Genomic DNA, 48,281 nt, shown 5'->3' with positions numbered 1-48,281 from the left:
GTGCAGGCGTGGCCGGCGGCGGTGGCGCCTGGGCCAGCGCAGCGAAAGGCAGCAGAGCGGACAACAGCAGCAGCGGAACACGCATCAGGACACCGTTGGCTGGAAGGAACTGCGCTCCAGTCTACGGGAAGGGCGTGAGTCCTCCGTCAGTTGCGCTCGGCCGCCTCGGCCGATGCCGGGCGGGCATCGCCCAGGGTCTGCTCCACCGCGTCCGGCTGACCCGGCGCTGTCGTGTCCGGCAGCAGCGTGGACACATCGATCTCCGACAGCGGGCTCTCGTCCGGGCAGGTCTCATCCGGGAAGCCGAAGCGCTGCTTCAATGCCTGGCCACAGCTGTTGACGGCCTCCAGTTCACTGCCTTCGCGCTTGCACTCCTGATCGAAAGCGACCAGGAACGCATCCTTGCGGCGGACGAACGCATCGCCGCATTTGCGCATCTGCTTGATCCGTTCCAGGTCATCCTGCACCGCGTTGGTGCCATCCAGCCCGAACTGACGCAGCTCCTCGGCGGTGAGCAGGCGCAGGCTGCGGTTGGGCACGGTCATCATCAGGTCGGCCACGCCCACGGCGACGCCGTTGCGCTGCAGGTAATCCTTGACGTTGTCGTACACCTCATGGAGTTCGCGGTTGAGCTCGGCGCGCGAGGTGGCCTTGGAGCTGATCCGCATCATCCGGTGGATGCCGACCTTGCCCGATACCAGCCGGTTGTCGCCGGCAGCCAGCACGAACACGCAGGCACTGTGGCAGACCGAGCCTTCGCGCACCCAGATGGTCCAGTTGGATTCGCCGATGCGATCCCCCGCCACGATGGCGGCTTCGACCTGGCCACCACTGGAATCCAGATCGAGGATGCGCCGGGAAATGCGCTGCGCATCGGCGACCACGGCCAGCCGCGCGACCAGCTCTGAGAACCCGGGATTGATCTTGCCCACATAGCGCACGCGCAGCAGGCCACGTTCGGCGCAGGGCTGCAGGGCGGCATCGATACTGGCCCTGTCCAATGCCTCCAGCGGCGCACCATCGCCCGCGTCGCCGGCATAGTCGGTATCGCAGCTGATCCACGCCTTGCCGTTTTCCAGGGCTGCTTCCGGCCAGTTCATATCACCGCGCTTGGGCGCGGGCGGCGGCGGTGGCGGCGCATCGGCGGCGTTGATCGAGACCATGTGGTCGCCATCGGCGGTCTGTGCCCGCACGGCCTTGTCGGCGGCAGTGACATTGCCCGGGTTTTCCAGCTGGCTGCAACCGGCCAGACCCAGGCACAACAACGGCAACCACCACGACTTGAGCAACATGGACAACCCGGAATCCTTGCGAGGGGGAATGCGCGGCAAAACCAGCGCAGATGCACAGTCTAGTGCGCGACCGGCGCGGCGCGGCAACCTGTCCTGAACCGGGCGACCCGGGGTTGGCATTGACGTCCGAAAATGGCGAGCCAGGCCCGCTTGCCGGGCATAGACTGGCCCCATGGAGACCGCCCTGCCCCTGGACCACGCCGCCTGCGAAAGCGCCCGCCTTGCCCGCGATGCGCGCTTTGACGGGGTGTTCTTCACTGCCGTGCGCAGTACCGGCATCTACTGCCGACCGGTCTGCCCGGCACCGGCGCCGAAGCCGTCCAACGTCACTTACTACCCCACCGCTGCCGCAGCCGCGGCCGCGGGCTTTCGTCCCTGCCTGCGCTGCCGCCCCGAACTGGCGCCCGAGGCGCAGGACGCACTCAACAATGAAACCCTGCAGCGCGCGCTCGCCCTGATCCACGATGGCTATCTGCAGGACCAGCCGGTGACCGATCTGGCCACGCACGTCGGCTTGAGCGCCCGCCAGCTGCAGCGCCTGTTCGTGGCCCGGCTCGGTGCGGCGCCGGCGCAGATCCACGCTACCCGCCGGCTGTTGCTGGCCAAACAACTGCTCACCGAAACCGCATTGCCGGTCACCGATGTCGCGATGGCCTCGGGCTACAACAGCCTGCGCCGTTTCAACGCAGCCTTTCTGGACGGCTGCGGCATGCCCCCGACCGCGATCCGCCGCCAGCGCGGCACCCTTACCGAGGGCGCGCTGACCCTGCGCCTGGGCTACCGGCCGCCGCTGGATTTCACCGCGATGCTCGGTTTCCTGCGCCGCCGCGCGATTCCCGGCATCGAGCAGATCGACATGGGCAGCTATCAGCGCGTGATCGGGCCGCACGGGCGCCCCTCACTGCTGCGCGTGACCGCCGATCCACGGCGCCCGGAGCTGTTGCTGCACCTGGGCCAGGTCGATCCGCGTGCGATTCCGGGCATCGTGCGCCGCGTGCGCCGCATCTTCGATCTCGATGCCGACCTGCGCATGGTGCACGCGACGCTCGCGCAGGAACCACTGCTGGCGACGGGTATCGCACAACGCCCCGGGCTGCGCGTGCCCGGCGGCTGGGATGGCTTTGAAGTGGCCGTGCGCGCGGTGCTGGGCCAACAGGTCAGCGTCGCTGCAGCCGCCACGCTGGCACGCCGGGTGGTGGACCGCTTCGGCGCCACCCTGGAGGGCATGCCGGAGGGACTGGACCGCCAGTTCCCCTCCCCGGAGGTGCTGGCCCAGGCACCCCTGGAAACCATCGGGCTGCCGCGCACCCGCGCGGCCACCGTGCGTGCGGTTGCGCAGGCCGTGGTCGATGGCCGGCTCGATTTCCGTGCCGGCCAGTCGCTGGCCGGTTTCGTGGCGCGCTGCGTCGCTTTGCCCGGCATCGGCCCGTGGACCGCGCATTACATGGCACTGCGTGCGCTGGCGCTGCCCGATGCGTTCCCGGCCGGCGATCTGGTGCTGCAGCAGGTGCTCGGTGGTGATACGCGACTGAGCGAACGCACCACCGAGGCCCGCTCGCAGCCGTGGCGACCGTGGCGTGCCTACGCTGTTCTGCATCTGTGGCATCTGGCCACACCGTCTTCGGGAGTTACCTCATGACCCTGCTCTACGACACCTTCGACAGCCCGATCGGCGCGCTCACCGTGGCCGGTGACAGCCAGGGCATCCACCACATCCTGTTCGAGAACAACCGTTACGACGCCAAAGGGCGCGAACACTGGCAACGCGACGCCCATGCACTGCGCGACGCACGCGGACAACTGCTGGAGTACCTGCGCGGTGAGCGCGTGCGCTTCGATCTCCCGCTTGCCCCACACGGCACGCCGTTCCAGCTGCGGGTGTGGAAGGCGCTGGCCGATATTCCGTTCGGCCAGACCTGGAGTTACGTGGCACTCGCTCGGCACATCAACCACCCCACCGCCAGCCGCGCGGTCGGTGCCGCCAATGGCCGCAATCCACTGCCGATCGTGCTGCCCTGCCACCGCGTGATCGGCAGCAGTGGTGCGCTCACCGGATTCGGCGGTGGCCTGGAAGCCAAGGCTGCACTGCTGCAACTGGAAGCACGGCGCGATTCGCTGTTCGCGTAACAGGGCACGCGCCGTGGGGTGGCGTATGCCATCGGTTGTCTTCGACGCGTCACCGCCACGCACTATCATGTCGTGATGATTTCCGTCCGCCTTCCACTGGCGCTTGCCGCCGCTCTCTCGCTGGCCGCGTGCGCGACCGCACCCTCCACTCCACCTGACGCCGTCGCCGCGACTGCTGTCCCGACGACACCAGCCACCGCGCCCAAACTGTTGCTGGTCTCCATCGACGGCCTGCGTGCGGACATGCTCGACCGCGGCTTCAGCCCCAACCTGTCGCGGATCATCGACAGCGGCGTGCGCGCACGATGGATGACGCCGTCGTATCCGGCACTGACCTTCCCCAACCACTACACGATCGTCACCGGGCTGCGCCCGGACCACCACGGCATCATCCATAACAGCATGGAAGAAGCGGAGCTGGGCAGTTTTCGCCTGAACCTGCGCGAGGCCGTCACCGATGCGCGCTGGTGGGGCGGCGAGCCGATCTGGGTCGGCGCCGAAAAAGCCGGCGTGCATACCGCGACCCTGTCCTGGCCCGGCAGCGAAGCGGCCATCCAGGGCGTGCGGCCCAGCCAATGGCGGACGTACGACAGCACGGTGACCCTGCCCGACCGTGTCGATCAGGTGTTGAGCTGGCTCGGCCAGACCGACGCGCAGGCACCACGCCTGGTGACCCTGTACATGGAACAGGTGGATCACGCCGGGCATGACCACGGCCCGGATTCGCCGGAATATGCCGCCGCCATCGGCGAGGTCGACACCGCGATCGGCCGCCTGCTGGACGGGCTGCAGGCACGTGGTCTGGCCGACAGTACCAATCTCATCGTGGTGTCCGACCACGGCATGGCCAGCGTGCCCGAGGGCCAGGTCATCGCCACCGAAGACATGGTTGATCCGTCGATCGCCAAGGAGGTATCGGTAGGCCAGTCGGTCGGCTTCGCGCCGTTGCCGGGCAAGCAGCGTCAGGCCGAGAAAATCCTGCTGGGGGCGCACCCGCGCTACGACTGCTGGCGCCGCGAGGCCCTGCCGGCGCGCTGGGCATACGGCCGCAATCCGCGCATTCCGCCGATCCTGTGCCAGATGCACGAAGGCTGGGATGCGTTGACCCGCGACCGCATCGCTACACGCAAACCCGGCAACCGCGGTTCGCACGGTTACGACAACGCACTGCCCTCGATGCGCGCGGTGTTCATTGCCCGTGGGCCGTCGTTCCAGCAGGGCAAGACCCTGCCCGGGTTCGACAACGTGGATGTCTATCCCCTGCTGACCCGCCTGCTGGGTGTCCCGGCCGCCCCCAACGATGGCGATCCGGAACGCCTGCTCCCCGCATTGCGCTGAGGCGATCCCGTCGCGCAGGCAAAAAAAAACGCGGCGCAAGCGCCGCGTTTTTCATGACCCGCCTGGCTGGATCAGCCGGCCTTGGCCACCGCTTTCTTGGCAACGGCCTTCTTGGCCGGCGCCTTCGTCACGGTCTTCTTGGCAACCGGCGCAGCTGCGCCCACGGCCGCCTTGCTCACGACGTGCGAACGCGAATTGCCGTAGCTGGCATTGAAGCGCTTGCCCTTGGCGGTCTTGCGGTCACCCTTACCCATGTCGTAACTCCTTAGTCTGAATGCTGCGAAATCTGATTACCCCGTACTGACACGGGTTCGGCGGGGCCGCCCTCTCAGGCGCCCCCGCGCACGATCGGAAAGCCTACCATGCGCGCTCTCAATGAGCACAGCTGGCGTCATGGACGTGGCCGTGGTTCAGCCGCAGATTCACCAGATGGGCCACGCCGACCAGCACGCCGCCCAAGGTCATCACCACCGCATGCGGCACCGCCGAGTGGTGCAGCGGGCCGTACAAAAGGCCCGCCCACAACGCGGTCAGGCCCGGGATCAGGAAGCCCAGCGCGCGCAGCGCGCCATGCCGGCGCCAGCCCCAGACCAGACTGAACAGGCCCAGCAGGGTGACGAAGCTCACCAGCGCCAGCTCCACGCCGTCACTCATCCAGACCGACAGGCCCAGTGAGGGCGCAGCGGCCAGCAGCACCGGGAGCACAGCGCAGTGCACGGCGCACAGCAGCGAGCCGGTGGCACCGAAACGATCCAGCAGATGGCGAACACGAGCGAACAGGGGCATGACTTCCAGCAGGGTCGGCGAAGCGTTATGGAATAATATAACATCAATCCTGACGCGCACCCTTGCCTCCCCCTGACTTCCCTTCCCCCCGTCCCGTTACGGGATTCGCGCGCCCCACCATTGATATATTGTAACAATTGACCGAAGGCCCTTGCCCTATGCGCTCCAGCTCCCTCCTGCTCAAACCCCACGCCCTGTCCCTGGCCCTTGCCGCCGCGATGCTGCCCTCGCTGGCCATGGCCGCCGATGATGCCGGCAACCACCGCGACCGCCATCTGACCGAGCTCTCCACCGTGAAGGTCACCGCCTCGCCGCTGCAGGGCGATGCCGAATCGCTGGCCCGCCCGGTTGATGTGCTGGCCGGTGAACGCCTGGACGAGCAGAAGGCCGGCACCCTCGGCGACACCGTGGCCAAGCTGCCCGGCGTGCAGAGCACCTTCTTCGGCCCCGGCGTCGGCCGCCCGATCATCCGCGGCCAGGAAGGCCCGCGCGTGGCGGTGCTGTCCAACGGCATGGGCAACATGGATGCCTCCACCGTCAGCGCCGACCATGCCACCAGCATCGAGCCGTTCCTGGCCGATCAGATCGAGGTCCTGAAGGGCCCGGCCACCCTGCTGTTCGGCAGCGGCGCGATCGGCGGCGCGGTCAACGTGGTCGACGGCCGCATCGCCCGCGAACTGCCGGACCGTCCGCTCAGCGGCCGCGCCGAACTGCGCGGCAATTCGGTCAACGACGAGCGCAGCGGCATGTTCCGCCTGGACGGTGTCAGCGGCAACGTGGTGCTGCATGTCGACGGCCTGGTCCGCAACGGCGATGACTACCGCATTCCCGGCTACGCGGTGATCGATGGCCTGGAAGATCACAGCGGCCACGATCATGAGGATGGCGACACCGACGAACCGCGCCGCGGCCGTCTGGACAACAGTTCGGTCCGCACCCGTGCCGGTGGCGTCGGTGCCACCTGGCTGGGCGAGGAGGGCTACTTCGGCGTGTCCGCCAGCACCTACCGCACCAACTACGGCATTCCCAACGGCGCGCACGTGCATGCCGACGACGACCATGATCATGACCACGATCACGACCATGGCGACGAGGAAGAGGGCGACGAGCATGACGTCCGCATCGACATGGTGCAGAACCGCTTCGAAGCCAAGGGCGGCATCTACCAGCCGACCTCGTTCCTGAAGAACATCAGTCTGCGTACCGCTTACACCGACTACGAGCACACCGAACTGGAAGCCGGCACGCCGGCCACGCGCTTCACCAACCGTGGCATCGAAGGCCGCCTGGAAGCGGTGCAGGAACAGATCGGCGGCTGGGACGGCGCGTTCGGGCTGCAGTTCGGCAACAGCGACTTCGGCGCCAAGGGCGAAGAAGCCTTCGTGCCGGATACCGCGACGAAGAACATCGGCCTGTTCGTGCTGCAGGAAAAGCAGTTCGGCCCGTTCAAGCTGGAACTCGGCGGCCGCCATGACCAGGTCAAGCTGGACCCGACCGGTGATTACCGTGCCCGCAAGTTCGACGCCACCAATCTCTCCGCCGCCGGTATCTGGACGCTCAACGACGCCGTCGACCTGCGCTTCGGCATCGACAGCTCCGAGCGCGCCCCGACCAACGAAGAGCTCTACGCCGCGGGCGCGCACATTGCCACCCGCTCGCTGGAAATCGGTGATGCGAACCTGAAGACCGAACGCGGCCAGCGCGTCGAACTGGGCATCCACACCCACAGCGACCGCGTCGACTTCTCCGCCTCCATCTACCAGACCAAGTTCAAGGACTTCATCTACCTGGCCGACACCGGCGTGGTCGAATCGCTGCCGGTCCGCCTGTGGACCCAGCAGGACGCCACCTTCAAGGGGGCTGAAGCCGAAGCGCTGTTCCATCTCTTCGAAGGCAGCGCTGGCGATTGGGACCTGCGCGTGTTCGGTGACTACGTCAAAGCCGAACTGGATGGCAGCGGCAGCCGCAGCGTCGACATCGCCGTCCCGCACGGTGATCACAACCACAACTACACCGTGGATCTGGCCAACACCGGCTACCTCCCGCGTATCGCCCCGGGCCGGGTCGGCGCGGACCTGCGCTGGTCCAAGGATGGCTGGCGTGCCTCGGTTGGTGCCGTGCGCTACAGCAGCCAGAAGGACGTCGCCCAGAACGAAGACCCGAGCAACGGCTACACCCTGGTCGATGCCCACTTCGCCTACCGCTGGGACCGGACCGACAGCAACAGCTACGAAGTCTTCCTGGACGGCAGCAACCTGACCAACCGCGAGGTCCGCCCGCATACCTCCCTGCTGCGCGACTACTCCCCGCTGCCGGGCCGCGGCGTGGCATTCGGGATCCGCGCGTACTTCTGATCGATTCACTGGGTGGTTGCTTGACCCGAGGGGGCCGAAAGGCCCCCTTTTTTGTGCTTGACTAACTACGTGCATATGCACGTATCATCCAGCCACCCACCCCGGCACACGCCCATGGACCCGCTGACCCAGAGCCCCTGCACCTGCTTCCGCCTGCGTCGTGCGGCACGCCGGCTCTCGCAGATCTATGACGCCCACCTTGCCCCCGCCGGGCTCAGCCTCAACGCTTACTCCATCCTGCGTCGCGCCCCCGCACCGCGGCAGCTGGGCGACCTGGCCGAGGCGCTTGGCATGGACCGCACCACGCTCACCCGCAACCTCAAACCGCTGCTCACCGCCGGCTGGCTTGAACAACGCCGCGGTGATGACGCCCGGCAACGCCTGATCGTCATCACCGCTGCCGGCAAAGCCTGCCTGCGCCGCGCGCGCCCCCTGTGGCAACGGGCGCAGAACGAAGTGGAAACCACCTTCGGCCCCACCCCGACCGCCCGGCTCAACGCCCTGCTCGACCAACTCGACCACGCCCTGCCCACCGGAGCCGACGCATGAGCACGTCAACCACTGCGCCCCGCGCCCGCGCCCCCGCCCCCGCCCCCGCCATGCACTGGGGTCTGCTGGTCGCCGCCTCCGCCATCCTCATGGTCACCATGGGCGTGCGCCAGACCTCCGGCCTCTACGTCGACCCGATCCACCGCGGCACCGGCGTCAGCATCGTCGAGATCAGCTTTGCGCTGGCCATTGGCCAATTCGTCTGGGGCGCGGTGCAACCCGTGTTCGGGGCCGTCGCCGATCAGCGCGGCGCGTTGCCCGTGCTCATCTTCGGTGCCCTGCTGCTGGCGGCCGGGCTGCTGCTCGCACCGCTGCTGACCAGCCCGCTGGGCATGACCTTCACCCTCGGCCTGCTGATGGCCGCCGGTGCCGGCGCCGGCAGCTTCTCCGTGCTGATCGGCGCGACCGCCCACCGCCTGCCGGCCGAAAAGCGCTCGTTCGCGGCCGGCCTCATCAATGCCGGCGGCTCGCTGGGCCAGTTCGTGTTCGCACCACTGGTCCAGTGGATCATCGGCACCGCCGGCTGGGCCCGCGCCATGATCACCATGGCGGTGATCACCCTGCTCTCGGTGCCCTTGGCCTGGCCGCTGCGACGTCGCGCAGGCGACCATGCGCCCACCGCCGGTGTCACCGATGAAGGCGGGCTGCGCGCGCAGTTGCGCGTCGCCGTGCGCGATCGCAGCTACTGGTATCTACATCTGGGCTTCTTCACCTGCGGCCTGCACATCGCCTTCCTGGTCACCCATCTCCCCGGCGAGATCGCCCTGTGTGGCCTCTCGCCCACCGTCGCCTCGTCCTCCATCGCGCTGATCGGGCTGTTCAACGTCGCCGGCAGCCTGATCGTCGGTGCCCTCGGCCAGCGCTACCGCATGAAGTACCTGCTGTTCTGGATGTACGCCAGCCGCGCCGTGATGATCGGGGTCTACCTCGTTGCGCCGCCCACACCACTCACCTTCTACATCTTCTCCGCCGCGCTCGGCTTCACCTGGCTGGCGACCGTTCCGCCCACCGCCGGCCTGGTCGGCAAGCTGTTCGGCCCGCGCTACCTCGGCACCCTGTTCGGCCTGACCCTGCTCTCGCACCAGTTGGGCGGTTTCTTTGGTGCATGGCTCGGCGGCCTGGCGCTCGCCCACACCGGCAACTACCTGTGGATGTGGTACGCCGACATGGGCCTGGCCGTGCTCGCCGCGTTGATCAACCTGCCGATCCGCGAAGCCCGGATGGGCGGCTGTCACGGCGTGCCCGCCCCGCGCTGAGCTCACCCGCCCTCGACATTGCCCAGCGCGCGCCAACCCGCGCGTGCCGAAACCGACGCACCCCCTTCCGCGCCGGACAGTTGTGTCCGATGATGCGCGCATGCCTACCCAACGTGCCGACGCGGCCGCCCGCCGTGCCCAGATCCTAGACGCTGCTGATGCCGTGTTCGGCCAGCACGGCGTGACCGCCCCGTTGGACCTGGTGGTCGAGCGTGCCCAGGTCGGCCGGGCCACGCTGTACCGCAACTTCCCTGACCGCGCCGCCCTCGTGGAGGCGCTGCTCCAGCGCACCGTCAACCGCATCGCGCGCCAGGTGCAGACCCTCGGCGAACGCGACGATGCACTGTTCGAGGTGCTTGAAGGGATGGCGAACCGGATCGTGCAGTCGCCGGCATTATCGGACTACTGGCGCGCGGTGGATCCGGATCAGATCCCGATCCGGGCCGCGCGCGAAACGATCTTCGAACTGCTGCGCGAACCGATTGCCCGCGCGGTGGCTGCAGGGCTGTGCCGCCCCGATCTGGAAACGACGGACATTTCACTCATCTCAGGCATGCTGGGAGCCGCGCTGCGTGGCAAGACGCGTGACGAACGCGCCCGGCTGGCCACGCGCGCCCTGCAATTGCTGCGTGGCGGATTGCGGGGGCCTGCCGACGGGGAGGGGTGATGCCGCAGTACCTCAAGCCGGTTCCGGACTGGGAGGAGCACGAAAAACCGACCCTGCCGGGCTCGGCCTCGATGCCATGGCATCCGCCACACCGCCGCCTGGCCTATGCGCTGGTGGCGCTGCTGGTGGGGATCACCGGCGGCCTGGGCAATGCGCTGGTCAGTGCCAACCTGCCGTTCCTGCAGGGCCAGCTCGGGCTCACCCCGGCACAGGGCAGCTGGCTGGTGGCCGCGTATGCCATGGTCAACGTCACCGCCAACCTGCTCGCCTTCAAGTTCCGCCAGCAATACGGCATCCGCCTGTTCGCCGAGATCGGGCTGGGCCTGTATGCCGCGCTGGCGGTGCTGCATCTGTTCGTCGGCACCTTCGAAACCACCGTGCTGATGCGCGCGGCCAGCGGCTTCGCCGGTGCAGCCTGCAGCACCTTGGGCACGCTGTACATGCTGCAGTCGCTGCCGCGCAAATACACCGGCAACCTGCTGGTGATCGGCGTGGGCATCTCACAGCTTGCGGTGCCGATCGCGTGGCTGGTCTCGCCGGGCCTGGTGGACACCGGACAGTGGCACAACCTGTATCTGTTCGAGGCCGGGTTGGCACTGTGCGCGTTCGCGGCCGTGGTCGTGCTCAAGCTGCCGCCGGGAGCGCAGATCAAAGCGTTCGAACCGCTCGACTTCCTCACCTTCGCCCTGCTCGCTCCCGCCGTCGGCCTGCTGGTGGTCGTGCTGGCGCAGGGCTATACGCGCTGGTGGCTGGACACCCCGTGGCTGGGCTGGGCGCTGGTCGCCTCGATCGCGCTGTCCACCACCGGCTTCATCATCGAGCATTACCGCCGCAACCCGTTGCTGCAGACGCGCTGGCTGGCCAGCCTGCCGGTGATCCACTTCATCATCGGTGCGTTCCTGATCCGCTTTCTGACCACCGAGCAATCCTATGGCGTGGTCGGCCTGATGCGTACGCTCGGGATGGGCCCGGACCAGATGCGCCCGTTGTTCGCGGTGATCCTGGCCGGGGTGATCACCGGCATGGCCGCCAGCTCGCTCACCTTCGGCCCGAAGCGGCTCATTCCGCAGTTGTTGATGGCCATCCTGCTGCTGGGCAGCGCGGCCCTGCTCGACCAGAGCCGCACCAGCCTGGATCGCCCGCACGACTTCTTCGCCAGCCAGTTCCTGGCGTCCGTCGGCGCCGGCATGTTCATGGGGCCGCTGATCATGCTCGGCATCACCCAGGCGCTGAAGCAGGGCGTGGACCACATGATCACCTTCCTGGTGACGCTCTCCATCACCCAGACCTTGGGTGGCCTGGCCGGCTCGGCCGTGCTGGGCACCTACCAGCTGCACCGCGAGCAGGTGTATTCCGGTGCGCTGGTCAGCCAGCTGGATCCGGCCGACAACGTGGTTGCCCAGCGCTTGAAACAGCAACAGCAGCTCTACGCCAGGCTGATCACCGACCCGGTGCAGCGCAGCGCGCAGGGCACCGCGCAGCTGGCGCAGATCACCCGTCGCGAGGCCAACGTGCGCGCGTTCAATGATGTGTTCGCGCTCAGCGGCCGCGTCGCGCTGGTCTTCCTTGGCTGGTTGCTGCTGCTGGCGGTGCGCACCGCCGTGCTCAAGCAGTGGCGCAAACGCCATGCGCCGACACCTCCCCTTTCCGCGCCGACGCCTGGCAGCGTCGCGCCCCGATGAGCCCGCCCATGTCGACCCAACCCCCGCACGACGATACCGCCCCGGAAAACGTCAACCCACCGCCGCCGACCGACGCCGCGCCCGCCCCTGCGCCGCCCCCCGCGGCGGCTCCCTCTGGCGTGCCCAAGTACCTCAAGCCGAGCCTGCGTGCCGTGATCATCATGATCGTGATCGCCCTGATCGGCATCGCGCTGATCCTGCGCGCGTGGTCACTGTGGCCGTTCGAGACGTCCCGGGTGACCACCGACAACGCCTACGTGCGTGGCCAGATCACCGTGCTCGCGCCGCAGGTCAACGGCTATGTCACCGAGGTGCTGGTCAAGGACTTCCAGCACGTCAAACAAGGCGAACCGCTGCTGCGCATCGACGACCGTATCTATCGCGAGAAGGTCGTGCAGGCCGAAGCCGACCTGGACAGCGCCAAGGCCGCGCTGGCCAACTCCGACCAATCCCAGGCGCAGAACCGCGCGCAGATCCAGGCCGCGCAGGCCAACCTGTCTGCCGGCCAGGCCGAGCTCTCGCGCTCGCGTACCGAACTCAAGCGCTACGAAGAACTCGCCGACCAGCAACTGGTCGCCCTCAACGACCGCGACAAGTTCCGCACCACCACGCAATCGGCGCAGGCCAGCGTGCTGCAGTCGCAGGCCCAGATCCGCATCGCCGAAGAAACCCTGACCTCCACCCAGGTCGCCCGCAAAGGCCTGGAAGCCCGCGTCGAGACCGCCCAGGCCCAGCTGGAACTGGCGAAGATCGACCTCGCCAACACGGTGATCCAGGCCCCGCGCGACGGTCAGGTCAGCGAAGCCTCGGTGCGCCTGGGCCAATACGTCACCGCCGGTTCGCAGCTGCTGTTCCTGGTGCCCGATGCCCTGTGGGTGGTCGCCAACTTCAAGGAAGGCCAGACCTGGAAGATGCGCATCGGCCAACCGGCCACCTTCTCCGTGGATGCCTTCGATGGCCAGAAGCTGCACGGCCACATCGAACAGATCGCCCCGGCGACCGGCTCGGAGTTCAGTGTCCTGCGTCCGGACAACGCCAGTGGCAACTTCACCAAGGTCGTCCAGCGCCTGCCGATCCGCATTTCCATCGACCCCGATCAGCCGCTGGCCCCGCGCCTGCGCCCCGGCATGTCGGTGATCGTCAAAGTGGATACCGCCGCCGAAGGGCACGAAACGGCCGAGGCTAAACCGTGATGCTCGGCTCAGTTGCGCAGATGGGAAAAGAAGGGCTGCGTTGGCACACGTCAGTGCAGGAACCACCCGGCAAAAGCATCCTGCGCCCGATCCCGGGCGGTCCGCACCTGCTCATCGCTTAATGCGATCCGGGACAGGTCCCGCGGATCGAAATGGCACTGTATGAGCAGCATGATGTGACTGAACATCCGGAACAGACTGGCCTGCAACGCAGTATCGGGCCGGTGCCCCTGCATCAACGCGATCGCCTCTTCCAACGACACGAACGCGTCCCACGACCAGATCGACTGCTCATGCAACTGACCGATGAACGAGGCATCTTCGTCATACGCCGCATCCCCGACATCGTTCAACGCAATGATCGCGCGTGCGCGATCAGGATCAACGACCGCGATCAGCCCGCACACCGCGCACACAACCCGTGCACTTCCAGCGTCTGCGCCTGTGGCTGGAAACCGAGCTCCTTCGCCCGCTTCTCCAGCTGGCTGACAATCTCCTTGTCCTCCAGCTCCACCGCACTGTGGCAGCTGTTGCAGATCAGGAACGGCACCGAATGCTGCGCACTGCTCGGATGGTGGCAGGCCACGAACGCATTCACCGATTCCAGCTTGTGCACGAAGCCATTGGCCATCAGGAAATCCAGCGCGCGGTACACCGTCGGCGGGGCGTCGGCACCGACGCCCTTGCCATTGCGCACCCACTCCAACAACTCGTAGGCCTTCACCGGCTTACCGGCCTCGGCGATCAGGCGCAGCACGTTCGCGCGGATCGGCGTCAGCCGCAGCCCGCGTTCCGAGCACACGCGCTCGACCACCTTCACGAAGTCGGAGGCGTCGTGAACGTGATGGTGCGGAGCGGTACAAGCGGTCTTTGCGGACATGCGCGGTCTCCTGTGGTCAGGCCGTCGGTACTTTAGTGAGTGCGACCTCGATGCGTTTCAAGGCCTCTTCACGCCCGGCCAGGAACACGGTCTGCGAGATGTCCGGGCTGACCTGGGTGCCGGTGATGGCCACGCGCAGCGGCTGCGCCACCTTGCCCATGCCGATTTCCAGCGCCGCGGCCACGTCGTGCAGTGCCGCCGAAACGCTCTCCACCGTCCATTCCCCGGCCGCGCCCAACAGCTCGCGCGCCTTGCCCAGCGCCAGTTCCGCGCCCGGCTTGAAGTGCTTGGCCACGGCGGCTTCGTCGTACTCGGTCAACGGCTGGTACCAGACCACCGCCTTCTCGGCCATTTCCTTCAGCGTCTGCACACGATCGCGCAGCGCCACCACCACGTCCGCCGGCGCAGGACCGGCGTTCAGATCCAGGCCCAACTTGTTCAGCTGGTAGACCAGGTGCGGAGCGATGTCGGCCGGCGCTTCGGTCTTCAGGAAATGCTGGTTGACCCAGCCCAGCTTGGCCATATCCAGGCGCGCGGCCTTGGAGTTGCAGTTGGTCACATCGAACAGATCGATCAGCTCCTGGCGGCTGAACAGCTCCTGGTCGCCATGCGACCAGCCCAGGCGGGCCAAGTAGCTCAGCAGCGCGTCGGGCAGGTAGCCGGCGTCCTTGTACTGCATCACGTCTGCCGCGCCGGTGCGCTTGGACAGCTTCGCGCCCTGCTCGTCCAGGATCATCGGCATATGGCCGAACTTCGGCACGGGGGCGCCGATGCCCTCGTACAGATTGATCTGGCGCGGGGTGTTGTTGATGTGGTCGTCGCCGCGGATGACCTCGCTGATGCGCATGTCCCAATCGTCCACCACCACCGCGAAGTTGTAGGTGGGGAAACCATCCGGGCGGAAGATCACCATGTCATCGAGTTCGCTGTTGGCGATTTCGATGCGGCCCTTGATCAGGTCATCGAACACCACCGTGCCTTCCAGCGGATTCTTGAAGCGGATCACGCGGTTCGGGTCGTCCTTGTACGGCAGGCCCAGGTCCCGCGCGGCGCCGTTGTAACGCGGCTTTTCCTGCTTGGCCATGGCGGCCTCGCGCATCGCGTCCAGTTCTTCCCTGGTCTCGTAGGCGTAGTAGGCCTTGCCATCGGCGACCAGCTGCTCGGCCACTTCCAGGTAGCGGGCCACGCGCTGGGTCTGGTAGATCGGGCCTTCGTCATAGCCCAGGCCCAGCCACTCCATCGCCTCCAGGATCGCGTCGATCGCGCCCTGGGTGCTGCGCTCGCGGTCGGTATCTTCGATGCGCAGCACGAATTCGCCGCCACGGTGACGGGCCTCCAGCCAGCAGTACAGCGCCGTGCGGGCGCCACCAATGTGCAGGTAGCCGGTGGGACTGGGGGCAAAACGGGTGCGGCAGGTCATGGAGGGCTCAGGGCGGGAAACGGAATCCCGGCAATTTTACCTGTCCGGGCCGGACCCTGCCTAAATCGGAGAATCCCTACAGTCTGCTGCGTGCGGCCGTGGTCTGATGACGGGATCCCCACTTTCCTCAGGCATGCTATGACAGCGTCGCGCTTTGCCCCTCCCGGACCGCCGCGCCCGCTGGCTGGCGCGATCACCGCCGTAGTGGTGCTCGCCGCGCTGAGCGGCTGTTCGGCACCCGGCACGGGCGGTAACGAGCTGCCCGCGCAGCACCCGGCACGTCCATCGGCCCAGATGGCCCCGGCTTCGCCCCTCCGGCCAGCTCCGCCGGCCGTGACTACTGCAGCGACAGGCGCGCAACCGGACGGTCTGGTCACCACCCGACCTCATCCGGCGCCCGGGCATCTGGACGCGGCGCTGGGCTTGAACGAGGGGCTGAGCTCGGATCGGCTCTGGGGACTGCTCAATGATTCCGCCGCGTTTGAGCAGACCATGGCAGCGCTGGACCGTGCCTATGCTGCCGATGCGGATGCGCAGGACGTGCGCAGCAGCTATGAGCACGCGCTGCAGCAACGCTTGGGCACAGAGTCGGATGCACCGAAACTGAGCCGCTTGGAATGCAGCATCTCCCATTGCCTGGGCGAGATCACCGGCACGCTGGAAAATCCGTCCGCACTTTTCGGTGAGCCACGTGATGCCGCGGGCCGCCAGTTGCCGGTCAATGCGGCGATGGTGACCAGCATTCTGCCAACGGACGGCGCACCAGGCGGCTACCGCCTGGTCTTCTCGCTCGATCCCACGCCCCGCACCGGGCCGTCGCCGGCCCGGTAACCCGCTCCTCAGGGCGTCAGCAACGGCTTGCGCGGCAGCTTTTCATCGCGCATCGCCGCGTTGTAGACGAACGAGGCCACGATCGCGGCGGCCTGCTTCAGGTCCTCCGGCTCGGCGTGGTCCCAGGTGTCCAGGTTGCTGTGGTGGACGTTGGTGAAGTAGTCCAGCCGATCCTGGATGAACTGGAACCCGGGCAGGCCGACGCGATCGAACGCGATGTGGTCGGTGCTGCCGGTGTTGCGGGTGGCCACGGTGGTCGCGCCCACGTCATGGAACGGGGCCAGCCACGCTTCGAAGATCGGCACCGCGGCCAGGTTCTCCTGCGCATAGATGCCGCGGAAGCGGCCCGAGCCGTTGTCCATGTTGAAGTACGCCGAGAACTTGTCGTAATCGCGCTGGCGCTGCAGGGCGCCGGTGGGTTCACGCATCGAGGCCGGCAGCTTGAGCTGTGCCGGGTCGGTCGGCTCGGGGTAGCGCGCGAAGTGCTTGGACACGTAGTCCTGGGAGCCGATCAGCCCCTGCTCCTCGCCACTCCACAGCGCCACGCGGATGGTCCGCTTGGGCTTGGCGCCCACCGCTTTGAGGATGCGCATGGCTTCCATCATCACCGCCACGCCGGCCGCGTTGTCGGCCGCCCCGGTGCCGGTGTGCCAGGAATCCATGTGCGCGCCGAGCATCACGATCTCATCGGCCTTGCCACTGCCGCGGATCTCGGCCAGCGTGTTGTAGCCGGGCTGGTCCTGCGTATCGGTGAAACGGGCTTCGACATTCACGCGCAGCTTGACCGCCTGCTTCTGGTCGACCGCCCGCACCAGCTGGTTGTAGTGCTCGGCCATCATCGCCAGCTCGGGCACGCCGACCGGTTCACCGGCCTTGCGCGAGCCACCACCACCGACACGGATGATGCCGTTGTCCCAGCCGCTGATGCTGATCGTGGCCAGCACGCCCTGCTCGGCGAAGAAGGCATTGGTGGCACGGGTCAGTTCCTGCTTCTCCAGATATTCCTTGGCCTTCTTGGCACGGTCGGCCTTGGCATCGGCGACGTCCTTGGGCACCGCGAACACCTGCAGCTCGGCCAGGCCGGCGTCATCGTGGCGGTGCGAATCGGACTTGGTGGCCCGTTCGTAATCGCGTGCATCGTTGAGCAGCAGGATCTTGCCGGCGATCTTGCCTTTGTACTGATCCAGATCGGCGAGCTTCTTGATCTCGACCTTGATCACCTCGCCCTCGACCGGGCCGTTGGTGCCCGGGGTCCAGGCCTTCGGCAGCGCGTACAGCGGCGCCACGCGCGGGCTCAGCAGTTCCACGCTGGCGTTGCTGAACTCCCAGCCGCGACCGAATGCATCGAAGGCCTCGTCATGCACGTTGACCAGGCCCCACTCGTTGAACTTGCTGCGGGTCCAGGTGTTGGCCTCGCCCATCGCGGGCGAATTGGTCAGGCGCGGGCCGATCTGCTCGGTCAGGTGGCTGAAGGTCGCCATCACCTGCGACCGGTGGAAGGCTTCCTGGCGGATGCGGCTGACCATGTCCAGGTCCACCGTTTCCTTCGTCTGTGCATCGGCGACGCCACTCAATGCCAATGCCACGCTCAACATGCCCCACTTGAACACGATTACCCCCGCCTCTCGGCCAGACCACGAACAATCCCCGAGTCTATCGGGCGTTGTCCCGGTGCCCCCGGGCCAAGAGTCATGGTCACGCCATCCAGCCGTACCAGAGCTGGCGACGGCCAGGCAGTACCAGCAGCCAGCGGCTGCGGTCTTCCGAGGCGCTGGCGTAGACCGCCGCATGCACCGGCCAGTCCGCGGGCAACCCGCGGATGCCGACCTCACGCAACGCCTGTGCACCCTCACGCCACGGCCGATAGTCGCCACACCAGTGCGGCAGCGGCAGGCGGCCGCGCGCCTGCCGTGCCTGTTCCAGAAAGCGCAGCCCGTGCACGGTGATCGCCTCGCAGGTGGCCGGGGCCAGCCCGAAGCGCACCAGCCCCGGCGCGCCCTCGGCGCCGGGCAGCGCCAGCAGCGGTGACGGCCACCCTGAGCCTTCGCCGCTCAGCAGCGAGGCCACCTCCAGCCGGGCGGGCAGCGCCCGGCGCACTCGTTCCTGCAGACAGCGGCGCAAGCTCATGTCCGTTCCTCAGCTCAGCCGTGCGCCGAGTTCGTACCAGTCGACCCGGCGGGTCACCCACATCACCGCGGCCAGCACCCCGAACAGCAGCAGCGAGCCCATCAGCAGCGCGTTGTTCTCCGAGATCAGCAACCCGTACAGCGCGCCATACAGGGCACTGAGCATCACCGCAAAGCCCAGGCCGCGTTTCCAGCTCTTCAATACGCCGGACAGATACACGGTCTGGATGCCGATACAGGCAAGCGCCGAGAGTGCATACGCCTGCCAGAACGCGATGTGCTCGGAGAGGCTGAGCAGCAGCAGGAAGAAGATCGCCAGCGCCAGGCCGACCATCAGGTACTGCAGCGGGTGGATGCGCAGCTGCTTGATCAGCTCGAACAGGATGAAGCCGACGAAGGTGAGCAGGATGAAGAGGATGCCGTACTTGCTGGCGCGGTCGGCCTGGGTATAGACATCGACCGGATTGACCAGCTCCACGCTCACCGCTTCAGCGTCGATGTCCGGGCGGTTGCGCAGCTGGTGCTGGGCACGCGAGGCCAGCGAGGACACCGCCCACTGGGCGTCGAAGCCCTGCGCGTCCACCCTGCGCTCGTTGGGCAGGAAGCTGCCACCGAACAGCGGGTGCGGCCACGGCGAGCGCAGCGCGATGCGGCTTTCATCGCCCACCGGCACCACCGACAGCGACCGGGTGCCATCCAGCACCAGCTCCAGCTCGACCTTGCTGCCCTTGAGCACGCCACCCCGTTCATCCGCCAGGCCCGGCAAGCCGACATGCAGGCCCGTGCCGATGCCACTGACGCCGCCGGCATCGGGCAACAACGTCACGGCGTTGCCATCCACGCGCAGGTTCGGCGAACCGACCAGGCCACGCACATCGGCGATGCCCACGGTCAGAAATGGCGTGCCATACACGCGGCCTGCTTTCACCGGGTAGTCGTCATCGGCGAACGCGGCGCTGATCGTGGCCTTCCAGCTATAGACCGGCACGCGGAACAGGCCGACGCGGCGCTCGTCCGGCTGCATCACGCCGTCCACCGTGAGCGTGGCGGGCATCTGCAGCCACTGGCCCTGCTCGACCTGCTTTTCCTTCTTCTTGGTACCGGCCGCATCCACCACCTCGACCTCGCGGGTCTCGGTCCACGGCACCACCCGGATCGGGCCGGTCAGGATCTGCGCGCCGGCGCGGCTCTGCGCGACGCGCTGGTAAGCCTCGTCGCGGTAGGCCTCACGCTCGCGGATGACGCCCTTGATCAGGCTCAGCGGAATCAGCAGCAACAGGATCAGCCCGCCGACAATGGCGAACCGCAACAGCATCTTCAGGGATTTCATGGCCCGTCCTCGGTTGGGAGGGGACCAGCTTCCCGCGCGCCGGTGTGCGGGGTTTGTGCCGAGTTTGAAGTCTGTGTGAAGTGCGGCGGCGGTCAGCGCCGCGGCGGTACCGAAGGCAGCCGCAACGGCAGCCACAACACCGCCTGCGCGCCGCCGTCATCGCGGTTGCGCAGGCTCACCCTACCGCCATGCAGACGCGCTACCTCCTGCACGAACGACAGGCCCAGGCCGGAGCTGCGCTGGCCGGTGGCCGGCCGTGCCAGGGAATAGAAGCGCTCGAACACGCGGTCAAGCGCGTAGTCCGGCACGCCACTGCCGTGGTCGGCGACGGTCAGCGCAATGCCCTCGCCTTCCGCACGGGCACCGAGCGTGATGCTGCTGCCGGCCGGTGAGAACGCCACGCCATTCTCCAGCAGATTGTTGAGCGCCTGGCGCAGCAGATAGCCATCGCCCTGCACGCTCTCGGCCTGCGCCTCCACCGCGATCGTGACCCCGGCGGCCTGCGCACGCACCGCCACCGCGTCGGCGGCGGACTGCAGCAACACCGCCAGTGCAAGCCGCTCGTGCTTCTGCAGCCAGCCGTACTGTTCCACCTCGGCCAGCGCCAGCAGCTTGTCGATGGTTTCGGTGAGGCGCTGCGCCTGGCCTTCGATACTGCGGGCGAAATGCGCCCGATCCGCGTCCGGCAACGGCTCCTGCAACAGTTCGGCTGCACCGCGGATCGCGGCCAGCGGGCTCTTCATTTCATGCGTCAGCGATTGAACGTACTGCTCGACGTAGGCCTTGCCTTCCAGCTTGCGACGCATGGTTTCCAGCGCCTGGCCCAGATCGCCGATCTCATCGCGGCGCGGCTTCGGCGGCGGCACCGGTTCACCGGCGCTGACCGCCTTGGCATAGCGGTTGAGACGGTTCACGCCGTGCATCAGCCACGCGGTCATCAGCAGGCCGATCAGCGCTGAAAGGCCGATCAACCACGCACCGCGCTTCATGATGGCGCGCTGGCTGGCCGCGATGAACGGATCGATGCTTCGGTTGGGTTGGGCCAGGCTGAGCACACCGATCAAGCGGCGTCCGTCGGCCGGATCGAAGATCGGCGCGGCCACGTGCATCACCGAGTGGGTGTCGTCGCCGGGCGTCTCCGGGCTGGAGCGCGCGCCGTATTCGCCACGCAGGGTACGGTACACATCGTTCCAGCGTGAGTTGTCGCGCCCCACATCGCGGCCGGTCGAGTCGTACACCACGATGCCCTTGGCATCGGTGATGGTGACCTGGTAATCCAGCGTGCGTTTGGGAAAGCGCCACACCATCGCCTTCGGGTCGCGGCGCTTGGCGCGCGCCAGATCGGCGACAAAGCGACCGTCGCGGATGTGCCCGGCCTTGAGATCGGCCGCGGCCATTTCCGCCAGCACGTTGGCCGCATCGACCAACGTGGACTCCATCGCCTGGCGCACGCCAGGCTTCACTTCGTTGACGAAGATACGCATCACGAAGAACGCGGCGATACCCACGATCAGGAAAAAGCCCAGGAACAGTTTCAGGCCCAGCCGCATGCCTACACCTCCAGTGCGTAGCCCAGGCCACGGTGGGTGCGGATCGGGTCGGTCTCGGCGCCCGCGGCACGCAACTTGGCGCGCAGGGTTTTGACGTGGGTATCCACGGTGCGGTCGGCGCTGTCGGCGTCGCTGTCCCAGCCGCGGTCCATCAGCTGGGCGCGGCTGAGGATCGCGCCGGGGCGCTGCAGCAGGGCCGCCATCAGCGCGTATTCGTAGCGGGTCAGATCCAGCGGCTGGTCACCGAAGCGGATCCGGCTGCCCTCGCGATCAATCGAGAAGCGCCCCAGCTGCTGCCAGCCGGTGGTGTCGGCAGGGGCCGCGGACCGGCGCAGGCGCGCACGCACCCGCGCCACCAGTTCGCGCGGCGAGAAGGGCTTGGCCATATAGTCGTCCGCGCCCAGTTCCAGGCCGAGCACCCGGTCGAACTCGTCATTGCGGGCGGTCAGGAAGATCACCGGCACCTCGCTGAAGGTGCGCAGCGTGCGGCAGACCTCGAAACCGCTCATGTCCGGCAGGCCGACATCCAGCACCACCACATCGAAGGCGTGCTGGCGCAGCCGGGCCAGCGCCTCACCGCCGAGCAGGCAATGCTGGGCGCCGTAGCCTTCACTGCGCAGTGCATACAGAACGGTATCGGCGATGGCGGTTTCGTCCTCGACCACCAGGACGTTGTGCAGGGGGTGGCTCATGCGCGCAGCATAGCCGCTGGGCCCGCCGCCCCGTACACTGCGCCGATGAATTACCGCCACGCCTTCCATGCCGGCAACCATGCCGATGTGCTCAAGCACATCGTGCAGCTTGCCCTGCTCGACACCTTCAAGCGCAAGGACAGCCCGTTCTTCGTGCTGGACACCCACGGCGGCGCAGGCCGCTACCTGCTGGCCAGCGAGGAAAGCCGCAAGACGCTGGAGGCCGAAGACGGCGTGATGCGCCTGATGGCCCAGCCGCAGCTGCCCGCGGTGGTGGAGCGCTACCTCAAGGCGGTCCAGGCCGACAACCCGGTCGGGGCGATGATCAGCTACCCCGGCTCGCCGCTGCTGACCGCCCAGACCCTGCGCGAGCAGGACCGCATGGCCGTCTGCGAAGTGCAGGATGCCGAAGCCACGGCGCTGAAGGCACTGTTCGCCCATGACAGCCGGGTGGCCGTGTATCACGCCGATGGCTATGCCCAGAACAAGAAGCTGCTGCCGCCCAAGGCCAACGGCGTGAAGATCGGCCGTGGGCTGGTCCTGATCGACCCGCCCTACGAGGGGCAGGACGCCGAGTACCAGGCCATCCTGGCCTCGGTGACCGAGATCCTGGGCCGCTGGCCGCAGGCCAGTTTTGCGATCTGGTTCCCGATCAAGCAGCGCCGGACCATCCTGCATTTCCTGCGCAAGGCCTGTGCCCTGCCCGTGAAATCGGTGCTGACCGCCGAGCTGCTGATCCGCCCGGACGACTCCCCGCTGCGGCTCAATGGCAGCGGCATGCTGCTGCTCAACCCGCCGTGGCAGTTCGACCAGGTCCTGGCCCCGGCCATGCCGGCGCTCAAGCAGCACCTGGGCGAGGCCGGCGCCTCGACCCGCCTGCAGTGGCTCAAGCAGGCCGAATGACCCCCTGAATCCAGGCCGGAACCCCGGCCTGGCCGGCGCCTCCCGTCCGGCGCGGCGTGAGTGATCCGTTCACGGAACGCTGCCCCCGGGATGCGAGAATCCGAAGACCACCAAGGAATCACCGGTATGGCTACCCGTAACCGCATGCCGCCCTGGCACGAGATTTTCAAGGCACCCAGTGGCCACGAGCTGCTGATCCGCCCCATCCGGCCGGAAGACGGCCCGCCGCTGCATGCCGCCTTCAGTCTGTTCGGTCCCGAAGAGATCCGCGACCGCTTCCTGCAGTCGGTGACCGAACTGTCGCCGGAAACGACGCAGCGCCTGACCCATCCCAATCCCAAGAGCGAAATCACCCTGGTCGCGGCCGAGTCGCTGCCCGCCGGTGAAGCCGTGGTGGGTGCGGTCGCGCGTGCCTCGATCATCCCCGGCACCCGCGAGGCCGAGTACGCCATCCTGGTCAGCCGCTTCCTGGTCGGCCAGGGCCTGGGCCGGCAGTTGATGCGCAAGCTGGTCAAATGGGCGCGCGGCAAGTACCTGGATCGTCTGTACGGTGATGTTGCCGAAGAGAACGAGCCGATGAAGCAGCTGGCCGCCTCGCTGGGCTTCCAGCCGATCCCGCACCCGAACGGTACGCCGGGCCTGGTGCGCATGGTGCTTGAACTCGACAGCTGAAACAGGGCGGATGTCCGCGCCCTGATCGGCAGAGCCGGCCGCTGGCCGGCTCCCGAACATCACGCCTCGCCTGGAGCCGGCCGCTGGCACTACCGTTGACTGCCAGCGGCCTGCACGACCGGCAACGTGGCACGGGCCGTGCGTTTGCCCGCCGCCGGATGACGCAGCCGCCACGCTGCGGTCTGCTAAAATCGACGGTTCATGTCACGCACCTCCTATCCCGTTCCGCCGCTGCCACGTCCTGGACAGCTCCGCGCCTGGTGGCGCGCTCCCGCTTCGGCGACAGCGCTGGCGTGGTACATCGCCCGCGCGGCGCAGTCGCACGACGGGCCGTTGCTGGTGGTCGCGCGCGACAACCATGGCGCGAACCAGATCGAAGCGGACCTGCACACCCTGCTGGGCAGTGCCGGCGACGTGCCGATCGTGGCCTTCCCGGATTGGGAAACCCTGCCCTACGACGCCTTCAGCCCGCACCCGGACATCATTTCCCAGCGCCTGGCCGCGCTGCACGCCCTGCCTGCGCTCAAGCGCGGCATCGTGGTGGTGCCGGTGCAGACGCTGCTGCAGCAGTTGGCCCCGCTCAAGTACGTCATCGGTGGCAGCTTCGACCTGACGGTCGGCCAGCGCCTGGATCTGGATGCGGAAAAGCGCCGCCTGGAATCGGCCGGCTATCGCAACGTGCCGCAGGTGATGGACCCGGGTGATTTCGCCGTACGTGGCGGCCTGCTCGATGTCTACCCGATGGGGGCCGAGGCGCCGCTGCGGGTGGAACTGCTCGACGAAGACATCGATTCGATCCGCGCCTTCGATCCGGAGTCGCAGCGCTCGCTGGACAAGGTCGAGGCGGTGCACATGCTGCCCGGCCGTGAGGTACCGCTGGATGATCTCAGCGTCTCGCGCGTGCTCAACACGCTGCGCGAGCGCTTCGATGTGGATACCCGGCGCAGCGCGCTGTACCAGGATCTCAAGGCGGGTATCGCGCCGGCCGGCATCGAGTACTACCTGCCGCTGTTCTTCGACAAGACCGCGACCCTGCTCGATTACCTGCAGCCCAACGTGCTGCCGGTGCTGGCGCCGAACGTGTTCGATGCTGCGGCCGCCTTCTGGGCGCAGACGCAGAACCGCTACGAGCAGCGCCGCCACGATGTCGAGCGCCCGCTGCTGGCGCCGGAAGAGCTGTATGCCAGCCCCGAGCAACTGCGCGCCACGCTCAACGGCCTGGCCCGCGTCGAAGTCTGGCCGCTGGATCACGACCGCATCGGTGATGCACAGCCGCTGGGCGACCAGCCCCTGCCGCCGCTGCCGGTGGCCGCACGCGATGCCCCGGCTGCCGAGGCACTGAAATCCTTCATCGGTCATTATCCGGGCCGGGTGTTGATCGCCGCCGATTCCGCCGGCCGCCGCGAAGCCCTGCTGGAAGTGCTGCTCGCCGCCGAGCTGAAGCCGCCGGTGGTCGCCGATCTGCCCGGCTTCCTGGCCGACGACAGCGTCCGCTTCGGCATTACCGTGGCGCCGCTGGAAGACGGTTTCGCCCTGGAAAGCCCGCCGATCGCGGTGCTGACCGAACGTCAGCTGTTCCCCGAACGCGCCGGCCAGCAGCGCCGCAGCCGCCGGGCCGGGCGCGAGCCCGAAGCGATCATCCGCGACCTCGGCGAGCTCAGCGAAGGCTCCCCGATCGTGCATGAAGACCACGGTGTCGGCCGCTACCGCGGCCTGATCGTGCTCGATGCCGGCGGTATGCCCGGCGAGTTCCTGGAAATCGAATACGCCAAGGGCGACCGCCTGTATGTGCCGGTCGCCCAGCTGCACCTGATCAGCCGCTATTCCGGTGCCTCGCCGGAAACCGCGCCGCTGCATTCACTCGGTGGCGAGCAGTGGACCAAGGCCAAGCGCAAGGCCGCCGAAAAGGTCCGCGACGTCGCCGCCGAACTGCTGGAAATCCAGGCGCGCCGGCGTGCCCGTGCCGGCCTGGCGCTGCACGTGGACCGCGCGATGTACGAGCCGTTCGCGGCCGGCTTCCCGTTCGAGGAAACACCTGATCAGCTGGCCGCGATCGACGCGACGCTGCGCGATCTGGCCAGCAGCCAGCCGATGGACCGCGTGGTCTGCGGCGATGTCGGCTTCGGCAAGACCGAGGTCGCCGTGCGCGCCGCGTTCGCCGCCGCCAGCGCCGGCAAGCAGGTTGCCGTGCTGGTGCCGACCACCCTGCTGGCCGAACAGCATTACCGCAACTTCCGCGATCGCTTCGCCGATTGGCCGCTCAGGGTGGAGGTGCTGTCGCGCTTCAAATCCACCAAGGAGATCAAGGCCGAACTGGAGAAGGTCGCCGCCGGCACCATCGACGTCATCATCGGTACCCATCGCCTGCTGCAGCCGGACGTGAAGTTCAAGGACCTCGGTCTGGTTGTAGTGGATGAGGAGCAGCGCTTCGGTGTGCGCCAGAAGGAAGCGCTCAAAGCGATGCGCGCCAACGTGCATCTGCTGACGCTGACCGCCACGCCGATTCCCCGCACGCTCAACATGGCCATGGCCGGGCTGCGTGATCTGTCGATCATCGCCACCCCGCCGCCGAACCGGCTGGCGGTCAAGACCTTCATCACCGCCTGGGACAACGCGCTGCTGCGCGAAGCCTTCCAGCGCGAACTGGCCCGTGGTGGCCAGCTGTACTTCCTGCACAACGACGTGGAGAGCATCGGCCGCATGCAGCGCGAGCTGGCCGAGCTGGTGCCCGAAGCACGTATCGGTATCGCCCATGGGCAGATGCCCGAGCGCGAGCTGGAGCGGGTGATGCTGGACTTCCAGAAGCAGCGCTTCAACGTGCTGCTGTCGACCACGATCATCGAATCGGGCATCGACATCCCCAACGCCAATACCATCATCATCAACCGCGCCGACCGCTTCGGCCTGGCCCAGCTGCACCAGCTGCGTGGCCGCGTGGGTCGCTCGCACCACCGGGCGTACGCCTACCTGGTGGTGCCGGACAAGCGCGCGATGACACCCGATGCCGAGAAGCGTTTGGAGGCGATCGCCTCGATGGACGAACTCGGTGCCGGCTTCACCCTGGCTACCCACGATCTGGAAATCCGCGGTGCTGGCGAACTGCTTGGCGAGGACCAGAGCGGCCAGATGGCCGAGGTCGGCTTCAGCCTGTACACCGAGCTGCTGGAACGTGCGGTGCGCAGCATCCGCCTGGGCAAGCTGCCGGACCTGGATGCGGGCGAAGAAGCGCGCGGTGCCGAGGTCGAACTGCATGTGCCGGCCTTGATACCGGATGACTACCTGCCCGACGTGCATACCCGCCTGACCCTGTACAAGCGGATCAGCAGCGCGCGTGACAGCGCTGAGCTGCGCGAACTGCAGGTGGAGATGATCGACCGCTTCGGCCTGCTGCCGGACCCGGCCAAGCACCTGTTCGCGATCGCCGAGCTCAAGCTGCAGGCCAACGTGCTGGGTATCCGCAAGCTGGAGCTGGGCGAGAACGGCGGCCGCATCGTGTTCAATCCCAAGCCGGAGATCGACCCGATGGCGGTGATCCAGCTGATCCAGAAGCAGCCCAAGCTGTACACGATGGATGGGCCAGACAAGCTGCGCATCAAGCACCCCTTGCCGCTGCCGGAAGACCGCTTCAGCGCCGCCAAGGCCCTGTTGCTGACCCTCTCCCCGCGCTGATTTCACGCCTGGCGTTGGTCGCCAGGCGCTATCTTTTCACCGGCACGGGCGGCATGCCGTCCTGCCAGGATGGCGGTCTTCCGGCCGCCCACCACCGGACGCCCCCATGTTCGACTCCCCCCGGTTCGACGATGCCCATCCGCAGGCGTGTTCCATCGATGCCCTGTCGATGTCGCTGCAGATGCGCGACCAATACACCCGTTTCCACTGCGACCGGGTCGGCCTGCTCGGCGATCAGCTGGGGCGCCTGTGCGATCTGAACGAGACGCAGCGCGCGCATCTGGCGCTGGCCGCCCGCTTCCATGACATCGGCAAGATCGGCATTCCGGACAACGTGCTGTTGTATCCCGCGCGCCTGGACGACGCACAGCGCGCGATCATGCGCACCCACCCCGAACGTGGCGAGCGCATCTTCGCCACCACCGGGCGCAGTGACGCCGCCGAGGTGGCGCGGTTGATCCGCAGCCATCACGAGGCGTTCGATGGGAGTGGTTATCCGGATGGCCTGAAAGGCAGCGACATTCCACTGGGCGCGCGCGTGCTCACCATCGTCGATGGCTACGATGCCATGACCACCACCCGCCCCTACCGCGGCCCGATGCCGCATGCCAAGGCGATGGGCATCCTTGCCGAGCAGCAGGGTGGCCTGGTGGATCCGGAGGTGTTCGGCCTGTTCACCCGGATGATGGCCGCCACGACATAGTCTCCGCTGGGGTTTGCCGCGAGCGTGCTGGAAAAGAAAAACCCGGCGTTCGCCGGGTTTTTCGTATCACTCAACCGCGTGCGATCACCAGATCACAACGCGCTTGTCGTCGGCCCGCACCATCGCATCGCCGGCCTTGCACTCGAACGCCTGCGCGTACGCCGGCATGTTCGAGGGCGCGCCATTGGCACGGAAGTTCGCCGGGGCGTGCGGATCGGTGTTCAGCCGCACGCGCAGCTCGCCTTCGTTGAAGTTGCGGCGCCACACGGTGGCCCAGTTCATGAAGAAGCGCTGGTCCTGCGTGTGGCCGTCGACCGCCACGTTGGCCTTCGGGTCTTCCTTCAGCGCCATCTGCAGCGCGTCGTAGGCCACGGTCAGGCCACCCAGGTCGCCGATGTTCTCGCCCAGGGTCAGCTTGCCCTTCACGTTCACGCCCGGCAGCGACTCATAGCCGTCGAACTGCGCGACCAGCTGGTCGGTACGCTGGGTGAAGGCGGCACGGTCGCTGTCGGTCCACCAGTTGTCGAAGTTGCCGTTGGCGGCGAACTGGCTGCCCGAGTCGTCGTAGCCGTGCATCATCTCGTGGCCGATGACCGCACCGATGCCGCCGTAGTTGAGCGCCGGATCGGCCTTGGCGTCGAAGAACGGCGCCTGCAGGATCGCCGCCGGGAACACGATCTCGTTCTTGGTGGCGTTGTAGTAGGCGTTGACGGTCTGCGGGGTCATGCCCCACTCGGTCTTGTCGACCGGCTTGCCGATCTTGTTGAGCATGAAGCGGTAGTTGAACGTGCGCGCGGCCTGCATGTTGCCCAGGTAGCTGTCGCCGTTGGTTTCCAGGCCCGACCAGTCACGCCACTTGTCCGGATAGCCGATCTTCGGGGTGAAGCTGGCCCACTTCTCCAGTGCCTTCTTGCGGGTGTCTTCGCTCATCCACTCCAGCTTCTCCAGCCGCGCCTTCAGCGCCACCGAGAGGTTCTCCACCAGGTGCTGCATCTGCACCTTGGAGTCGGCCGGGAACACGGCGTCGACATACATCTGGCCCAGGCCTTCACCGATGGCGCCGTTGACCGACTCCAGCACGCGCTTCCAGCGCGGCTGCATTTCCTTCTGGCCACGCAGGGTGGTGCTGTAGAAATCGAAGTTGGCCTTTTCGAAGGCGCTGCTCAGGTACGGCGAAGCGTCATCGATGGTGTGGAAGCGCAGGTAGGCCTGCCAGGTGGCGGCCGGCACGTCGGCCAGCATCTTGTCCACTTCACCGAAGAAGCCCGGCTGGGCCATCGAGAACTTCTGCGCGGCCGGCACCTTCAGGGTGTCGAACAGGGCGGTCCAGCTGAAGTTCGGGGTCAGCTTGTCTGCGTCCGCCGCGCTGACCGGGTTGTAACGCTTGGCCGGGTCACGCATTTCGATGCGCGACATCGAGGCCTTGGCCAGACGCGTTTCGAAGTCCATCACGGCCTTGGCCTGGGTCTTGGCCTGCTCGGCGTCGACGCCGGACAGGGTCAGCACCTGGGCGATGTAGGCAACGTACGCATCGCGGATCTTGGCCTGCGAATCGTCGAAGTAATAGCCCTTCTCCGGCAGGCCGAGGCCGCCCTGGCCGACATAGGCGATGACGTTGGCCGAATCCTTGTAATCGGCATTGGCGAACAGCGAGAACAGCACGCCCTGGCCCACCGCCTGGCTGTCGCGCAGGTACTGGGTGATGGCGGCGGTGTCGTTCAGCGCGGCGATCTTGTCCAGCTGCGGCTGCAGCGGGGTGATGCCAGCGGCTTCGATCTTTGCCTCGTCCGAACCGGTCTTCCAGATGTCGCCGATCTTGGCTTCCACCGTGCCGGCCTTGGCCTGGCTGGCGGCAGCCTGCTGGACCAGCGCGTGCTGCACTTCCAGCGAGCGCTCGCGCAGGATTTCGAAGCTGCCCCAGGTGGTCTGGTCGTTCGGGACCGGGTTGGCCTTGAGCCACTTGCTGTTCACGAACCCGTTGAGGTCGGTACAGGCGGCGATGGCGGTATCCAGATCGGCATTGTTGAGCGAGATCAGCGCGGTCTTGATCTGCGACTGATCAAACGCCGGCGTGGCATCGGCGGTGGCGGCAGGCGCGGTATCGGTCTTGCCGCAGGAGGCCAGCGACACGGCGATGGCGGCGGTCAGGCCCAGCGGGACCAGCTTGGAAAACTTCATTCGACTCTCCGGCTACAGATGGATGCATCACCCGGATCACGGGCAATCGGGCAGCGTAGCGCGGGAGGGGCGGCGGGGGACCGGCCAAAGGTCACACCATCGTGCGGCGGTAGAGCCACTCCATGGGTGGCGGCAGGAACCCGGCGTCGCGTGCAGCCACCCATGGGGTGGCCCTACCCGCGGCGGTAAAGAAAAGGCCGGCTTGCGCCGGCCTTTCGCTTTTACTTGGCCTTACCCTGGTTCGCCACGGCCTCAGCGGCCTTGCGTGCCGCTTCCGGGGCGCCCAGGTAGCGGAACGACTGCACCGTCAGGTCGTCGTTGAGTTCGAACAGCAGCGGGATGCCGGTCGGGATGTTGAGCTCCAGGATGGCTTCCTGCGAAACGTTGTTGAGGTACTTGTACAGCGCGCGCAGCGAGTTGCCGTGGGCGGTGACCAGCACGGTCTTGCCGTCCTTGAGCTGGGGGGCGATCGAATCGAACCAGTACGGCAGCACGCGATCCAGCGTGGTGGCCAGCGATTCGGTGCCCGGCAGCGCGTTGCGGTCCAGGCCGGCATAACGACGGTCGTGGATCGGGTGGCCCGGGTCTTCGATGTCCATCGCCGGCGGCGGGATGTCGTAGGAACGGCGCCAGATCTTGACCTGGTCCTCGCCATGCTTGGCGGCGGTCTCGGCTTTGTCCAGGCCCTGCAGGCCGCCGTAATGGCGCTCGTTCAAGCGCCAGCTTTTGCTGACCGGCAGCCAGTCCTGGTCCAGTTCGGCCAGGGCACCCTGCAGGGTGTGGATGGCGCGCTTGAGCACCGAGGTATGCGCGACATCGAACTGCAGGCCTTCTTCACGCATCAGGCGGCCGGCGGCGGCGGCCTCGCGGCGGCCCTGCTCGGTCAGTTCCACGTCCACCCAGCCGGTGAAGCGGTTGTCCAGGTTCCACTGGCTCTGGCCGTGGCGCAACAGTACGAGTTTCCGGGTCACTGCAGTATCTCCGACAGATGGCAAGGCAGACCCGCATTGTAGCGGCAACCCTGCCCTGCCCGTCCGCCGCCGGGCCGCCCCTGGCCCTCAGGGATGCGGATGCCCGTGGTGGCCCTGCGCGTCCGGTGCAGGGCGGCGGCGGCTGTCGCCGCTGCCGTGGGAATGGCTGCCGTGTGCGTGCGCGGGATGATCGTGGGCCGCATGGTCATGCCCGGCATGGTCATCGGCATGCGGATCGCGCGGGCTGCCCACGCTGCAGGGATCGCCGCAATGGTCCGACTCGATCTGCAGGGTCACATGGTCGATGCCGTACTGTTCGTGCAACCGGGTGCCCAGCTCGCGACGCAGGCGGTCCGCATCCACGCCGGTGCCCATCACCACGTGCGCGGTCAGTGCGGGCGTACTGGAAGCCAGCGCCCATACGTGCAGGTCATGTACGTCCACCACCCCATCGTGGGCGCACAGGGTGCCGCGTACCGCCGCGACATCCATGCCCTTGGGCACGCCTTCCAGCAACACGTTGATCGCCTCGCGCATCAACACCCAGGTGCGCGGCAGCACCCACAGGCCGATCAGCACGGCCAGGATCGGATCGATCGGCTTCCAGCCGGTCCAGCGGATCAGCAGCGCGCCGAGGATCACCGCGACCGAGCCGAGCATGTCCGCCCAGACTTCCAGGTACGCGCCCTTGACGTTGAGGCTCTCGCCGCTGCCGGCGCGCAGCAGGCGCATCGAGATGAGATTGATGACCAGCCCGAACACCGCGATCACCAGCATGCCGGTGGAGGCGATCTCCTGCGGCGCGCGGAAGCGCTGCACGGCTTCCCAGAGAATGTAACCGGCGACCACGAACAGCATGCCGCCGTTGATCATCGCGCCGATGGCTTCCAGCCGCGCATAGCCGTAGGTGCGCTTGGCATCGGGTGGGCGCCGGCTGAGCCGGACCGCGACCAGCGCGATCATCAGCGCGAGGGTATCGGTGGCCATGTGCGCGGCATCGGACAACAGTGCCAGGCTGTTCGTCCAGAACGCGCCAGCCACCTCCACCAGCAGGAAGGTGGTGGTCAGCCCCAGCGCCCACCACAACGGTTTTTCGTGGCGGATCTCGCTGGGCAGATGGTCGTGGTCGTGACCCATGAAAGCTCTCCTGGACAATGCCGGCAGGTTAAGCAGCGCCTCGCGCGGAGACTATTACACTTACCGCAGCGTTCAGTTTGCAATTCAATAACAACGCCGCCCGGCCGCTACCTCTCGACGGCCTGTGTGGCGGGAAGACAATCGTGCATAACGTTCCAAATCTTGATGAGGCCAGCCAACCGCTGGCGCTGGCCTGGGCGCAGACACTGGCGCAGACGCCGGCCGCTGCGGCGACACTGCTGGCCAGCCTGTCGGCCGAGAGCCCGCCCGGGCTGGCCCACCACTTCTACGATGTGCTGCTCGAAGACCCGCGCGCGAGCCGGTTCCTTTCGCACGACCAGGTGCGGCTGCGCCTGAAACCGGCGATGCAGCGATGGCTGCAGCAGATCCTCACTGCCACGCCGGACAGCATCAACGCGCTGGTCGCCGCGCAGCGCGTGATCGGCGACGTGCATGCCCGCGTGGGGATTCCGGTGGATCTGGTGGCGCGCGGCGCACGCGTGCTCAAGCACCGCCTGTTCGACCGCATCGTCGCGCAGGCCGACGAAACCACAACGGCGTTTGCGGCGATCCACTGCCTCAGCGCCTCGATGGATATCGCTCTGGAGGGCATGACGCTGGCCTACACGCATGCACGCGAGCGCTCTTCGCGCACCGATGCGGCGTATCGCCTGTTCTCGCTGGTGCAGAACGTCAGCACCGAGCGCGAACGCCAACGCGCCCTGCTGCTGGATTGGGAAAACGCGCTGCTCTACGCGATGGCCAGCCAGAATGCCGAGGCCGAGCTCACCGGGCTGGCGCAATCGGAGTTCGGCCTGTGGTTCACCCACAAGGGCATTCCCAGTTTCGGCGAAAGCAGCGAGACCGGCCAGGTCGGTGCACTGGTCGCCGCGGTCGATACGCAGTTGCAGGAAGCGCTTGCGCATGCCGATTTCGCGGCGCGCTTCGGGGCATTGCAGGGCATCCGCGAGCGGCTGGCGCAGATCCGTACGCTGATGGGCATGTTGTTCGAACGGATCGGCGAGCTCGATGCCGGCAGCGATGCACTGACCAACCTGCTCAACCGTCGCTTCCTGCCGACCGTGCTGCGCCGGGAAATCGAACTGGCCAATTCCACGCAGACGCCGTTCTCGGTGTTGCTGCTGGATCTGGACCATTTCAAGGCGATCAACGATGCACACGGCCATGACGGCGGCGACCGCGCCCTGCAGCACGTGGCCGCCCTGCTCGGCCAGCTCACCCGCGGCAGCGACTACCTGTTCCGTTATGGCGGTGAGGAATTCGTGGTGGTGCTGGTGGCCGCCACCGCCGCCCAGGCCGAGGTGATCGCCGAGAACCTGCGCAAGCACATCGCGCAGAGCCCGGTACAACTGGCCAGTGGCCAGAGCCTGTCGCTGACCACCAGCATCGGCGTGGCCGCGCATGATGGCCATCCCGACTACGAGCGGCTGATGGCGCGCGCCGATGCGGCGATGTACCAGGCCAAGAAGCGGGGCCGCGACCAGGTGGTGCTGGCCAGTGATGACCTGCCCGATGCGCCCGGGCGAAAGGCGCTGCAGCGCGGGTGACCCTGTGTGGCCGACGGCAGCGCCGGCCCATCCGCCCGTTGCGGCACGCATGGCTGACCAATGGCGCATGCCCGGCGCGCTCCGTGCGGCGTAGCATCGCGGCATTGCCGTCCGCCACAGGAATGCCCCGATGTCGATCCGCCGCGCCCTGACCCGCCCTGCCCTGCTGCTGCTCCAGTCAGCGCTGCTGATGACACCGCTGCTGGCCACGGCACGCGAGGTGGCGGCGCCGGCCGAGCATGTGGATGCCGATGGACCGTACGTGTTCCGTACCGCCAAGGGGCTGGAGGCGGCCTGGGTGTGCAAGGACCACGTGATCCGCCGCGAGCTGCCGGCACGCGGCGAGGCCACCGTGGTCGCCCCCGAGTGCGGCTATCCGCACCCGCTGACCGTGTTGCCGCCGCGCACGGCGGAGATCGCCCGGTTCCCGGCCACGCCGCGGATCGTCGCGCTGTCGGACATCCACGGCCAGTACGGCCTGCTGGTGACGCTGCTGCGCGCCCACCACGTGATCGACAGCGAAGACCGCTGGTCGCTGGGCGACGCCACGCTGGTGGTGGCCGGCGATGTGTTCGACCGCGGCCCGCAGGTCACCGAAGCATTCTGGCTGCTGTACAGCCTGCAGCAGCAGGCCGCGGCAGCCGGCGGTGCGGTGCACTTCGTGCTCGGCAATCACGAGACGATGGTGCTCTACAACGACCTGCGCTACGTCAACCCGAAGTACCTCAAGACCGCGCAGCTGCTCGGCCGTTCCTACCCCGCGCTGTACGGTCCGGATTCGACGATCGGCCAGTGGCTGCGTACCCGTCCGGTGCTGCTGCGGATCGGGGACACCCTGTTCCTGCACGGCGGCATCGCACCGCAGAACCTGGACCTGGTGCGCAACATGGCGACCACCAACGCCGGCTACCAGGCCGCAGTCGGGTTGCCCAAGGAGCAGGTCAAGGCCGCACCGGACACTGCCCGCTTGTTCGATGGCAAGACCAGCCCGATCTGGTACCGCGGCTACTTCGATGGCCGCATGGATACCGCCCAGGTCGAGACGCTGCTCAAACAGCTCGATCTCGCCCGCATCGTGGTCGGCCACACCTCGATGCCGCATGTCAGCAGCTTCCATGGCGATCGCATCATCGCCATCGACAGCAGCATCAAGAACGGTGAGAACGGCGAGCTGCTGTTCATCGAGAACGGCGCGCTCAGCCGCGGCCTGCTCGATGGCTCGCGGGTGCCGCTGGCCGAAGGCAGGATCGGCGAAAGCGACTGACACGGATCAGCGCGGCTTGTAGATGCGCGAGACCATCCAGCCGCCGTGACTGCGGAAGCGGCCGCTGTCGCCGGTCAAGGCGAAGCGCAATGCGACGACCGTGGCGCGCCCGCGGGAACAATGCCAGTCGCGTGCTTTGCCGTAGGCCTTGCGGAAGGCCCGGAACGGGCCGCGTGCCTGCGTAGTGTCCAGTTCGGCCTCAGGCGGATCCATGGCCTCGGCAGGGGCTGCTGGCGGATGCGCTGCAGCGCGGGGGGCGTCCGGATGGAGAGGGTTTGACATGGCGTTCCTTCGATCAACGAGGCCCGGAATCGGCCTCCTGATCGATAAACCGTGAAAACCATCACAAAACTATCGCTTCCGGGGCAGACCCGCGTCGTGATCCGCCATGCGCTGCTCCAACCCCTTGATGCGAATCAGGAATTCCGACGTCGGCGCCAGTTCCTTCAGGTGCGGCCGGGCCCGCGCGATCTGGGCGCGGGCGCCAGCGCCATCGCCGTTGGCAAACAATGCCTCCGCCAGCGGGATACGCCACTTGGCGGTCGCCGTCGAATCGGCCCCGTAGAAACCAGTGAATGTGTCCACCAGCTGGGCTGACAGCGGCACTGCCGCGGGATCGCCACGGCGCTGGGCCAGCAGTGCCTGCTGCATCTGCAGGCGCAGCCCCAGCCACGGGGGCAGGCTCGGGTGGGCCTGGCCGAACGCAGTCAGCGCCCGCGCGGCCTCGGCATGCTGCCCAGCCCGGGTCAGCCATTCGATTTCGACCAGGCGCAGCACCAGCAACTGCGGTGACTCGGGCGGCAGTTCCTGGCGCCACAGCGCGGCCACCTGCTGCAGCGGTGCCTGCGCCTCGGCCGTGCGGTCGGTACGCAGCAGCAACCGGGCCAGCACCATCTCCACGTCGAGTGTGTCGGCGTGCTCAGGCCCGAGCAGCGCCCGATAGCGCGCCAGCGCAGCGCGGTAGTTCTGCTCGGCCTGCACGTAGTCGCCGCGGGCTTCCTCCATCAGGCCATGGGCATACTGTTTGACCGCGTAGGCGCGGCTGTCCACGCCATCCACCGCGGCGCTGGTCTGCAGGCTGTTGCGGAAGTGCTGATCGGCCGCCTGGTAGCGGCCAAGATCGAGATACTGTCCGGCCAGCGCGGCTTCGGCCGAGGCGGTGTAGCTGCTGCCTGCGCCGAACATCTGCCGGGTCAGGGCGAAGCCGCGCTCGGCCAGTGCCAGCGCTTCATCGATACGGCCCTGGTTGAGCAGCGTCGAGGACAGCGCGCGCAGGACCCGCTGGTACTCGGCCCCCTGCACACCATGCTCCCGCGATGCCTCGGCCAAACCTTCACGCAGGATCGCTTCGGCCTTGTCCAGCTCGCCCTGGCTCCGGTAAAGATCGCCGAGGTTGGCCATCGCCGCCAGGCCGCCGCGCTGAAGCGGCGCACCATTTCCACGCCGGCTCAACGCCAGCGCGGAGCGGAAGGATTGTTCTGCCGCCGCCGGCTGCTCCAGCTGCGCCTGGGCCAGGCCCCGGGCGTTCAAGGCCTTCACCCGCACCGCCGGGGCATCGTCCTGCTCAAGCAGGCCCAATGCGTCCTCTGCACTGCCCAGCGCCTCCTTCTCACGCCCGGCGCTGAGCAGCTGCACCGCCAGACTGGCGCGGGCGTCGGCGATCTCATGCGGCGCGGCGCGCGTGTGCACCAGCCCCTCCACGCTGTCCCGCAGCAGGGCCTGCGCATCCTGCGGTTGACCTAAGTTCTGGTAGGCGCGCCCCAATGCAGCCTGCATCCGCGCGCGCAGCGCGGGCGACACGGTGCGGTCCTGCTCAAGCCGGCGTGCGCCCAGATCCAGCACCTCACGCGCGGTCATCGGCGTGCCGTGGCGCAGCCCGGGGTCGGCCGCATCGAAGGCGGCCACCAGCACATCGGCGATGCCGGCGGCAGCCACCGCATTCTGCTCGGCCTGCCGACGCGCCTCGCTCAAGCGCAGCACGAAGGCCAGCACCATCACCGCCACCAGCGCGACGATCACACTGGCGCGCCATTGCCGTCGCAGCAGCAGGCGCGCACGATGCCAGCGGCTGGGCCGACGCGCGCGCACCGGGCGATGTGCCAGATACCGTTCAATATCCTCGGCCAGTGCGTCGGCAGAGGCATAACGTTCGGCCGGATCCGCGGCAGCGGCCTTGGCCGCGACCGCCAGCAGGTCGGCGGGCACGCCGCGCACCGGCGGCGGCGTGGCCTGCAGCAGCGCCTCCAGCATCACGCCCAGACTGTAGACATCGCCCACCACACTGGCCGGGCGCCCTGCCAGGCGCTCGGGACTGGCATATGCCGGGGTGAGGAAGGCCGCAGCATCGTTGGCGTCACCGAGCAGATGCGCGATGCCGAAATCCAGCAGGACCGGCTGGCCGTCGGGGCGTACCAGTACGTTGCCGGGCTTGAGGTCGCAGTGCACCACGGATTGGGAATGTGCGGCCTGTACCGCGCCGCAGATCTGCACGAACAGGCGCAGGCGTGCGGCCAGATCCAGCGCCAGGGTGCGACAGGCGTCGTCCAGCGGTTCACCCGGTACGTATTCCATCACCAGGTAGGGCTGACCGCCCTCGGCCACGCCCACGTCATACAGCCGGGCGATATGCGGGTGCTGCAGGTCGGCCAGGATCTGGCTTTCACTGGCCAGCCGCGTGGCCAGTACCGGCTCGTAGGCGCGGCGGATCAGCTTGATCGCCACTTCGCGCCGGTACAGCGCATCGGCGCGCTCGGCCAGGAACACCACGCCCATGCCGCCCACGGCCAGCAACCGGCTCAGGCGCCACGGGCCCAGCCGCTGCCCGACCAGCGTGGCCGGATCATCCATCGCGGCCATCACGGCGGCAAGCGCGTGCTCGACCCGGCCCAGGTCGGCGGTCTGCGCGCGCAGCAGTTGCAGGGTTTCGTCGATCGCGGCCGGGTCATCGCACAACTCACCCAGCGCCGGGCGCCAGCGCGCCTCGGGCAGATCGCAGACCGCGTCGAACAGCCCGCGCACTGTCTGCCAGCGGTCTGGGCCGCTCATGCGCGCGTGGCCGGCCCAGCCAGATGCCGGTTCAACCACGCCTTGGCAAACCGCAGATCGCGGTCGACCGTGGGCACGGACACATCCAGTGCCAGGGCAATCTCTTCGCGGCTCATTCCACCGAAGTACATCCATTCCACCGTGCGTGCGGCGCGCTCATCCAGGGCGGCCAGTTCCTCCAGCGCGCGGTTCAGGGCCAGCACTTCGAAGGCATCGTGATCGAGGCTGGCTTCCTGGTCGGCATACGACAGGGTCAGGTTGATCGCACCTCCGCCCCGCTTGGAAGCCGCCATCGCGCGTGCGTGATCCACCAGCACGCTGCGCATCTTCAGCGCCGCCAACGAAAGGAAATGCACGCGATCGCGGTAGCCGATCTCCCCACCGATCATCCGCATCAGGGCCTCGTGCACGAGCACGGTCGGCTGCAGCACGCCATCCTGGGGAGTACCCAGCCGCGCCACGGCCATGCCACGCAGCTGCGCATACAGCAGCGCAAGCAGTTGATCGCGGGCGGCGATGTCCTGCTGCTCGCTCCAGCGGCGCAGCAAACGGGTGACATCCTGGCGCTCGGCCGCTGGAGGTGTCGCGTCAAAAGACATGTGGGGCGGGTCCGGGCATCACAGCAGGCGATCAGCCTGCAGTATCGCCGATCCCCATCCGCATGGGGCGGCGGTGCCGCGGCGATCTCCATCACCGCGGCACCGGAACCGGGCTACTTCCCGCGCTTGGCCAGGTTCTCGCGCAGCGTTTCCAGCCGCGTGGAGAGATCCTTCAACGCGCTGCCGCCCTTGCCGACCAGCCAGGACACCTCCTCTTCCATGAAGCCGGTACGGCTGCGTTCGGCGTCCGGCAGCGGCGGCAGGATGTGTGCGAAGTAGGTCTTGTCGAGCACCCGCCGCAGCAGTCGCTCGCCCGGGAAGGGGGCATTGTTGTTGAGCGCGCGCGCCGCCTTGATCAGGTTGCGGATGTCGTACTGGGTCGGGCTCAGGTCCGGCACCTGTTTGGGCAGGTCCAGCAGCGTATATACCGCCACGCGGGCGGTGCGCACCGAACTTTCCATGGTGAACACCACATCGTTATGGGTCTCCACGAACTGCCCGAGCAGGCCAAGGTTGGTGCATCCCCTGGGCACGACGTGCGGGCGGTCGCCGGCCGCGCGTGGCATGAACTGCGCGGTGATGTAGGGCATCAGCGCGGTGCGCACCTTGGTGTTGGCGACGATCTCATCAAGCTGATCGACGATGCCCAGGTGGTAGCTCAGCTCGGCCAGGATCTCGCGGCCGGTACAGGCTGGCATCGGCTTGGCCACGTGGTTGCCGTTCTGGTCCATCAGCAGCGCATACACCCACACCACCAGCACATCCTTGGGCTGGTCGACGAAGTGCGGCTGGCGGTTGACGGTGAAGCTCAGCACCCAGGTGGAGTCGGTGAAGGTGATCACGCCGCCGGTCACGGTCCTGCCCGAGTACGGGTCGTTGACCGAGAGTTCCTTGATCTTGTCCACCAGTGGCGAGGGGCGGCAGGTCAGCGTGGCCGACTCCCACATGGAGCGGTCGATGTCACCGTGGAATTTCTCCGGTTTGCCGAAGATCGGCGACTGTGCGGCGAGGTTGCGCCACAGTGCCCAGTCACTGTCCTGCCCCGGTGCTTCGCGCGGACGCTGCAGCACCGGCACCGTGTCCATGTCGCCATAGGCGGTGCCCTCGGTCATCGAGCCGGTCAGCGCGAACACCAGGTCGCCCTCGGCCACCGGCAGCAGCGTGTCATTGCCCGCCACACGGCAGCGCAGGCCAGTGACGGTGCGGGTATCGCCTGCCACGCGCATATCCAGATCGTACACGCGGGTACCGAAGGTGACCTGCACCCCTTGGTCGCGCAGCATCTTCACCAGCGGTTTGACGAAGCTCTCGTACTGGTTGTATTTCGGGAACACCAGCGCGGACATGTCGTTCAAGCCGTCGATGGCGTCCAGGAAACGGTGCATGTACAGCTTCATTTCCAGCAGGCTTTGCCAGTTCTCGAAGGCGAACATCGAACGCCAGAAGAACCAGAAATTACTCTGCAGGAAGCCATCACTGAAGTAGTCCTCGATGGTCACATCGTCGAGGTCTTCCTTGCGCTTGAGCAGCAGCTTGACCAGTTCCCACTGCTGCGGCTTGCTCAGCCCAAAGGTGGAGAAGTCCTGGATCTTCCCCTGCTGATGCATCAGCCGGGCCTTGGAATAGTTCGGGTCGTTGTCGTTCACCGCCCGGTACTCGTCCAGCACGCTGTAGCCGGCGGGCAGTTCCAGCGCAGGCACGTCCTGGAACATGTCCCAGAAATTGTCGTAGTTCCAGTTCATCTCGCGGCCGCCGCGAACCAGGTAGCCCTGCTCGGGGTCGCCGGCCCCATCGAGCGAACCGCCTTCGATGTCCAGGCTGTCGATCAGGGTGATGTTCGCCGCAGGCATGCCGCCATCGCGGATCAGATAGAACGCCGCGGCCAGGCCGGCAATACCGGTGCCGATGATCCACGCCTTGCGGTTCGCCACGCCGGCCGGTGCGACCGGGCGATTGCGCATGTAGGCGCCCATCATGTCCGGCGGCGGCAGTGTGTTCTCGGGCCGGTTGGACCAGTAGGCCCCCGTGGCATCGGGTTCTTTATCGATCACCGGTGCCCGGTGCACGCCCTGTTGCTCGACAGCCATATCACCACTCCTTTTTCGATGGACCCACAGGAGGCACCGGATGGGCCGGTACCTGGCAGCACGGTTTCCTTACCGCACGGCCCCCTCCTGGCACCGCGCTGCACCCTTGGATGGTACGCACCCCACCTGTGACGGCATTGATCCGCATCAATGACACCCCTGTTGCATCTCATGCGACACATGTCGCACACTTGCGACACCTCGCCACACCGGGATTGCCATGTCTGCACTGCCTACCCCTTCCAATGCCGAACTGGAACTGCTCAAAGCGCTGTGGCGCCAGGGCGCCTGCAGTGCGCGCGAAGTCCACAACGGCGCCGCCGCGGCGCTGGACTGGTCCTACTCGTCCACCCGCAAAACGCTCGAACGCATGGTCGACAAAGGGCTGGTGGAAGAAACCGTCGAGCACGGGCTGAACATGTACCGCGCCAAGGTCGGCAAGGTGGCCACACTGGCCGCACTCAGCACGGACTTCGCGCGCCGGGTGCTCGAGATCGATGGCGCATTGCCGGCGCAGGCCTTCGCCGACAGCCGCCTGCTCAGCGAACAGGAACTGCAGCAGCTCGATGCGCTGCTGCGTGCCCCCGCCAAGGACGATCCGGCATGAGTGGGCTGACGCTGGGCTTCTGGGGCGTGCATGCCGTTGGCGCCCTGGCGGGCGGCTGGGTGACGTGGTCTGCCGGGCAACGTGTCCACCGGCGGCTGGGTCTCTCCCACGCCGCGTATGGCTATTGGATGGGGGTGTGGTTGCTGGCGGTGATGCCGGTCCTGCTGTCGGTGGGTGTGGCGCTGTGGGCCCCCGCACCGCTCGTCTCGTTGCCACCGGCACTGATGATGCCGCTGCCGGTCGCACTGGACCTCGAGGCTGCCGGTGCGGCGAGAGGGGGCGCGGTGAGCTCCCCTTGGACGGGGCCGGCCACCACCGCGTGGCTGGCCGCGCTGTATGTCACCGGCCTTGGTATCGCATTGCTGCGCGTGCTGGCCGGCACGCGGGCGACCGGCCGGCTGTGCCGGGCGACCCTGCCGATCGCAGCGGAGGCCTGGCCGGGCCCGCGCAGCCGTGCGTCGGCGCAGCGGCTGCGGTCGGCCGGTATCGTCTGCCGGGTCAGCGCGCTGCCGGTGAGTCCGTTCGCGGTGCGCTGGCCGCGGCCGTTGATCGTGCTGCCCCTCTCGGCCGTGGAGCAGCTGGAGGATCGCGCACTCAGCCTGATCCTGGGCCATGAGGCGGCGCACCTGACGCGCCGCGATCCGCAGCGCGCCGGCCTGATGGCGATACTCAACGCCCTGCTGTGGTTCAACCCGTTCCTGCGTCGCCTCACCGCGCGCGTGCAGCTGGCGGCCGAGCTTCGATGTGATGCGCAGGCCCTCGCGGGGGATGCACATGGCGGGCGTGAATTCGCCACGGCGTACGTGCGCACGTTGCGCCTTTCCGCAGCGGCTCACACGCCCACCACCGCCCTGACCCACCGCGATCTGGCCGGGCATGAAATCCGCATCCGGCACATGCTGCATGGCGATGCCGCGCGGCCGCTGTCGGGATCGGGACGCGCGCTCCTGTTGGGCAGCGCACTGCTGATCGGCGCCCTGTTGGTGGTCATGCAGGCCAGTGCCGCGCGCCCCTTGCCGGGCCCGGCCGTCAGTGGCACCCCGAAGGAGATCGCGGCGACGGAGGCCGCACTGCCGCTGCCGCCGTTGAGCGATGCTCCCATCGAGGTGCAGTTCCAGGCACCGCTGGCAGCACCGAGGATCACCGGACATTTCGGCGATACCGGCAGCATCCGCCAGCGACCGCATCGCGGCACCGATTTCGGCGCCCGCCCGGGCACACCGGTCCTCGCGCCGGCGGACGGCCGGATCGTGGCGGCAACCACCGCCTACCCGGACGGTCCCCAGTACGGCACGGTGGTGGTCATCGACCACGGTCAGGGCTGGCAGACGTTGTACGCGCACCTGCAGGGCGCCGATGTGGTGGTCGGCCAGCAGGTGCACGCCGGCGAGCAGATCGCGCGGGTCGGCAGCACCGGGCGCGTGACCGGACCGCACCTGCATCTGGAGATGCTCCGCAACGGTGATCGCGTCGATCCGCAGGCGCACCTGCCATGACCGGCTGACCCGCTCCACATCCCGACCCCACTGCTGCATTTCGTTTTCCTGGCCACAGGAGGGGCGCGTGTTGCCCGGCGAAATGTCCACGCCACCTTTCTGCACGGACTGCCCATGTCATCCACGTTCCGCGTCGTCCTCGCCTTGTCCCCGCTGTGCGCCGCGTTCTCCAGCGCCGCGCAGTCGCTGCCCGCACCGTCATCAGCACCGCCCCCCACCGAGCTGGAGGCTGTGCAGGTGCAAGGACCGGCGTACGACGCGCGCCGCGATGACACGGCCACCCGGATCGTGTTCGGCACGGACGCGTTGCGCCAGTTTGGTGATATCGGCCTGGTCGATGCGCTCAAGCGGCTGCCCGGCATCACCGTGGGCACCGGCGCGCCGGGTCGCAGCGGTGCGCTGTCACTGCGCGGCCTCGGCGCGGGCTATACCCAGATCCTGCTCAACGGCCAAAAGGCACCGGCCGGGTTCGATCTGGATTCGCTCACGCCGGAGATGGTCGAACGCGTGGAGATCCTCCGTGCACCGACGGCCGACCAGCGCGCCGAGGCCATTGCCGGCTCGATCAACATCGTACTGGCCGCCGGCGCGCGCAACGATACCGAACAGCTGTCGGTGGCCTGGGGCCGCAGCAACGGCCAGAACACACCGTCGGTCAGCTGGCAGCACAACCGGCGCGCCGGCCACCGCAGCAGCGCGGTCATCGCCACCGCATCGCGCCGCGAGTTCCTGGTCGAGGAAACCGGCACCGAACGTGCGTGGGATCGCCAGGGAACCCCCATCGCGCTGCGCGACACCACCCTGCGTGCGGGCGGGAACCGCGATGTGCTCTCGCTTGCACCCAGCCTGGAAACCACACTGGAGAACGGCGACATCCTCGCCTTGCAGGGTGTCGCCGATGCCAGCCGCTTCAACCGCACCACCGATATCGACTGGACCACCACACTGGGCGAGCCGCTGCGGCGCGCCCGCTACCAGCAGCGCACCCGTATCGAGGTCGCGCAGGCCAATGGCAGTGCCACCTGGACCCGCACCTTCGAACAGGGCAGCACGTTCACCACCAAACTGCGTCTGGGCGGCAACCGCGAGCGTTACACCTATCGCGAACAGGGCTACGCGCAGCAAGGGCAGCAGAACCTGGAGGACCACACGGATGCACGATTGACCGTGCGCGAGCTCAACAGCACCGGCAAATACACGCTTCCCGGCCGCGGGCTGCATGCGCTGCAGCTCGGCTGGGAGGCCAGCGAGGATCGTCGCGACGAGGCGCGGGTACAGCAGCTGCTGCCGGTCGGCGACGACGCCGGCTGGATCAGCGATCTGGCGTTCGACGCACGCATCCGGCGGCTGGCCGTGTACGCCCAGGACGACCTCACCCTCAGCGAGCGCTGGTCGCTCTATGCCGGCGCACGTTGGGAGCAGATCGAGACGCGCAGTGACGGCAGCGGTTTCAGCGGCATCCATCGGCGTGACCAGGTGCTGTCGCCGGTGCTGCAGTCGCTCTGGAAGATTCCCGGTACCCGGCGCGATCAGCTGCGCGTTGCACTCACCCGTACCTATCGCTCGCCCACCCTGGCCGCGCTCATCCCCCGCCCGTACACCTCCACCAACAACCGCCCGCTCAACCCTGACGAACGTGGCAACCCGGCCCTGCGTCCGGAGTTGGCGACCGGGGTGGACCTGTCCTACGAAACCACCGGCAAGAGCGGCGTACAGCTCAGCGTCGGCGGTTACGTACGCCGGATCAGCGATGTGATCCGCACCGAAACGCACCTGCACGATGGGCGCTGGGTTGCCTCACCGGTGAACGGTGGCACCGCGATGACCTGGGGCGTAGAGATGGATACCGCGCTGCGGCTGCCGCAGCTGATCACGGGCGCGCCGGATGTGGCGGTCCGCTTCAATGCCACCGCCAACGATTCGCGTGTGGAGGATGTCCCCGGCCCGGACAACCGGCTGGATGAACAAGTGCGTTTCAGCGGCACCCTGGGCGCGGACTACCAGCTCCGCACCGGCTGGACGGTGGGCGGCAGTTACACCTACCGCACCGGCGGCACCGTGCAGGTCAGCCCCGGCCAGTTCGAGATCAGCGCGTATGGGCGCGACCTGGATCTGTATTCGCTGTGGTCGATCGGCGCCCGCAGCAAACTGCGGCTGAGCATCAACAACGCGCTGCACCGGACGTTGCGCACCGGGCAGTGGCGGATCAGCGAAGACGGCATTGAGCAGCTGCAGCGGCAGCGCAACGCATCACCGCTGCTGCGCCTGCAGCTTGAACTCCCGCTGTGATCAGCCCGGCTGGCGGCTGGCCTCGCCCACCGCCGGCAGCGCACGCGCGCGGCCCGGCTTGCTCGGGAAGGCATGGCGCACGATCCGCCACATCACCTGGCCGAACTGGCGCGGCAGCGAACCGGTGTTGTAGTGCTGGCCGTAGCGCGCGCAGATGTCCTTCACTTCGACCGCGATCGCCGCGTAGCGGTTGGCCGGAATGTCCGGGTAGAAGTGGTGCTCGATCTGGTGGCTGAGGTTGCCCGACATGACGTTCATCAGCTTGCCACCGGTCAGGTTGGATGAGCCGCGCAGCTGGCGCAGGTACCAATGGCCACGGGTCTCATCACGCACGCATTCCTTCGGGAAGGTTTCGGCCTCGGCGGTGAAATGACCACAGAAGATGATCACGTAGGTCCACACGTTGCGGATCAGGTTGGCCGCCACATTGCCCAGCAGCACCGGCAGGAAGAACGGACCGGCCAGTGCCGGAAACAGCAGGTAGTCCTTGAACATCTGCTTGCCCATCTTGCGGCCGACCGGGCGGAACTGCTTGCCCAGCTGCTTGAGCGTCATTTTGCCGGCAAACACGCGGCCCAGGCGCAGGTCCTGGATCGCGATGCCCCATTCGAACAGCAGCGCGAACACCACCGCGACCACCGGCTGCATCAGGTAGAACGGGCGCCAGCGCTGCTCGGGAAAAATGCGCAGCAGCCCGTAACCGATATCGTCGTCCAGCCCGCGCACATTGGTATAAGTGTGGTGGCGGAAGTTGTGGGTCTTGCGCCAGGCGTCGGCGGTGCCGACGATATCCCACTCGTACGTGCTGCCCTGCAACTGCGGATCGCCCATCCAGTCGTACTGGCCATGGATGACGTTGTGCGCCAGCTCCATGTTTTCCAGGATCTTGGACAGCGCCAGCATCACCACGCCGGCGATCCACGCCGGGATCAGCACGCTGTGCACGAAGGCACCGAGGAACAGCAGCGCGCGGCCGGCCACGCCGGTCCAGCGTACGGCGGCCACGACGCGGCGGATGTAACGCGCATCGCGCGCACCGAGCGTGGCCAGCTGGCGCGCGCGCAGTGCATCGAGTTCAGCGCCGAAGGCCTGCAGTTCGGCCGGGGACAGCGCGCGGTTGTGCACGGAAGACATGGTCACAGCTCCAGGATCAGGTCGGTGCTGGCGCTGTTCACGCACAGCTTTACTTGCGTGGCCGGTTCGGCCGCATGCTCGCCGGTCAGGGTGTGGCGGGTGACGCCGGACACCTTGCCGCAGACACAGGTATTGCAGATGCCCATGCGGCAGCCGCTGGCCGGGCGCAGCCCTTCGGCTTCCAGCGCCTGCAGCAGCGAGGTGCCGCGTGGCAGGGCAAGCGTGCGGCCGCTGCGGCGCAGTTCGACCTGCACCGTGCCCGCTTCGGCATCCGGCAGCACCGGTGGGGTGAAGGCCTCGGACTGCAGCGAAGCAACCTGGCCCTGCAGGCGCGCCTGCGCTGCATCGACGAAGCCACCCGGGCCGCATACCAGGGTACGTGCGGTGCTCAGATCGCCCAGCGCCTCGAAGGCGAATGTATCCACACGCGACGCCGGTGCGGCCGGGTCGCGGGTCAGCGCGATGTGCAGCGTGAACGTGGGATGGCGTGCCGCCATGGCAGCCAACTCTTCTGCGAAACACAGTTCTTCGCGGCGGCGTGCCCAGTACACCAGGTCCACCTGGCCGGGCATGCCGGCACCATCGAGCTGACGCAGCAGCGCGCGCATCGGGGTGATGCCGCTGCCGGCGGCCAGCAGCAACAACCGCTCGCCGGAGGCCTTGGGCAAGGTCATTTCACCGAACGCCTGGCCCAGCTCAAAGACCTCACCGATCGCCGCGGCATGGGCCAGATGCTGGCTGACGGCACCGCCGGCGATGGCCTTGACGGTGATCGCCAAGCGGCCGTCGGCCAGCACGGTCGGGCTGTAACTGCGCGACAGGCGGCGGCCATCGACTTCGACGCCGAGGGTGACGTGCTGGCCCGGCAGCAGACCACGGAAATGGCGGTTGGGCGTGAGCACCAGGGTGACCGCATCCGCGCTCTCGGCCGTGCGCGACAGCAGCCGGGCCAAGGGGCGGCGCAGCGTCCACAGCGGGTGCAGACGGGTGCCCCAGAAGTCGAACAGCGCTTCGGGGACCCAGCGGCGGGGGCTGGCGGCGTGACGGCGGGCGGCGATGCGCGGGACGGTGCTCATGCTGCGCACTATACGGCCGAGCATACGACTGTGTATACAGTTGTATATTGCCGGGACGGGCTATGATTCAGGGACTTGACCGCGCTGCCCCTGATGACCTCCCCAGACCTGCCCCTGCCCGCCTCCGACGACGCCCATCCCGCGCGCAAAGCCTCGATCTCCCGCGAGGATCTGCTGGCCGCGGCATTGGCCCTGATCGGCCCGCACCGCAGCGTCTCCACGCTGAGCCTGCGCGAGGTCGCGCGTGAAGCCGGGATCGCCCCGAACTCGTTCTACCGTCAGTTCCGCGACATGGACGAACTCACCGTGGCCCTGATCGACCTGGCCGGGCGCTCGCTGCGCACGATCATCGGCGAGGCCCGCCAGCGCGCGGCCTCCTCGGACCGCAGCGTGATCCGGCTGTCGGTGGAAACCTTCATGGAGCAGCTGCGCGCCGATGACCGCCTGCTGCATGTGCTGCTTCGCGAAGGCACGGCCGGCTCGGATGCGTTCAAGCACGCGGTCGATCGCGAGCTGAATTACTTCGAAGACGAACTGCGGGTCGATCTGATCCGCCTGGCTGCTGCAGACGGCGCGCGGCTGCACGAACCGGCGTTGGCCTCCAAGGCGATTACCCGGCTGGTGTTCGCGATGGGCGCCACTGCAGTGGATCTACCACCGGAGAAAGATCCGGAACTGATCGATCAGCTGACCCAGATGCTGCGGATGATCATCACCGGGGCGCGGACATTGGCGGGTAGTCCGCCGCTGCGCTGATCCAGCCTACGGGCCGCGCACAAAAAAATGACGACCCCCGGGCCGTGCTTTTTT

The 48,281-nt window shown here is 67.5% G+C and carries 40 protein-coding genes; 20 read left to right on the top strand and 20 right to left on the bottom strand.

Features of this window, described 5'->3' with window-relative positions:
* Positions 1 to 146: 146 nt before the first annotated feature.
* Positions 147 to 1,289 (bottom strand): COG3904 family protein, encoded by a 1,143-nt coding sequence (locus ACE026_RS15815; RefSeq protein ID WP_486039798.1) that lies wholly within the window; start codon positions 1,287 to 1,289, stop codon positions 147 to 149.
* 175 nt (positions 1,290 to 1,464) lie between these two features.
* Here ACE026_RS15815 and ACE026_RS15810 point away from each other — a divergent pair, with 175 nt between their 5' ends.
* From ACE026_RS15810 to ACE026_RS15800, 3 genes are all read left to right on the top strand, one after another.
* The gene (locus ACE026_RS15810; protein WP_486039788.1) at positions 1,465 to 2,931 is read left to right on the top strand and encodes an AlkA N-terminal domain-containing protein; all 1,467 of its coding nucleotides are present in this window, start codon (positions 1,465 to 1,467) and stop codon (positions 2,929 to 2,931) included.
* A complete protein-coding gene (locus tag ACE026_RS15805) occupies positions 2,928 to 3,419 on the top strand; it encodes a methylated-DNA--[protein]-cysteine S-methyltransferase (protein WP_486039787.1) in 492 nt (163 codons plus the stop codon). Before ACE026_RS15810 ends, ACE026_RS15805 begins: the two co-directional genes overlap by 4 nt.
* A 75-nt stretch (positions 3,420 to 3,494) precedes the next feature.
* A complete protein-coding gene (locus tag ACE026_RS15800; protein ID WP_486039786.1) occupies positions 3,495 to 4,757 on the top strand; it encodes an alkaline phosphatase family protein in 1,263 nt (420 codons plus the stop codon).
* Between the two features lie 71 nt (positions 4,758 to 4,828).
* On the opposite strand, the gene ACE026_RS15795 is transcribed toward ACE026_RS15800, so the two are convergent.
* Both ACE026_RS15795 and ACE026_RS15790 read right to left on the bottom strand, forming a co-directional pair.
* Complete coding sequence (locus ACE026_RS15795; protein WP_019184443.1) at positions 4,829 to 5,011, bottom strand: 30S ribosomal protein THX; 183 nt, start codon at positions 5,009 to 5,011, stop codon at positions 4,829 to 4,831.
* A 118-nt stretch (positions 5,012 to 5,129) separates the two neighbouring features.
* A complete protein-coding gene (locus ACE026_RS15790) occupies positions 5,130 to 5,543 on the bottom strand; it encodes a MerC domain-containing protein (protein ID WP_121041406.1) in 414 nt (137 codons plus the stop codon).
* Positions 5,544 to 5,701: 158 nt separating this feature from the next.
* Here ACE026_RS15790 and ACE026_RS15785 point away from each other — a divergent pair, with 158 nt between their 5' ends.
* The 6 genes from ACE026_RS15785 (at position 5,702) to ACE026_RS15760 (ending at position 13,244) form a co-directional block, all read left to right on the top strand.
* Positions 5,702 to 7,897: a TonB-dependent receptor gene (locus tag ACE026_RS15785; RefSeq protein WP_486039785.1), complete on the top strand. Its 2,196-nt coding sequence runs from the start codon at positions 5,702 to 5,704 to the stop codon at positions 7,895 to 7,897.
* A gap of 114 nt (positions 7,898 to 8,011) precedes the next feature.
* Positions 8,012 to 8,446 carry a MarR family winged helix-turn-helix transcriptional regulator gene (locus ACE026_RS15780; protein WP_259260110.1) on the top strand — a complete coding sequence of 145 codons (435 nt, stop codon included), beginning with the start codon at positions 8,012 to 8,014 and terminating at the stop codon, positions 8,444 to 8,446.
* Positions 8,443 to 9,702, top strand: coding sequence for an MFS transporter (locus tag ACE026_RS15775; RefSeq protein WP_486039783.1), 1,260 nt, complete (start codon positions 8,443 to 8,445; stop codon positions 9,700 to 9,702). The genes ACE026_RS15780 and ACE026_RS15775 overlap by 4 nt, the downstream gene beginning before the upstream one ends.
* Positions 9,703 to 9,802: 100 nt before the next feature.
* Positions 9,803 to 10,369 carry a TetR/AcrR family transcriptional regulator gene (locus tag ACE026_RS15770; protein WP_486039781.1) on the top strand — a complete coding sequence of 189 codons (567 nt, stop codon included), beginning with the start codon at positions 9,803 to 9,805 and terminating at the stop codon, positions 10,367 to 10,369.
* Positions 10,366 to 12,051, top strand: a complete 1,686-nt coding sequence (locus ACE026_RS15765) for an MFS transporter (RefSeq protein WP_486039779.1) — start codon at positions 10,366 to 10,368, stop codon at positions 12,049 to 12,051. Before ACE026_RS15770 ends, ACE026_RS15765 begins: the two co-directional genes overlap by 4 nt.
* Before the next feature lie 8 nt (positions 12,052 to 12,059).
* Positions 12,060 to 13,244: an HlyD family secretion protein gene (locus ACE026_RS15760; protein ID WP_486039777.1), complete on the top strand. Its 1,185-nt coding sequence runs from the start codon at positions 12,060 to 12,062 to the stop codon at positions 13,242 to 13,244.
* Positions 13,245 to 13,294: 50 nt separating this feature from the next.
* Here ACE026_RS15760 and ACE026_RS15755 read toward each other — a convergent pair whose 3' ends face one another.
* From ACE026_RS15755 to gltX, 3 genes are read right to left on the bottom strand one after another with little or no spacing between them, the layout of a single operon-like run.
* Entirely contained in the window at positions 13,295 to 13,651 is a 357-nt protein-coding gene (locus ACE026_RS15755) for a hypothetical protein (protein ID WP_486039775.1), read from the bottom strand.
* The gene (locus ACE026_RS15750; RefSeq protein WP_019184450.1) at positions 13,639 to 14,124 is read right to left on the bottom strand and encodes a Fur family transcriptional regulator; all 486 of its coding nucleotides are present in this window, start codon (positions 14,122 to 14,124) and stop codon (positions 13,639 to 13,641) included. Before ACE026_RS15750 ends, ACE026_RS15755 begins: the two co-directional genes overlap by 13 nt.
* Positions 14,125 to 14,140: 16 nt before the next feature.
* Positions 14,141 to 15,544: a glutamate--tRNA ligase gene (gene gltX / locus ACE026_RS15745; RefSeq protein ID WP_486039773.1), complete on the bottom strand. Its 1,404-nt coding sequence runs from the start codon at positions 15,542 to 15,544 to the stop codon at positions 14,141 to 14,143.
* Positions 15,545 to 15,682: 138 nt separating this feature from the next.
* Here gltX and ACE026_RS15740 point away from each other — a divergent pair, with 138 nt between their 5' ends.
* Positions 15,683 to 16,375 carry a hypothetical protein gene (locus ACE026_RS15740; protein WP_486039771.1) on the top strand — a complete coding sequence of 231 codons (693 nt, stop codon included), beginning with the start codon at positions 15,683 to 15,685 and terminating at the stop codon, positions 16,373 to 16,375.
* Positions 16,376 to 16,383: 8 nt separating this feature from the next.
* Here ACE026_RS15740 and ACE026_RS15735 read toward each other — a convergent pair whose 3' ends face one another.
* The 5 genes from ACE026_RS15735 to creB all read right to left on the bottom strand — a co-directional run bounded on the left by ACE026_RS15735 (position 16,384) and on the right by creB (position 22,073).
* Positions 16,384 to 17,970: a M28 family metallopeptidase gene (locus ACE026_RS15735; protein WP_486039797.1), complete on the bottom strand. Its 1,587-nt coding sequence runs from the start codon at positions 17,968 to 17,970 to the stop codon at positions 16,384 to 16,386.
* Between the two features lie 100 nt (positions 17,971 to 18,070).
* The gene (locus ACE026_RS15730) at positions 18,071 to 18,502 is read right to left on the bottom strand and encodes a hypothetical protein (RefSeq protein ID WP_486039770.1); all 432 of its coding nucleotides are present in this window, start codon (positions 18,500 to 18,502) and stop codon (positions 18,071 to 18,073) included.
* 9 nt (positions 18,503 to 18,511) lie between these two features.
* A complete protein-coding gene (creD, locus tag ACE026_RS15725; RefSeq protein WP_486039768.1) occupies positions 18,512 to 19,831 on the bottom strand; it encodes a cell envelope integrity protein CreD in 1,320 nt (439 codons plus the stop codon).
* Positions 19,832 to 19,923: 92 nt separating this feature from the next.
* Positions 19,924 to 21,381 carry a two-component system sensor histidine kinase CreC gene (creC, locus tag ACE026_RS15720; RefSeq protein WP_486039766.1) on the bottom strand — a complete coding sequence of 486 codons (1,458 nt, stop codon included), beginning with the start codon at positions 21,379 to 21,381 and terminating at the stop codon, positions 19,924 to 19,926.
* 2 nt (positions 21,382 to 21,383) lie between these two features.
* Positions 21,384 to 22,073, bottom strand: a complete 690-nt coding sequence (creB, locus tag ACE026_RS15715) for a two-component system response regulator CreB (protein ID WP_121041385.1) — start codon at positions 22,071 to 22,073, stop codon at positions 21,384 to 21,386.
* Positions 22,074 to 22,118: 45 nt separating this feature from the next.
* On the opposite strand from creB, the gene ACE026_RS15710 reads away from it, so the two are divergent.
* From ACE026_RS15710 to ACE026_RS15695, 4 genes are all read left to right on the top strand, one after another.
* On the top strand, positions 22,119 to 22,976 hold the full coding sequence (locus ACE026_RS15710) for a 23S rRNA (adenine(2030)-N(6))-methyltransferase RlmJ (RefSeq protein WP_282263631.1): 858 nt from the start codon (positions 22,119 to 22,121) through the stop codon (positions 22,974 to 22,976).
* Between the two features lie 126 nt (positions 22,977 to 23,102).
* Positions 23,103 to 23,648 carry a GNAT family N-acetyltransferase gene (locus ACE026_RS15705; protein ID WP_019184458.1) on the top strand — a complete coding sequence of 182 codons (546 nt, stop codon included), beginning with the start codon at positions 23,103 to 23,105 and terminating at the stop codon, positions 23,646 to 23,648.
* Positions 23,649 to 23,849: 201 nt separating this feature from the next.
* Positions 23,850 to 27,317: a transcription-repair coupling factor gene (gene mfd, locus ACE026_RS15700; RefSeq protein WP_486039764.1), complete on the top strand. Its 3,468-nt coding sequence runs from the start codon at positions 23,850 to 23,852 to the stop codon at positions 27,315 to 27,317.
* A 106-nt stretch (positions 27,318 to 27,423) separates the two neighbouring features.
* Positions 27,424 to 28,020 carry an HD-GYP domain-containing protein gene (locus ACE026_RS15695; protein ID WP_486039762.1) on the top strand — a complete coding sequence of 199 codons (597 nt, stop codon included), beginning with the start codon at positions 27,424 to 27,426 and terminating at the stop codon, positions 28,018 to 28,020.
* Positions 28,021 to 28,104: 84 nt separating this feature from the next.
* Here ACE026_RS15695 and ACE026_RS15690 read toward each other — a convergent pair whose 3' ends face one another.
* From ACE026_RS15690 to ACE026_RS15680, 3 genes are all read right to left on the bottom strand, one after another.
* On the bottom strand, positions 28,105 to 30,198 hold the full coding sequence (locus ACE026_RS15690) for a M13 family metallopeptidase (protein WP_486039760.1): 2,094 nt from the start codon (positions 30,196 to 30,198) through the stop codon (positions 28,105 to 28,107).
* 221 nt (positions 30,199 to 30,419) lie between these two features.
* Positions 30,420 to 31,169, bottom strand: a complete 750-nt coding sequence (gene gpmA / locus ACE026_RS15685; protein ID WP_486039758.1) for a 2,3-diphosphoglycerate-dependent phosphoglycerate mutase — start codon at positions 31,167 to 31,169, stop codon at positions 30,420 to 30,422.
* 87 nt (positions 31,170 to 31,256) lie between these two features.
* A complete protein-coding gene (locus ACE026_RS15680; protein WP_486039757.1) occupies positions 31,257 to 32,306 on the bottom strand; it encodes a cation diffusion facilitator family transporter in 1,050 nt (349 codons plus the stop codon).
* A 143-nt stretch (positions 32,307 to 32,449) separates the two neighbouring features.
* Here ACE026_RS15680 and ACE026_RS15675 point away from each other — a divergent pair, with 143 nt between their 5' ends.
* Together ACE026_RS15675 and ACE026_RS15670 are read left to right on the top strand one after the other, a co-directional pair.
* Positions 32,450 to 33,874: a diguanylate cyclase gene (locus ACE026_RS15675; RefSeq protein WP_486039756.1), complete on the top strand. Its 1,425-nt coding sequence runs from the start codon at positions 32,450 to 32,452 to the stop codon at positions 33,872 to 33,874.
* 130 nt (positions 33,875 to 34,004) lie between these two features.
* The gene (locus ACE026_RS15670; protein WP_486039754.1) at positions 34,005 to 35,138 is read left to right on the top strand and encodes a metallophosphoesterase; all 1,134 of its coding nucleotides are present in this window, start codon (positions 34,005 to 34,007) and stop codon (positions 35,136 to 35,138) included.
* 6 nt (positions 35,139 to 35,144) lie between these two features.
* On the opposite strand, the gene ACE026_RS15665 is transcribed toward ACE026_RS15670, so the two are convergent.
* The 4 genes from ACE026_RS15665 to ACE026_RS15650 all read right to left on the bottom strand — a co-directional run bounded on the left by ACE026_RS15665 (position 35,145) and on the right by ACE026_RS15650 (position 40,869).
* The gene (locus ACE026_RS15665; protein ID WP_486039753.1) at positions 35,145 to 35,351 is read right to left on the bottom strand and encodes a hypothetical protein; all 207 of its coding nucleotides are present in this window, start codon (positions 35,349 to 35,351) and stop codon (positions 35,145 to 35,147) included.
* A gap of 138 nt (positions 35,352 to 35,489) precedes the next feature.
* Entirely contained in the window at positions 35,490 to 38,183 is a 2,694-nt protein-coding gene (locus ACE026_RS15660; RefSeq protein ID WP_486039751.1) for a serine/threonine-protein kinase, read from the bottom strand.
* Positions 38,180 to 38,782, bottom strand: coding sequence for an ECF-type sigma factor (locus ACE026_RS15655; protein ID WP_486039749.1), 603 nt, complete (start codon positions 38,780 to 38,782; stop codon positions 38,180 to 38,182). The genes ACE026_RS15660 and ACE026_RS15655 overlap by 4 nt, the downstream gene beginning before the upstream one ends.
* Positions 38,783 to 38,895: 113 nt before the next feature.
* Positions 38,896 to 40,869, bottom strand: coding sequence for an oleate hydratase (locus ACE026_RS15650; RefSeq protein WP_486039747.1), 1,974 nt, complete (start codon positions 40,867 to 40,869; stop codon positions 38,896 to 38,898).
* A gap of 220 nt (positions 40,870 to 41,089) precedes the next feature.
* On the opposite strand from ACE026_RS15650, the gene ACE026_RS15645 reads away from it, so the two are divergent.
* From ACE026_RS15645 to ACE026_RS15635, 3 genes are all read left to right on the top strand, one after another.
* Entirely contained in the window at positions 41,090 to 41,476 is a 387-nt protein-coding gene (locus ACE026_RS15645; RefSeq protein WP_313213037.1) for a BlaI/MecI/CopY family transcriptional regulator, read from the top strand.
* The gene (locus ACE026_RS15640) at positions 41,473 to 42,972 is read left to right on the top strand and encodes a peptidoglycan DD-metalloendopeptidase family protein (protein ID WP_486039745.1); all 1,500 of its coding nucleotides are present in this window, start codon (positions 41,473 to 41,475) and stop codon (positions 42,970 to 42,972) included. Before ACE026_RS15645 ends, ACE026_RS15640 begins: the two co-directional genes overlap by 4 nt.
* A gap of 114 nt (positions 42,973 to 43,086) precedes the next feature.
* Positions 43,087 to 45,261 carry a TonB-dependent receptor plug domain-containing protein gene (locus tag ACE026_RS15635; RefSeq protein ID WP_486039743.1) on the top strand — a complete coding sequence of 725 codons (2,175 nt, stop codon included), beginning with the start codon at positions 43,087 to 43,089 and terminating at the stop codon, positions 45,259 to 45,261.
* Here ACE026_RS15635 and ACE026_RS15630 read toward each other — a convergent pair whose 3' ends face one another.
* Entirely contained in the window at positions 45,262 to 46,395 is a 1,134-nt protein-coding gene (locus tag ACE026_RS15630) for a fatty acid desaturase family protein (protein WP_486039742.1), read from the bottom strand.
* A 2-nt stretch (positions 46,396 to 46,397) separates the two neighbouring features.
* Entirely contained in the window at positions 46,398 to 47,471 is a 1,074-nt protein-coding gene (locus tag ACE026_RS15625; RefSeq protein ID WP_486039741.1) for a ferredoxin reductase, read from the bottom strand.
* 93 nt (positions 47,472 to 47,564) lie between these two features.
* On the opposite strand from ACE026_RS15625, the gene fabR reads away from it, so the two are divergent.
* Entirely contained in the window at positions 47,565 to 48,227 is a 663-nt protein-coding gene (gene fabR, locus ACE026_RS15620; RefSeq protein ID WP_123729694.1) for an HTH-type transcriptional repressor FabR, read from the top strand.
* Positions 48,228 to 48,281 lie beyond the last annotated feature (54 nt).

The sequence above is a fragment of the Stenotrophomonas sp. AGC87 genome (assembly GCF_057333975.1).
Note: the sequence above shows the minus strand (reverse complement) of the source record. Positions and strands in the feature narration are given on the sequence as shown.

What these genes read in the sequence shown, in the direction of transcription:
- ACE026_RS15810 (WP_486039788.1), top strand. Translation starts at nt 1,465, where the DNA reads ATGGAGACCGCCCTGCCCCTGGACCACGCCGCCTGCGAAAGCGCCCGC.
- ACE026_RS15805 (WP_486039787.1), top strand. Translation starts at nt 2,928, where the DNA reads ATGACCCTGCTCTACGACACCTTCGACAGCCCGATCGGCGCGCTCACC.
- ACE026_RS15800 (WP_486039786.1), top strand. Translation starts at nt 3,495, where the DNA reads ATGATTTCCGTCCGCCTTCCACTGGCGCTTGCCGCCGCTCTCTCGCTG.
- ACE026_RS15795 (WP_019184443.1), bottom strand. Translation starts at nt 5,011, where the DNA reads ATGGGTAAGGGTGACCGCAAGACCGCCAAGGGCAAGCGCTTCAATGCC.
- ACE026_RS15790 (WP_121041406.1), bottom strand. Translation starts at nt 5,543, where the DNA reads ATGCCCCTGTTCGCTCGTGTTCGCCATCTGCTGGATCGTTTCGGTGCC.
- ACE026_RS15785 (WP_486039785.1), top strand. Translation starts at nt 5,702, where the DNA reads ATGCGCTCCAGCTCCCTCCTGCTCAAACCCCACGCCCTGTCCCTGGCC.
- ACE026_RS15780 (WP_259260110.1), top strand. Translation starts at nt 8,012, where the DNA reads ATGGACCCGCTGACCCAGAGCCCCTGCACCTGCTTCCGCCTGCGTCGT.
- ACE026_RS15775 (WP_486039783.1), top strand. Translation starts at nt 8,443, where the DNA reads ATGAGCACGTCAACCACTGCGCCCCGCGCCCGCGCCCCCGCCCCCGCC.
- ACE026_RS15770 (WP_486039781.1), top strand. Translation starts at nt 9,803, where the DNA reads ATGCCTACCCAACGTGCCGACGCGGCCGCCCGCCGTGCCCAGATCCTA.
- ACE026_RS15760 (WP_486039777.1), top strand. Translation starts at nt 12,060, where the DNA reads ATGTCGACCCAACCCCCGCACGACGATACCGCCCCGGAAAACGTCAAC.
- ACE026_RS15750 (WP_019184450.1), bottom strand. Translation starts at nt 14,124, where the DNA reads ATGTCCGCAAAGACCGCTTGTACCGCTCCGCACCATCACGTTCACGAC.
- gltX (WP_486039773.1), bottom strand. Translation starts at nt 15,544, where the DNA reads ATGACCTGCCGCACCCGTTTTGCCCCCAGTCCCACCGGCTACCTGCAC.
- ACE026_RS15740 (WP_486039771.1), top strand. Translation starts at nt 15,683, where the DNA reads ATGACAGCGTCGCGCTTTGCCCCTCCCGGACCGCCGCGCCCGCTGGCT.
- ACE026_RS15735 (WP_486039797.1), bottom strand. Translation starts at nt 17,970, where the DNA reads ATGTTGAGCGTGGCATTGGCATTGAGTGGCGTCGCCGATGCACAGACG.
- ACE026_RS15730 (WP_486039770.1), bottom strand. Translation starts at nt 18,502, where the DNA reads ATGAGCTTGCGCCGCTGTCTGCAGGAACGAGTGCGCCGGGCGCTGCCC.
- creD (WP_486039768.1), bottom strand. Translation starts at nt 19,831, where the DNA reads ATGAAATCCCTGAAGATGCTGTTGCGGTTCGCCATTGTCGGCGGGCTG.
- creC (WP_486039766.1), bottom strand. Translation starts at nt 21,381, where the DNA reads ATGCGGCTGGGCCTGAAACTGTTCCTGGGCTTTTTCCTGATCGTGGGT.
- creB (WP_121041385.1), bottom strand. Translation starts at nt 22,073, where the DNA reads ATGAGCCACCCCCTGCACAACGTCCTGGTGGTCGAGGACGAAACCGCC.
- ACE026_RS15710 (WP_282263631.1), top strand. Translation starts at nt 22,119, where the DNA reads ATGAATTACCGCCACGCCTTCCATGCCGGCAACCATGCCGATGTGCTC.
- ACE026_RS15705 (WP_019184458.1), top strand. Translation starts at nt 23,103, where the DNA reads ATGGCTACCCGTAACCGCATGCCGCCCTGGCACGAGATTTTCAAGGCA.
- mfd (WP_486039764.1), top strand. Translation starts at nt 23,850, where the DNA reads ATGTCACGCACCTCCTATCCCGTTCCGCCGCTGCCACGTCCTGGACAG.
- ACE026_RS15695 (WP_486039762.1), top strand. Translation starts at nt 27,424, where the DNA reads ATGTTCGACTCCCCCCGGTTCGACGATGCCCATCCGCAGGCGTGTTCC.
- ACE026_RS15690 (WP_486039760.1), bottom strand. Translation starts at nt 30,198, where the DNA reads ATGAAGTTTTCCAAGCTGGTCCCGCTGGGCCTGACCGCCGCCATCGCC.
- ACE026_RS15680 (WP_486039757.1), bottom strand. Translation starts at nt 32,306, where the DNA reads ATGGGTCACGACCACGACCATCTGCCCAGCGAGATCCGCCACGAAAAA.
- ACE026_RS15670 (WP_486039754.1), top strand. Translation starts at nt 34,005, where the DNA reads ATGTCGATCCGCCGCGCCCTGACCCGCCCTGCCCTGCTGCTGCTCCAG.
- ACE026_RS15665 (WP_486039753.1), bottom strand. Translation starts at nt 35,351, where the DNA reads ATGGATCCGCCTGAGGCCGAACTGGACACTACGCAGGCACGCGGCCCG.
- ACE026_RS15660 (WP_486039751.1), bottom strand. Translation starts at nt 38,183, where the DNA reads ATGAGCGGCCCAGACCGCTGGCAGACAGTGCGCGGGCTGTTCGACGCG.
- ACE026_RS15655 (WP_486039749.1), bottom strand. Translation starts at nt 38,782, where the DNA reads ATGTCTTTTGACGCGACACCTCCAGCGGCCGAGCGCCAGGATGTCACC.
- ACE026_RS15650 (WP_486039747.1), bottom strand. Translation starts at nt 40,869, where the DNA reads ATGGCTGTCGAGCAACAGGGCGTGCACCGGGCACCGGTGATCGATAAA.
- ACE026_RS15645 (WP_313213037.1), top strand. Translation starts at nt 41,090, where the DNA reads ATGTCTGCACTGCCTACCCCTTCCAATGCCGAACTGGAACTGCTCAAA.
- ACE026_RS15640 (WP_486039745.1), top strand. Translation starts at nt 41,473, where the DNA reads ATGAGTGGGCTGACGCTGGGCTTCTGGGGCGTGCATGCCGTTGGCGCC.
- ACE026_RS15635 (WP_486039743.1), top strand. Translation starts at nt 43,087, where the DNA reads ATGTCATCCACGTTCCGCGTCGTCCTCGCCTTGTCCCCGCTGTGCGCC.
- ACE026_RS15630 (WP_486039742.1), bottom strand. Translation starts at nt 46,395, where the DNA reads ATGTCTTCCGTGCACAACCGCGCGCTGTCCCCGGCCGAACTGCAGGCC.
- ACE026_RS15625 (WP_486039741.1), bottom strand. Translation starts at nt 47,471, where the DNA reads ATGAGCACCGTCCCGCGCATCGCCGCCCGCCGTCACGCCGCCAGCCCC.
- fabR (WP_123729694.1), top strand. Translation starts at nt 47,565, where the DNA reads ATGACCTCCCCAGACCTGCCCCTGCCCGCCTCCGACGACGCCCATCCC.